The sequence below is a fragment of the Planococcus sp. MB-3u-03 genome, from assembly GCF_002833405.1.
Lineage (GTDB): Bacteria > Bacillota > Bacilli > Bacillales_A > Planococcaceae > Planococcus.
In genome coordinates this window covers 2,351,855-2,409,525 of the sequence record NZ_CP025135.1, presented here as the reverse complement: position 1 = coordinate 2,409,525, position 57,671 = coordinate 2,351,855, and the positions used below count along the sequence as shown (strand labels likewise).

Annotated in this window: 54 protein-coding genes and 1 pseudogene (2 of these 55 running past the window's edge); 41 read left to right on the top strand and 14 right to left on the bottom strand. The window is 49.6% G+C overall.

Annotated elements, in window-relative coordinates; all coding sequences use genetic code 11:
- From CW734_RS13370 to CW734_RS13330, 9 genes and pseudogenes are all read left to right on the top strand, one after another.
- Positions 1–729, top strand: the 3' portion of a protein-coding gene (locus CW734_RS13370; RefSeq protein WP_101190985.1) for a Cof-type HAD-IIB family hydrolase. 96 nt of this gene lie to the left of the window's left edge; the window shows 729 of its 825 coding nt (coding positions 97–825); its start codon lies beyond the left edge, outside the window; its stop codon occupies positions 727–729.
- A gap of 58 nt (positions 730–787) precedes the next feature.
- The gene (locus CW734_RS13365) at positions 788–1,120 is read left to right on the top strand and encodes a winged helix-turn-helix transcriptional regulator (protein WP_101190983.1); all 333 of its coding nucleotides are present in this window, start codon (positions 788–790) and stop codon (positions 1,118–1,120) included.
- A gap of 228 nt (positions 1,121–1,348) precedes the next feature.
- Positions 1,349–3,607: a cell wall-binding repeat-containing protein gene (locus CW734_RS13360; protein WP_145990606.1), complete on the top strand. Its 2,259-nt coding sequence runs from the start codon at positions 1,349–1,351 to the stop codon at positions 3,605–3,607.
- Between the two features lie 348 nt (positions 3,608–3,955).
- Positions 3,956–4,396, top strand: coding sequence for a CopY/TcrY family copper transport repressor (locus CW734_RS13355; protein WP_101190979.1), 441 nt, complete (start codon positions 3,956–3,958; stop codon positions 4,394–4,396).
- Positions 4,397–4,421: 25 nt separating this feature from the next.
- Positions 4,422–6,877 (top strand): annotated as a pseudogene (locus CW734_RS13350) (heavy metal translocating P-type ATPase).
- A 58-nt stretch (positions 6,878–6,935) separates the two neighbouring features.
- On the top strand, positions 6,936–7,208 hold the full coding sequence (locus tag CW734_RS13345) for a glutaredoxin family protein (protein WP_101190977.1): 273 nt from the start codon (positions 6,936–6,938) through the stop codon (positions 7,206–7,208).
- Positions 7,209–7,475: 267 nt separating this feature from the next.
- Positions 7,476–8,438, top strand: coding sequence for a N(5)-(carboxyethyl)ornithine synthase (locus CW734_RS13340; protein WP_101192197.1), 963 nt, complete (start codon positions 7,476–7,478; stop codon positions 8,436–8,438).
- A 323-nt stretch (positions 8,439–8,761) separates the two neighbouring features.
- Positions 8,762–9,004 (top strand): hypothetical protein, encoded by a 243-nt coding sequence (locus CW734_RS13335; RefSeq protein WP_101190975.1) that lies wholly within the window; start codon positions 8,762–8,764, stop codon positions 9,002–9,004.
- A gap of 213 nt (positions 9,005–9,217) precedes the next feature.
- Positions 9,218–9,844, top strand: coding sequence for a hypothetical protein (locus CW734_RS13330; RefSeq protein WP_101190973.1), 627 nt, complete (start codon positions 9,218–9,220; stop codon positions 9,842–9,844).
- 58 nt (positions 9,845–9,902) lie between these two features.
- Here the strand turns inward: CW734_RS13330 and CW734_RS20090 are convergent, their stop codons facing one another.
- From CW734_RS20090 to CW734_RS13305, 5 genes are all read right to left on the bottom strand, one after another.
- Complete coding sequence (locus CW734_RS20090; RefSeq protein ID WP_157824161.1) at positions 9,903–10,199, bottom strand: TIGR04104 family putative zinc finger protein; 297 nt, start codon at positions 10,197–10,199, stop codon at positions 9,903–9,905.
- Between the two features lie 60 nt (positions 10,200–10,259).
- Positions 10,260–10,571, bottom strand: a complete 312-nt coding sequence (locus CW734_RS13320; protein WP_101190969.1) for a TIGR04104 family putative zinc finger protein — start codon at positions 10,569–10,571, stop codon at positions 10,260–10,262.
- Positions 10,572–10,613: 42 nt separating this feature from the next.
- Positions 10,614–10,910 carry a TIGR04104 family putative zinc finger protein gene (locus tag CW734_RS20085; RefSeq protein ID WP_374703205.1) on the bottom strand — a complete coding sequence of 99 codons (297 nt, stop codon included), beginning with the start codon at positions 10,908–10,910 and terminating at the stop codon, positions 10,614–10,616.
- Positions 10,911–11,078: 168 nt separating this feature from the next.
- Positions 11,079–11,588 carry a hypothetical protein gene (locus CW734_RS13310; protein ID WP_101190965.1) on the bottom strand — a complete coding sequence of 170 codons (510 nt, stop codon included), beginning with the start codon at positions 11,586–11,588 and terminating at the stop codon, positions 11,079–11,081.
- Between the two features lie 126 nt (positions 11,589–11,714).
- Positions 11,715–11,960 carry a hypothetical protein gene (locus CW734_RS13305; RefSeq protein WP_101190963.1) on the bottom strand — a complete coding sequence of 82 codons (246 nt, stop codon included), beginning with the start codon at positions 11,958–11,960 and terminating at the stop codon, positions 11,715–11,717.
- Positions 11,961–12,140: 180 nt separating this feature from the next.
- On the opposite strand from CW734_RS13305, the gene lexA reads away from it, so the two are divergent.
- Positions 12,141–14,567 (top strand): transcriptional repressor LexA, encoded by a 2,427-nt coding sequence (lexA, locus tag CW734_RS13300; RefSeq protein ID WP_101190961.1) that lies wholly within the window; start codon positions 12,141–12,143, stop codon positions 14,565–14,567.
- A gap of 108 nt (positions 14,568–14,675) precedes the next feature.
- Here lexA and CW734_RS13295 read toward each other — a convergent pair whose 3' ends face one another.
- Positions 14,676–15,380, bottom strand: a complete 705-nt coding sequence (locus CW734_RS13295) for a DUF2711 family protein (protein WP_101190959.1) — start codon at positions 15,378–15,380, stop codon at positions 14,676–14,678.
- A 77-nt stretch (positions 15,381–15,457) separates the two neighbouring features.
- Positions 15,458–15,907: a PH domain-containing protein gene (locus CW734_RS13290; protein ID WP_101190958.1), complete on the bottom strand. Its 450-nt coding sequence runs from the start codon at positions 15,905–15,907 to the stop codon at positions 15,458–15,460.
- Between the two features lie 695 nt (positions 15,908–16,602).
- Between CW734_RS13290 and CW734_RS13280 the strand changes: the two genes are divergently transcribed.
- From CW734_RS13280 to CW734_RS13250, 8 genes are all read left to right on the top strand, one after another.
- Positions 16,603–16,938, top strand: coding sequence for a hypothetical protein (locus CW734_RS13280; protein WP_101190954.1), 336 nt, complete (start codon positions 16,603–16,605; stop codon positions 16,936–16,938).
- Positions 16,939–17,061: 123 nt separating this feature from the next.
- Positions 17,062–18,651, top strand: a complete 1,590-nt coding sequence (locus tag CW734_RS13275) for a cell wall-binding repeat-containing protein (RefSeq protein ID WP_101190952.1) — start codon at positions 17,062–17,064, stop codon at positions 18,649–18,651.
- Positions 18,608–19,114, top strand: a complete 507-nt coding sequence (locus CW734_RS19140; protein ID WP_232787275.1) for a cell wall-binding repeat-containing protein — start codon at positions 18,608–18,610, stop codon at positions 19,112–19,114. Before CW734_RS13275 ends, CW734_RS19140 begins: the two co-directional genes overlap by 44 nt.
- Before the next feature lie 15 nt (positions 19,115–19,129).
- Positions 19,130–19,588, top strand: coding sequence for a VanZ family protein (locus CW734_RS13265; protein ID WP_232787065.1), 459 nt, complete (start codon positions 19,130–19,132; stop codon positions 19,586–19,588).
- A gap of 116 nt (positions 19,589–19,704) precedes the next feature.
- Positions 19,705–19,935 carry a hypothetical protein gene (locus tag CW734_RS13260; protein WP_101190948.1) on the top strand — a complete coding sequence of 77 codons (231 nt, stop codon included), beginning with the start codon at positions 19,705–19,707 and terminating at the stop codon, positions 19,933–19,935.
- 154 nt (positions 19,936–20,089) lie between these two features.
- Positions 20,090–20,257: a hypothetical protein gene (locus tag CW734_RS18325; protein ID WP_157824159.1), complete on the top strand. Its 168-nt coding sequence runs from the start codon at positions 20,090–20,092 to the stop codon at positions 20,255–20,257.
- Positions 20,258–20,278: 21 nt separating this feature from the next.
- A complete protein-coding gene (locus CW734_RS13255) occupies positions 20,279–21,220 on the top strand; it encodes a GGDEF domain-containing protein (RefSeq protein WP_101190946.1) in 942 nt (313 codons plus the stop codon).
- Positions 21,221–21,354: 134 nt separating this feature from the next.
- Positions 21,355–22,068 carry a DUF421 domain-containing protein gene (locus CW734_RS13250; RefSeq protein ID WP_101190945.1) on the top strand — a complete coding sequence of 238 codons (714 nt, stop codon included), beginning with the start codon at positions 21,355–21,357 and terminating at the stop codon, positions 22,066–22,068.
- 79 nt (positions 22,069–22,147) lie between these two features.
- On the opposite strand, the gene CW734_RS13245 is transcribed toward CW734_RS13250, so the two are convergent.
- The gene (locus tag CW734_RS13245) at positions 22,148–22,549 is read right to left on the bottom strand and encodes a DUF2512 family protein (protein WP_101190943.1); all 402 of its coding nucleotides are present in this window, start codon (positions 22,547–22,549) and stop codon (positions 22,148–22,150) included.
- 172 nt (positions 22,550–22,721) lie between these two features.
- Between CW734_RS13245 and CW734_RS13240 the strand changes: the two genes are divergently transcribed.
- From CW734_RS13240 to CW734_RS13225, 4 genes are all read left to right on the top strand, one after another.
- Positions 22,722–24,692: an LTA synthase family protein gene (locus CW734_RS13240; RefSeq protein WP_101190942.1), complete on the top strand. Its 1,971-nt coding sequence runs from the start codon at positions 22,722–22,724 to the stop codon at positions 24,690–24,692.
- A gap of 81 nt (positions 24,693–24,773) precedes the next feature.
- Positions 24,774–25,964 carry a MalY/PatB family protein gene (locus tag CW734_RS13235; RefSeq protein WP_101190940.1) on the top strand — a complete coding sequence of 397 codons (1,191 nt, stop codon included), beginning with the start codon at positions 24,774–24,776 and terminating at the stop codon, positions 25,962–25,964.
- Positions 25,965–26,027: 63 nt separating this feature from the next.
- Positions 26,028–26,645 carry a flavodoxin family protein gene (locus tag CW734_RS13230; RefSeq protein ID WP_101190938.1) on the top strand — a complete coding sequence of 206 codons (618 nt, stop codon included), beginning with the start codon at positions 26,028–26,030 and terminating at the stop codon, positions 26,643–26,645.
- Between the two features lie 281 nt (positions 26,646–26,926).
- On the top strand, positions 26,927–27,205 hold the full coding sequence (locus CW734_RS13225; protein WP_101190936.1) for a hypothetical protein: 279 nt from the start codon (positions 26,927–26,929) through the stop codon (positions 27,203–27,205).
- 49 nt (positions 27,206–27,254) lie between these two features.
- Here the strand turns inward: CW734_RS13225 and CW734_RS13220 are convergent, their stop codons facing one another.
- Entirely contained in the window at positions 27,255–28,016 is a 762-nt protein-coding gene (locus tag CW734_RS13220) for an MBL fold metallo-hydrolase (RefSeq protein ID WP_101190934.1), read from the bottom strand.
- Between the two features lie 120 nt (positions 28,017–28,136).
- On the opposite strand from CW734_RS13220, the gene CW734_RS13215 reads away from it, so the two are divergent.
- Positions 28,137–28,553: an Lrp/AsnC family transcriptional regulator gene (locus tag CW734_RS13215; protein WP_232787064.1), complete on the top strand. Its 417-nt coding sequence runs from the start codon at positions 28,137–28,139 to the stop codon at positions 28,551–28,553.
- A gap of 446 nt (positions 28,554–28,999) precedes the next feature.
- On the opposite strand, the gene CW734_RS13210 is transcribed toward CW734_RS13215, so the two are convergent.
- Positions 29,000–30,400 carry an LA2681 family HEPN domain-containing protein gene (locus CW734_RS13210; protein ID WP_101190930.1) on the bottom strand — a complete coding sequence of 467 codons (1,401 nt, stop codon included), beginning with the start codon at positions 30,398–30,400 and terminating at the stop codon, positions 29,000–29,002.
- 131 nt (positions 30,401–30,531) lie between these two features.
- Between CW734_RS13210 and CW734_RS13205 the strand changes: the two genes are divergently transcribed.
- Together CW734_RS13205 and CW734_RS13200 are read left to right on the top strand one after the other, a co-directional pair.
- Positions 30,532–30,861, top strand: a complete 330-nt coding sequence (locus CW734_RS13205; protein ID WP_101190928.1) for a hypothetical protein — start codon at positions 30,532–30,534, stop codon at positions 30,859–30,861.
- A 323-nt stretch (positions 30,862–31,184) separates the two neighbouring features.
- Positions 31,185–33,272: a bifunctional diguanylate cyclase/phosphodiesterase gene (locus CW734_RS13200; protein WP_101190926.1), complete on the top strand. Its 2,088-nt coding sequence runs from the start codon at positions 31,185–31,187 to the stop codon at positions 33,270–33,272.
- 860 nt (positions 33,273–34,132) lie between these two features.
- Here the strand turns inward: CW734_RS13200 and CW734_RS13195 are convergent.
- Positions 34,133–34,765, bottom strand: coding sequence for a TetR/AcrR family transcriptional regulator (locus CW734_RS13195; protein WP_101190924.1), 633 nt, complete (start codon positions 34,763–34,765; stop codon positions 34,133–34,135).
- Between the two features lie 116 nt (positions 34,766–34,881).
- Between CW734_RS13195 and CW734_RS13190 the strand changes: the two genes are divergently transcribed.
- The 5 genes from CW734_RS13190 to CW734_RS13170 all read left to right on the top strand — a co-directional run bounded on the left by CW734_RS13190 (position 34,882) and on the right by CW734_RS13170 (position 41,056).
- A complete protein-coding gene (locus CW734_RS13190) occupies positions 34,882–35,631 on the top strand; it encodes an SDR family NAD(P)-dependent oxidoreductase (protein ID WP_101190923.1) in 750 nt (249 codons plus the stop codon).
- Between the two features lie 756 nt (positions 35,632–36,387).
- Positions 36,388–36,567: a hypothetical protein gene (locus CW734_RS13185; RefSeq protein ID WP_101190921.1), complete on the top strand. Its 180-nt coding sequence runs from the start codon at positions 36,388–36,390 to the stop codon at positions 36,565–36,567.
- Positions 36,564–37,976, top strand: coding sequence for an amidase (locus CW734_RS13180; RefSeq protein WP_101190919.1), 1,413 nt, complete (start codon positions 36,564–36,566; stop codon positions 37,974–37,976). The genes CW734_RS13185 and CW734_RS13180 overlap by 4 nt, the downstream gene beginning before the upstream one ends.
- Positions 37,977–38,116: 140 nt before the next feature.
- Positions 38,117–39,640 carry a right-handed parallel beta-helix repeat-containing protein gene (locus tag CW734_RS13175; RefSeq protein WP_101190917.1) on the top strand — a complete coding sequence of 508 codons (1,524 nt, stop codon included), beginning with the start codon at positions 38,117–38,119 and terminating at the stop codon, positions 39,638–39,640.
- Positions 39,641–39,829: 189 nt separating this feature from the next.
- The gene (locus CW734_RS13170; protein WP_101190915.1) at positions 39,830–41,056 is read left to right on the top strand and encodes an ATP-grasp domain-containing protein; all 1,227 of its coding nucleotides are present in this window, start codon (positions 39,830–39,832) and stop codon (positions 41,054–41,056) included.
- Between the two features lie 97 nt (positions 41,057–41,153).
- Here the strand turns inward: CW734_RS13170 and CW734_RS13165 are convergent, their stop codons facing one another.
- Positions 41,154–42,143 carry a GNAT family N-acetyltransferase gene (locus tag CW734_RS13165; protein WP_101190913.1) on the bottom strand — a complete coding sequence of 330 codons (990 nt, stop codon included), beginning with the start codon at positions 42,141–42,143 and terminating at the stop codon, positions 41,154–41,156.
- A 236-nt stretch (positions 42,144–42,379) separates the two neighbouring features.
- Between CW734_RS13165 and CW734_RS13160 the strand changes: the two genes are divergently transcribed.
- Positions 42,380–43,630, top strand: coding sequence for an ATP-binding protein (locus tag CW734_RS13160; protein WP_198551090.1), 1,251 nt, complete (start codon positions 42,380–42,382; stop codon positions 43,628–43,630).
- Positions 43,631–44,294: 664 nt separating this feature from the next.
- Here the strand turns inward: CW734_RS13160 and CW734_RS13155 are convergent.
- Positions 44,295–44,777, bottom strand: coding sequence for an antibiotic biosynthesis monooxygenase family protein (locus CW734_RS13155; protein ID WP_101190910.1), 483 nt, complete (start codon positions 44,775–44,777; stop codon positions 44,295–44,297).
- A gap of 268 nt (positions 44,778–45,045) precedes the next feature.
- Here CW734_RS13155 and CW734_RS13150 point away from each other — a divergent pair, with 268 nt between their 5' ends.
- The 10 genes from CW734_RS13150 to CW734_RS13105 all read left to right on the top strand — a co-directional run bounded on the left by CW734_RS13150 (position 45,046) and on the right by CW734_RS13105 (position 57,414).
- The gene (locus CW734_RS13150; protein ID WP_232787063.1) at positions 45,046–46,056 is read left to right on the top strand and encodes a GNAT family N-acetyltransferase; all 1,011 of its coding nucleotides are present in this window, start codon (positions 45,046–45,048) and stop codon (positions 46,054–46,056) included.
- A gap of 58 nt (positions 46,057–46,114) precedes the next feature.
- On the top strand, positions 46,115–47,122 hold the full coding sequence (locus CW734_RS13145; protein WP_101190907.1) for a GNAT family N-acetyltransferase: 1,008 nt from the start codon (positions 46,115–46,117) through the stop codon (positions 47,120–47,122).
- Positions 47,123–47,151: 29 nt separating this feature from the next.
- Complete coding sequence (locus tag CW734_RS13140) at positions 47,152–48,159, top strand: GNAT family N-acetyltransferase (RefSeq protein WP_101190905.1); 1,008 nt, start codon at positions 47,152–47,154, stop codon at positions 48,157–48,159.
- A gap of 1,114 nt (positions 48,160–49,273) precedes the next feature.
- On the top strand, positions 49,274–50,788 hold the full coding sequence (gene murJ / locus CW734_RS13135; protein ID WP_157824158.1) for a murein biosynthesis integral membrane protein MurJ: 1,515 nt from the start codon (positions 49,274–49,276) through the stop codon (positions 50,786–50,788).
- Positions 50,789–50,806: 18 nt separating this feature from the next.
- Positions 50,807–52,090 carry a phospholipid carrier-dependent glycosyltransferase gene (locus tag CW734_RS13130; RefSeq protein WP_101190901.1) on the top strand — a complete coding sequence of 428 codons (1,284 nt, stop codon included), beginning with the start codon at positions 50,807–50,809 and terminating at the stop codon, positions 52,088–52,090.
- Positions 52,087–53,268, top strand: coding sequence for a UDP binding domain-containing protein (locus CW734_RS13125; protein ID WP_180956298.1), 1,182 nt, complete (start codon positions 52,087–52,089; stop codon positions 53,266–53,268). Before CW734_RS13130 ends, CW734_RS13125 begins: the two co-directional genes overlap by 4 nt.
- Before the next feature lie 14 nt (positions 53,269–53,282).
- Positions 53,283–53,903 carry a sugar transferase gene (locus CW734_RS13120; RefSeq protein ID WP_101190897.1) on the top strand — a complete coding sequence of 207 codons (621 nt, stop codon included), beginning with the start codon at positions 53,283–53,285 and terminating at the stop codon, positions 53,901–53,903.
- Positions 53,904–53,918: 15 nt separating this feature from the next.
- On the top strand, positions 53,919–55,097 hold the full coding sequence (locus CW734_RS13115) for a glycosyltransferase family 4 protein (RefSeq protein WP_101190895.1): 1,179 nt from the start codon (positions 53,919–53,921) through the stop codon (positions 55,095–55,097).
- Positions 55,098–55,142: 45 nt separating this feature from the next.
- A complete protein-coding gene (locus CW734_RS13110; RefSeq protein ID WP_101190893.1) occupies positions 55,143–56,219 on the top strand; it encodes a hypothetical protein in 1,077 nt (358 codons plus the stop codon).
- A 16-nt stretch (positions 56,220–56,235) separates the two neighbouring features.
- The gene (locus CW734_RS13105; protein ID WP_180956297.1) at positions 56,236–57,414 is read left to right on the top strand and encodes a glycosyltransferase family 4 protein; all 1,179 of its coding nucleotides are present in this window, start codon (positions 56,236–56,238) and stop codon (positions 57,412–57,414) included.
- Between the two features lie 94 nt (positions 57,415–57,508).
- Here CW734_RS13105 and CW734_RS13100 read toward each other — a convergent pair whose 3' ends face one another.
- A protein-coding gene (locus CW734_RS13100) for a GDYXXLXY domain-containing protein (protein WP_101190889.1) crosses the window boundary here: on the bottom strand, positions 57,509–57,671 show its 3' end. Its footprint extends 284 nt past the window's final position; 163 of the gene's 447 nt are visible here — the last part of the coding sequence; the start codon falls outside the window, past its right edge; it ends in the stop codon at positions 57,509–57,511.

The window sequence follows — 57,671 nt, the reverse complement described above, 5'->3', positions numbered from 1 at the left end:
GAACACGGTGTCGTCGTGACGATTGCGACGGGACGAATGTATCCGTCCGCACAGCGCATTGCTTTGGAGTTGGGCCTCGATGCCCCGATGATCACATACCAAGGGGCGATGATCAAATCGGCGACGAGCGGAGAAGTGCTGCGTGAGCGTGTCGTGCCGTTTGAAATCGCGCAAAAATGCATCCACCTGGCAGCGCAGAAACAAATGCACATCCAAGTGTATCAAGATGATGTGCTTTACAGCGCTGTGGATAACGAGCAGGTAAAGGCTTATTCCAAAGAGGTCGGCGTGGGGTATAAGGTCGAACCGGATCTCCTCGGACTCGCGAAGAATGGCTTTATGAAATTGCTGTTTATCGACGAACCGGAGGCACTTGCGCCGGTACAGGAGGAATTGCAGGCGGTGCTCGGCGACGAGGCGTGCATCGAGAAATCCAAACTGCGCTACCTCGAAGTGACGCATCCGGAAGCGAATAAAGGCAGTGCCTTGAGCTTCTTGGCTGATGAACTCGGCATCGACCGCTCACAAGTGATCGGCATCGGGGACAACCATAACGATACCGAACTGGTCAAAGCGGCAGGATTTGGCATCGCCATGGGCAACGCCGTCGACGAATTAAAAGAGCTCGCGGATTACACGAGCCTATCGAACAACGAAGAAGGCGTTTTGCATGTGCTCAATAAATTCATTTTGGAACCACGCGCAGCAGTGGTTGATTCAGCGCAGTGAGCGGTAGATTCCGTTAGATGAAATATCATGAAATGCGATAAAGATGGAGGGGAAGCGAATGCCCAATTTGGGAGAAAAGACATTTAATTGCGAAAAAGAATTGACCCTTTCCATCATCGGCGGAAAGTGGAAGATGCTCGTATTGTGGCATTTAGGGAAATCCGGAACGAAGCGCTTCGGCGAGTTGAAAAAACTCATGCCGGGCATCACGCAACGTATGCTGGTCAACCAGCTGCGTGAACTGGAAGATCACTTGATCGTCCACCGCGAAGTGTATCCGGTCGTGCCGCCGAAAGTGGAGTATTCGCTGACGGAACAAGGCGAGAGCTTGATGCCGATCCTGGACTCGATGTACGACTGGGGCAAAGGGTATATGGAGCGGAATTTGTAGTTTGCGTCCCTGTGCATCACACAATTTAAACCGTATCTCCATTGCCGAAAAGGCCGGGGGATGCGGTTTTTTGATTCGCGGAGTGTTTTGGCGTCCCTGTGCGCGACACAATTTGCATAGGAATCATTTACAGTTCAAAAAGTGAATTACTATTAATTGGAAAATAATGATGTTACAATAAGCAGGAATTTATCAGCCACGGAGAACCGATTGGAAGGGGTCAACAATTTGAATACATCTAAGAAATTCGGAATTACTGTGCTTACGGGGGCGGCGGTGTTTCATGCCGCGGGATTAGCATCAGCGGATGAAGCCGAGCAGACAGACCGCGTCATCGTCACACTCGAAGCAGGGACCAGCAGCCAGGCGCTGACAGGCGAGACCGTCGATGCCTTGAACATCAATACGGCCAATGAAGTCGTGACGGTCGAGGTGCCGAAAGGGCAAAGCGTGGAGGATTACATAGAACAACTCGGCATGGCGCCGGGTGTGGCGAATGTCGAGGCCGACCATTTGCTCCAAACGACGGCGGCGCCAAACGATCCGTATTATTCATTCCAGTATCATCACGAAATGATCGGGTCGGAACGCGCCTGGGCGAGAACAATGGGCACGACGGATGTGTTGGTCGCCGTGCTTGACAACGGTTTTGACTTGGACCATCCAGATTTGAACGGACAAATCGTCAGCTCCTATGCGACTGCGACGAGCATGAGCGAAGACGATCACGGGACGCATGTCGCGGGCATCATCGGCGCAGCGCATAATAACCGGACTTACGGCGCTGGGGTAGCACCGGACGCCGGATTGCTGGCGATTGATGTGTTCGAAGGCGAACGGGCTTATTCGTCCGACGTCATCGAAGGCATTTATTACGCGGCGGATGCCGGGGCGGATGTTATCAATATGAGCCTCGGCAATTATTTCTACAATGAATCCTACCAGACGGCGATTGATTATGCGCATGAACGCGGCGTGTTGGTGATCGCGTCTTCCGGAAATGATTATACGGACAATACGCATTATCCATCGGGTTACGAAAACGTCATGGCGGTTGGATCGACGGACCGCGCCGACCGCTTTTCAGGCTTCTCGAATTACGGGGCGGACCAGGATATCACAGCGCCCGGCACCGGCATTTGGTCGACAATCGCCGGAGGCAGCTTTTCTTCGATGAGCGGGACTTCGATGGCGAGCCCAGTCGTCGCAGGGATTGCGGCGCTCGTGAAAGCGAACGAGCCTGATTTGTCGAATGAAGAAATCGCACAGCGCCTGTATGACACGTCGGTCGATCTCGGCGCAGCCGGGAAAGATCCATACTTCGGCCACGGGCGGATCGATGCGGAAGCGGCGTTGATGATTTTTGATATCGAGCAACCGGCCGTCAGCGATGTCTACGATAGCTCGGTGGAAATTACCGGCACTTTGAATCAAGCTGTGGAAGACGCCGTGATTACCGTGGACAATGAAGACGGGGAAATCGCGCGTCAAGAAGACTATACGGGAGCGGGCAAGTTCAGCTTGGCTATTCCGAAGCAAGCAGCCGGCCGCGTGCTGACATTGACGGTTCGCGATCGCTATGGCAATCAAAGCGAAGCACTGGAAATCGTCGTGAAAGAAACACAGCCTGAGGAACTGCCAGGGCGTATTTCCGGAATCGACCGCTACCAGACAGCGATTGCGATTTCACAAACTGGCTGGGAGTCGGCTGATACAGTAGTCATCGCCACTGCCGGCAATTTCCCGGATGCACTAGCCGGCGGGCCGCTCGCTTATCTGGAAGACGCGCCGATTTTATTGACGCGCTCAGGCGAACTTCATTCCGAAACGGCCTTGGAAATTGAACGGCTTGGAGCAGAGAAAGCGATCATCCTAGGGGGCAGCGGAGCCGTGTCGGACGCGGTTGAAGCCGAACTGAAAACGATGAATCTTGCGACCGAACGCATCGGCGGCGAGACACGCTACGAGACGGCGACTTTGATTGCAGAGAAAATGGGCTCACGGCGTGCAGTCGTCGCGAACGGCTTGAACTTCCCGGACGTCTTGTCGGTGTCGCCGTATGCCGCGAAAAATGGGATCCCGATCCTGTTGACGCGCAGCGACGCTTTGCCGAAAGAAACGGCGTCCGCACTTGAACGCTATACATCGAGCTTGGTCATCGGCGGCACTGGCGTCGTCAGTGAAGACGTCTTCGGGCACTTGCCGAATCCCGAACGCTTCGGTGGCAAAACCCGCTACGACACGGGATTGGAAGTGGCAACGCGGCTTCCGCTTGGCGATAGCCGCGCCTTTATCGCTACCGGGCTCAACTTCCCGGATGCACTGACGGGCTCTGTGTTGGCCGCGAAAAACGATGCCCCGATTTTGCTCGTGCGCCCGGATAATATTCCATCCGCGACCGAACAGCAACTGCCGACATACCGTGGTTTCTCGATCTTCGGGGGAACGGGCGTGGTATCGGAAGATGTGAAAGGGATGCTGCGGTAGTTTTGTCCCTGTGCACCACACAATTCTAGCTGGCAAAATGCTGGTTTAGCGGGATTTCAGTATGAGATTGTCCCTGTGCATGACACAATTCGATAGAAAAAAGAAGCATCCATCCGTGAAAACGGGTGGATGCTTTTTTAAATTGTGTGGTGCACAGGGGCGCGACCGACAAGAATGTCCGACGAACCCTTACGGCGCCTGAGATTCTCAGAAAGGACAGCACTGAAATTGTGTGGTGCACAGGGACAGCGAAAAAGAAAACCGAAACTGATGGGTTGACTCGAAACGATTACAGTTGTAAACTATGGTTAATCGATTACAAGTGTAAACGAAAAGGAGGGATGCAAAATGGCGATTGAAGAGAAAGTGGAGATGACGGCGTCGGAGCGGGAGATCATGCGCGTGGTTTGGACGCTTGGCGAGGCGACGAGTAAAGATATCGTCGATGTGCTGGAGGCGAAAAAGGAGTGGAAGCCCGCGACGGCCAAGACGTTTATCGGCCGCCTGGTGAAGAAGGGCTTTTTGCTCGCGGAACCGGAAGGCAATAAATACATTTATTCGGCTGCGATCAGTGAAGAGGATAGCGTGAAAACGGCAGCGCATCGGCTGTTCGATCAGATCTGCCATAAGCAGGCGGGCAAGACGATTGCCGATATGCTGGCGGAGGCACCTTTGAGCCATCAGGATGTTGAATTGATTCAGCAAGTACTCGACGAGAAAAAGAAACACGCGGTCGATGAAGTGGCATGCAATTGTGTGCCGGGCCAGTGCAAGTGCAGCACACATTGATCATAAAATAAAGAGGTGAAACGCAATGGAGAAATTACTGACAATCGAAGGGATGACGTGTGCCTCGTGCGCACAGTCCGTCGAGAAATCCGCCGGAAAATTGTCCGGTGTGGAAGAAGCGAGCGTCAATCTTGCGACGGAGAAACTGAAAGTCCGCTTTGATGAACAAGCGGTTTCAATAGAAGATATATACGACGCTGTAGAGCAAGCTGGCTATAAAGCGCTGGCTCCTGCCGAAACGAAAACCTTCACGATCGAAGGGATGACCTGTGCATCCTGTGTGCAATCGGTCGAGAAAGCGACGAGAAAGCTCGAGGGCGTCGCGGAATCGAACGTTAATATGGCTACCGAAAAAATGGTCATCCGCTTTGACCCGCAACAGATCACGGTCAATGATATCAAAGCTGCAGTCGCAGATGCGGGCTACACAGCGGTCGAGGATGTCGACGGCGAATCAACTGCCGACCAGGACCGCGAGAAAAAGCAGCAGCACATCCACTCCATGTGGCGGCGCTTCTGGATGTCCGGGGCATTGACGATTCCGCTATTGTTGATTTCGATGGGGCATATGATCGGCATGCCGCTGCCAGCAGTGGTCGACCCGATGATGAATCCGGTGAATTTCGTACTGGTGCAGCTCGTTCTGACCGTACCGGTAATGATTCTTGGCAAGAGCTTCTTCACGGTCGGCTTCAAGACCTTGTTCAAAGGCCATCCGAATATGGATTCGCTGATTGCGCTTGGGACCAGCGCGGCATTTATTTACAGTGTCATCGCGACCGTTTTCGTCTTGATGGGCAATACAGGGTACACGACGAATCTTTATTATGAATCGGCCGCCGTGATTTTGACCTTGATTACTTTAGGGAAATATTTTGAAGCCTTATCGAAAGGGAAGACGTCCGAAGCGATCAAGAAATTGATGGGCATGGCACCGAAGACGGCGATTGTCGTACGCGGCGGAGTGGAGACGGAAATTCCCGTCGACGCTGTGGAAACGGGCGATATTGTCATCGTCAAGCCCGGCGAGAAACTGCCGGTCGACGGCGTCGTTGTAGAAGGTACGACTGCGATTGATGAATCAATGCTGACGGGCGAAAGCATGCCGGTCGAAAAAGCTGCCGGCGACCGCGTCATCGGGGCGAGCATCAACAAGAACGGCGCGATCCGCTACGAAGCGACCAAGGTTGGCAAAGACACGGCCTTGGCGCAGATCATCAAATTGGTGGAAGACGCGCAAGGTTCAAAAGCGCCAATCGCCAAAATGGCGGATATCATTTCCGGCTATTTCGTGCCGATCGTCATCGCCATCTCGATTCTTTCCGGACTGGCTTGGTATATCGGCGGGCAGTCGGGATTGTTCGCCTTCACAATCGCAATTTCCATCTTGGTCATTGCCTGCCCTTGTGCGCTCGGGCTAGCGACGCCGACTGCCATCATGGTCGGCACCGGCAAAGGCGCAGAACACGGCGTTTTGATTAAGAGCGGTGGCGCACTTGAGACGACGCACGCCATCGATACGATCGTTTTCGACAAAACCGGGACGATCACGGAAGGGAAATTGACAGTGACCGATGTGTTGATTGCACAAGACGGTTTATCAGAAGATGAATTACTGAGCCTCGCCGCATCGGCTGAAAAGGTTCGGAACATCCTCTCGGCGAAGCAATCGTCAAAAGCGCGGAGCAGCAACAGTTGGCGCTGAAACCGGTGGAGCGTTTCAACGCGATCCCAGGACATGGCATCGAGGTGTTCATTGAAGGAAAAGAAATCCGGCTCGGCAACCGCAAGCTGATGGACGATTCCGGAATTGCGCTCGGCGAATTTGCAGCAGCGTCCGACCGCATCGCGAATCAAGGGAAGACGCCGATGTTCGTCGCTGTGGATGGTGAATTTGCAGGCATCATCGCCGTATCCGATACGGTGAAGCCATCGAGCGTCCATGCCATCCGCAAGCTTCAGGACATGGGAATCAAAGTAGTGATGCTGACAGGCGACAATAAATTGACCGCTGCAGCAATTGCCAAGCAAGTCGGCATCGACGAAGTATTGAGCGAAGTCTTGCCGGAAGAAAAAGCGAACGAAGTGAAGAAATTGCAGGCACAAGGCAATAAAGTGGCGATGGCCGGCGACGGCATCAACGACGCTCCGGCGCTCGCACAAGCCGACATCGGCATCGCGATCGGCTCAGGAACGGACGTCGCCATGGAATCCGCGGACATCGTCCTGATGCGCAGCGATTTGATGGACGTGCCGACCGCGATCCAATTGAGCAAATCGACGATCAAAAACATCAAGCAGAACCTGTTCTGGGCATTTGCCTATAACGTGCTCGGCATCCCGATCGCAATGGGCATCCTATACTTGTTCGGAGGACCGCTGTTGAACCCGATGATCGCGGCTGCGGCGATGAGTTTCAGTTCGGTATCGGTACTGCTCAACGCCTTGCGCTTGAAAAACTTCAAACCAGCTACGGTTTGATAGGTGAGTGGTGTGGAATGACTGGGAAATTTTAGATGATGAGAGGAGTTTGATGGAAATGGATAACAAAACGGAACTGGTCCTCTATACGCGCCCGACTTGTTCGGATTGCCAGGACGCCAAAGCGTATCTGGCAGAACAGGGTATTCCGTACGAGCATAAAGACGTCGGCGCAGACCCGTCGCTCGAAGAAGACATGAAGAACATATCCGGCGCCAAGATTGTGCCGGTGTTCGCCTTCTACAAAAAGGGATTGTTCGGCAAGAAGTTGACGCATCATTTCATCGGCTTCGAACGGAATCGCCAGGAGATAGTGGACTTGTTGTTGTAGATTTTGTCCCTGTGTTGGACACAATTCACAGAGGCAGAATGTTGTCGCACCGGGATTTCGGCACGGAAACGCCCCTGTGCAAGACACAATTCGTTAGAAAAAAGAAGCATCCATCCGTGAAAACGGATGGATGCTTCTTTAAATTGTGTGGCGCACAGGGACACAAAATCACCACTGTCAGAATACGCCGTTGAAAGGGTTTTCATGATAATATGAGCTTAACGGCCTAGCCGATAGACGATAATGGGGGAATGGATTTTGAAGACGATGGGATTTGTAATTAGCCGCAAGAATAACGAGAAGCGGCGGGCGATTTTGCCGGCAGATTTGAAGCAGGTGGCACATCCGGAGCGCTTGTATTTTGAGCAAGGCTACGGGGAAGTGCTGGGCCTGGCAGATGAGGATTATCGTGCGATGGGCGTTCATATCGCCACGCGTGATGAGGTCTTGTCTTGCGATGCGATTGTCGATGTGAAGCTGGGCTTTGCGGATTATTTCGATCAATTGGAAGACGGCAAGTTGTTGATCGGCTGGGCGCATGCGATCCAGGACGTTAAGTTCACTGACAGTGCCATCGCCGGCAAGCATACGGTCGTTGCTTGGGAAGAGTTATTCGAAGGCGGGCGTTATATTTTCTATCGAAATCGTGAAGTGGCCGGGGAAGCGGCTGTGCTGCAGGCTTACCAGCATTGCGGCAAAATGCCGTATGAGACGCGTGTCGCGATTCTCGGAAACGGCCATACCGCTAAAGGCGCAATGCGCATCCTTCACGGATTGGGTGCGGAAGTAGACGTTTATGGCCGCCGCGCTGAAGCTTTGTTCCGTGAGAAGATGGTCGATTATGACGTGCTCGTCAACTGCATCATGTGGGACACGACACGCACCGACCGCATCATTTATCGCGAAGACCTGAAGCGCTTGAAAAAAGGCGCGATGATCATCGATGTCAGCTGCGACCCGGAACTCGAGATCGAAACGTCGACGCCGACGACGATCGACAATCCGGTATATACGGTGGACGGAGTCATCCATTACGCTGTCGACAACACGCCGGCGATGTTCCCGCACACCATCACGAAAGTGCTCAGCACCGGCTTTGCGCCGATGCTTGATGAATTGCTCGAAGGCCATATTTCCGAGACGGTCCAGCAGGCCATCGTCATTGAAGACGGCATCATCAAAGACCAACGCATCACTGAATTCCGCCAAGTGCGCGGCTTGGCTATTTAATATTGGAAGAAACGAATCAACCGCCCTTGTCATATCGACGAGGGCGGTTTCTATAAATCGAGTTGGTCCGTGCTCAGGCGGCGCGCCATGATCCTTTAGCCTCGAAGGTGATTCTAAAGGAACTACTGGAGACAGAAGAGGCTTCCGCGATTTGGGAGATGGCAGTGGAAGAGGACCTATTTGATCCATTTCTTGTCGAACTTTCTAGTAAATAAAGAGGAAGAAAGACTCTCGTGCAACTATTCTGAATATGATAATGTGAAATAGCATAAGACTGCACGGATTTTGAGCCACGGACCACAAACCGGAAAGGGGCGTTCCGTATGAAGTTAGAAAGTATCCGCACATTTCTATCTACGCTTCTCGAATATCGCGGCGTGCGCATAACCCAGACCTTCAACTCCGAAGATGGTAGGACGCTTATCGTTCAATGTGAGCCAAGCACCGGGGAACTGGTCATTCGCGACGTGTCCAACGACATGACGTGGGCATACCACACGCTTGAAGAAGCGACGCAGTTCATTGACAGCTATTTGCATCAAGAGATACCCAAAGTCAACGCCTGAACAGTTTTGTTCAGGTGTTTTTTTGTATTCTCAACTAGTATTTCGGGAAGTTTTTTGGCGATTGCGATAGAACGGGGTGGACATATCAAGAGTAATATATGTTCTGCATATTTGTAAGAAAAGTGAATATTTTCAAGAATTAACCCGTAAATAGGTTACAAGCTTTTGCAAAGTTCGGTTTTACATTCGAAAGGGGAAGGCGGGGAAATCATAATGGAAATAGGGGCAAATCTCTATAAAAATTTATCGCTATCGGCAGTCCTATTGCTTTTTCTGAGTTCGGTCCTGGTGGGCTGTTCCACTGAAGAGACGGCGGAAAGTACGGAAGCTATCGAATCGGTGGAGCCGGCTGAACAAGAAGCAGGCGTGGATGAAAGCGAAGAAGCAATCCGTTCGGTGATCGAAAAAGAATTTAATGGGCCGGATGAAACGTACAGGAATCTGTGGAACGTCATGGCTGACAAGCAACCGGTGGATCCGAATCAGGAAGAATATGACGCTTTCCTAGAATCTGCGGAGTATACAGACTTGATGGATTATATGGAAGATAGTTATGCAGAGTATTTCACCGAAAATGGGTACGATAATTTTTCCAGGAGCGGTGCTTTTAACTATAGTTTTAGCGAACGCGAGTATCAACTGAGCACATCGGACATCGACATTGTGCAAAGCGACAATGGAGAGAAGCTTTACAGTTTTACGTTTAAGGTATGGTATGAACCGGCAGATGGAGAAGCGGCTGAGTATGAATTCGAAGGCAGGGCAATCGCCCCGGAAGAAGGTAAAATAGGCAAGGTTGATTTTCATGATAAAGACCAGTTAATCGAAGACATCAGATAGCGGAAGTTTTGAAACGCAGCCGGTCCATGGCTGTGTTTTTTGATGCGAAAAAATTTTCTCAAAATCTTTTTTTCGTATTCGATAACCTGAGAAAAAACGGTATGAGCAATGAAGCAATCGCTACATAAATAATGAGTATCAGGATGAGAATCGGCCAACCGGCTTCTCTATAAACAAGAAGATAATTGAATACGAGAACAAAAGGGATGAGAAATAACATATAGCTCCAAAAATTCGATTTACGAGATGCGTATTGGAGGGTATGGCAGTTTCGGCATTCTTTCTTCCCTTTAAGGCTGAGCTTGAACATATCCTTCCAGTCCCACTGGAATCCGCAATTTTGGCAACGGGCCATAGGATTCATCCTTTCTGTTAAGCAGTTATTCATGAGATTTAAAGACCTTAAATTGGCCGGCTATTCGACCGTTTTGCCGAAGCGTTTGTGTGTGTTCGATAGTTTATAGAGAAAAGGCGCGAGTGACAGAGCAAGCGGTATATAAATCAAAAATGCGAGAATGATCAACGGCCATCCAATTTCGTAATAAGACCGCAGCACGTTCATCGGGATGAGAAAGCCCATGGTAATTAAAAAGGTGGTCCAGAAGGTCGATCTGCTGGATACGTATTGTCTTTTCTGGATGTTGGGGCATTCTTTCTTGCCTGTCAAACTGAGCTTCATCACATCTTTCCAGCTCCATTTAAAATCACAGTTTTGGCAGCGGGGCATAAAATACTTCCTTTCTTAAGCGGATTTTCGACAATTGATTTTTTACCAAATGGGTTTTTGCTTAGTTGAGAGTTTAATTGTATAAGGCATGAAAGCAATGGCAATGAGTATATAAGGGGTTGCCAGTGCTATGAAAAGGCCCGTCGAAAACTCAAAGAGAATATTTAATACGATTAAGGTGATTACAGGCAAAAGATACAGTATGTAAGTTTTGAGGCTGAGATCAGGCACGACATACTGTCGTTCCCCGCAGCTCGGGCAGTTTCTATTGTTTTTGAAGCCGATCTTTAACGTATCGGCCCAGCTCCACTTGGTTCCACAGTTTTCGCAATGAGGCATCATCATGCTCCTTTCATGGGGAATTTTTACTTGTCTCTTTTTTGTATACCCTTGATTTCAGAAGTAATCCAAATTATTGGGAATAATATAAGAAATCCTGCCTGCCAATTCTGGCGTGCAGAATGGCGGACAGGATAATAGCAAATGACAGTGAGTGGCGCCAGTCCTTTACGGTTCGCTGGTGGCGCGTTTATAGGCAGAATCGAGCTGTTCCTGGAAATGGATCAGCTCATTTTCTTTTTGCTGGTCGTGGAGTTCGCTGAGTGGGCTGGAGATTTGGAAGGCGGTGCTTTGCAGTCGATTGAATTCACGGGTCCATCCACGCTCTTCGATAACGGTTTTCCAGTAGTTTGCTTCTTTCACGACCTTCGACAAGAGAGGCAAGTTCTCTCCTTCGGTTGTATAAGTGAAGCGCTGTTGCGGATGGATGGCGTACCAGTGGTCATGGACGGTTGTGATGAAATGCTCCACGTCATCGTATTCGCTATAACCGAGCTGCTGGAATGTGCTTTTCGGGTTTGCAGCATTCGCTTCAAACATTTCCCAAGTTTCGGTTTCTGCAAGCTCTTCCGTTTCCTGTAGAGCGGGAGTCTCTGAATCGCCGAAATTGGCCTTGATGACGAGTACCGCTAGCACAGCGAACGATAATAACGGGATGGCAATAATTAGTTTCTTCATTTCAGATCCTCCGATAATTGAATATATTCCAGTTCATTAGCACTACTATACCACGGAAGTCCCATTATATTACCAGTTAATGAAAAATCACCGCCATTTCTATGTAAAAGAAGTGGCGGTGATTTTTTAATTCTGCTCGTTTTTATCCAAGATGCGTTTTTCAGCAAGCAAGTGGGCGAGTTGGTCGTGGAGGTATTCGATTTCCTTGTTCAGCGATTCGTATTGTTCCTGGCTAATCATGACGCCAGCGACTTGTTCGTCGTTGAAGATGTAAACGCCAGTCCCTTCTTGACGGGCCAGTTGGAAGATTTCCAGCGGTGAACGCATCACCTGCGAAATCGGCCTTGTCGGAACATCCAATATTTTCATCATCAAAACCACTCCTTCGTTATGGCTAAGTATACCTCTTTTAAGCGAATGAAGAGCCCATATGGATAAATAGTTTGGCAATCGGCTAGTATATATGCTGGATTAGGTGTAATAAGACCTTGCTATTATATGACAATATTCTTAGAATAAAGGTATAAGTTGTAAATAAGGAGGGTGCGGGGCATGAAATTGAATATGGAGCAACGGCGCATTGTGGAACTGGAGCCGGGCGGGCCGATGTTGGTGAAAGGGGTGGCTGGATCAGGCAAGACGACGGTGGCGATTCGGCGGATCCATTTTCTGATGGACCATTATTGCCACGAGGAAGATGATCAGATTTTATTGGTGACGTATAACAAGACTTTGCTCAATTACATAAAATTTCAATACGAGCGCTTGGCCGATGCGCAGGCGGGGGAAGCGGAGCGGTTGTTTGCATCGAATGCGGAAGTGAAGATCGCAACGATCGATTCGCTGATGTACGGGCAGTTCATGAAATACTTGCAGCGGGCGAAACGCAAGCTGTCCATTGCGCCAGCCGAAAAGGAATGGCAAGTACTGACGAAGGCGATCCACGAAGTGAAGAAATCCCATCCGGATGTGAAACTGCTGACGCCAAAAAACGCGAAATTCCTGAAAGACGAAGCAGAATGGATTACGTCATGCGCGATGACGGATATCGAGACCTATCAATCGGTGGACCGCATCGGGCGCGCTTCCGGAAATAGCGGGACGCCGCAGAAATTATTGAAGAATTCGCCGACCCGCGAAGCAATTTTTGAAGTAGCCAGATTGTACCGTGAATTTCTGGAAAAAGAAGGGCTCGTTTCATTCAAGCAAATGAACGAACTGGCGCTGTCCGAAATGAGACGTTCGAACGGCGGCAAGTACACTCATATCATCATCGACGAAAGCCAGGATCTGACGCGTGTGCAGCTTGAATTCCTGAAAGAGCTGTATAAGGAAAAGGCGCATTCCTCACTGATGTTCGTGGCGGATAATACGCAAAGCATCTATCCCGATTCCTGGCTCGGCAAAGGGAGGCCGTATACGACGATCGGCTATGACATGAGCGGGAAATCGCGGACTTTGAGCAAGAACTACCGGACAACGACGGAGATTTCGCAAGCCGCTTTCGATTTGATCGAAGCGGACGAAACGATCCAGTCGAACGTCGATTTCGTCAAGCCGGCACTCATCGACCGGCACGGCCATCCGCCGATTTACCATTTCTTCATGCAGCCTGAGCAGCAGGTGGCTTTTCTCGCAGAGGAAATCGAGCGGCTGCGAGGCGATTACCGCTTGTCGGAGATGTGCATCGTCGCACGCGGCAAACGCTCGGTCGAAAGCGCAGCCGCGGATTTAGCGGCTAAAGGCATTCCGTGCGAAATCCTTCAGAGCAATGAGCCGGATTTTGAATCGGATAAAGTGAAGCTCGTGACGATGCATTCGATTAAAGGCCTGGAATTCAAAGTGATTTTCCTGATCGATTTGAATCAAGGCGTCATTCCGCAGGAGCTTTATGATGATGCGGAAGACCAGAAGACGATCGATTCCGATGAACGCAAGCTATTGTATGTCGGCATGACGCGGGCGAATGAACTCTTGTATATGTCGTCGGTGAAAAAGCCGTCGAAATTCATTAAGGAAATCGACCGCAAGCATTTGCGCATCAGAAAAGACGCGGCGCTTCGCCCGTTTGAGTCCATCAGTATGACCGAGTACCGATTGGCCGATCAATTGGTCGACTTGCATTCCAAAGAAGAGTTGACCCGCCAATGGCTCATCCGTGAACTTCACGAGACTTACGGCTATCCGTACGAACTCATGCAGCTCGAATACCCGGTCCAGCAGTTTTCGAAAAAAGGCTATTGCGATATCGCTGTAGAGATCTATGTGGACGGCGAAGCACGGCCGTACATCATCGCTGAAGTGAAACGTTTCGGAACGGGCATCGATGACGCGGTGAATCAACTGAAGAGTTATTTGGAAGCGGATGGACAGGCGTTCTACGGTATCGCAACGGATGGATTATCGGTCAAGATCATCGACCGGCAAGGCGAAGAAGTACAGGACTTGCCGAAATGCCAAGGGCGTTTTTTGCCGGACACCAAGCAGCGCAGCCTCTACAAAAACTTGAAGAATGGGCGCGATTACGAATACGCCCAAGAACCCGGTGCGGACATCGAAGTGCGCGAAGCGGGCGAAGACGTATTGATCCAAGTGCATGAATTGGCGGAAGTGCCGCTCATCGGAAACGTCGCGGCGGGCATTCCCGCGCTTGCTTCTGAAAGTTACGAAACGGCGCACAGCTTGCCGCGCGACTGGCTCGTCTCTCCGAAAGACAGCTTTTTGCTGACCGTGACAGGCGACAGCATGATTGGCGCCGGCATCGATAAAGGCGATATGGTCGTTGTCCACCAGCAAAATACGGCGTCGAACGGCGATATCGTCATCGCGGTCATCGACGGGGAAGCGACGATGAAAAAGTATATGCCGATGGGCAGCGAAATCTTGCTCGTCGCGGAAAATCCCGAATTCGAACCGATCATGATGCGCAGCGAAGACGTCTATATTAACGGGCGGGTCATTGGGGTAATGAAGAAATAAAATTACTTCAAATGCCCGCAAATAACCCATTTAGTTGAGCGATGCAACACAAGAAGCAACAAAACAATTAGACCCCCAAATCCGTCATGGTTTCGGGGGTCTAATTAATTAACTGCCAAATGATAAGCTCCAATAGATTTTTGTTTTTTCATTACAGTAAAAGCCTTCTAGCTCACTTGAATTAACCAATTGTTCTAATGACTTTTTATCGGAACACAATAATGAAAAGTGGCTGTCCCAATGTGTTGTGATCAACATGCCATTATCGTGGGTAAATAAGTTTTTACCCTGGCCAAGCAAATTATTATCATGAATCAAATCATCTATATACATTAACTTTCTTTCTGTGCAGAATTCATCTCCCAACCATATCCACTCGTGCCCTATTATTTTTATAGCTTTGAGCAAATCATTCATGGTAGTCTCTGGAAAACTACCCTCGCTTGGGGCTGAAATCAGGTTCTCCCTGCAAGTCTTGTGAATTAACTCAGCAACATTTACATCCTGATATTCTTTGCTTAACCCCGAGATACTTGTTCTTAACCCGATGTCCAGTTGCTTGTAACTGTCTATTCCTGATAGCGTTAAAAATTGCTTCCAGCTTATTTTTTCGCAATTTTTCTGTATCTCATTCCTACTTTTATCTGTATCTGGATTGAATAAATCAAAGTCATTTGTTTTTGCCTTAATAAAGGGGTGGAAGAAAACGAAAACTTCCTCAAATATACCATTATAAAATTCCTTAATTGGCATACCTTCAGGAGCGCAAATCGCATATCGATGCGGTTCAGGTAATAGCCGGGCATCTTCCATAAATAAACACATCCTTAACTGAAAAGTAATTGTGAATTTCGCTTGAAGTTTGCACGAGATGGGATTATATGCCAAACTCATCGACGGATACTATCATCAATCTTCAAATCAGGGCATCGCTTCTTCAATTCAGCAATAAAAGCGCTTTGGTCTTCCGGCGAGATTTTCACTGTCCCTAACATCGTCTTGTTGTTGATCAGCTCCAGCGCATCCCGCGACGACAATAGGCGGTAGCCTGTGAAAATATCGCGTGTCGGGGCGACTTTCAAGATGCTGTCGTAAGGAATGCGGCTTCTGAAAGGGCCGGCTTTCACGAGTAGATGATTTTCCAGAAAGACGTATCGGATGGCGAAAGTGATCCACAGGATGAGAGCCGTGGTCACGAGGAAAGTAGCCGTGACGATCACAAACGCTGAAAACGGCGCACCTTCGAATAATAGCGGAATAAATGATATGGCGGCGATGAACAGAATAGCCGCCAGAATGAAACGGATAAAGAAGGAATCGATTTTCGAATGGAAAGTCATGTATGCTCACCTCTACCTACCTATACGAATAAAAGCGATAAAAGCTTCATTCTTGGTACAATTTTAACTAGAGTTTTATTACTAGACGGCAAGTATTGAAAAGTGGGCTTAGAAATAACAAGGGGAGCAAATGCTAAAGAAAACGTGAAAATAGCCTTGGCGGTAGTTCTCTTCTTCTCGATTAAGGATCTCCTTTCGGGCGGTGAAATCCAATGGGTAAACACCCTGGTGTTCGGGATTATCATATTTCTTTTATTTTTTTTATGGGACTGGGCAAAAGAGCCTTATGATTGGAGTAAGCATAAACGATAAGCAATTGCGCACATTTGACATTGCCCATAAGTATTCGGTATACCCCGATTCAGCTTAAAACTATGCGTTCCCGACTCGCTCATGGTGCCCCAATGAAATCTCCAAGCAACATTAGCCTTTCACTCTTTGGGGGCATAGCTTGAAAACCGTGCTCCCACATCTGTGGACAGATGCGTCGCAAATGAACCGGCTCAACTTCCTTTAGCCAATTCATTGCACGCCCAAAGCCCGGCTGCGGCTAAGTGCTGATGAAAAATTTAACCCAATCATTTCTTCATAAGTAATCGGCTCTCGCTAACAATATTTTGTTTAAGCACCCTTCGTTTCGTCTATAGTAATAAGTGAGGCAATTCCAATCGACACTAGTTAAAGGAGGAGTTTAGATGAGCATGCAGAACATCGAACAACAGGATTTGGTGCGCGATGAGTACGGCAATTACTATAAAGTGGTCGGCTTACATAAAGACAAAGAAACCTTGAAGGCGATCGAAATCTCCAATTTGTATTTCGAGACTTCCTTCCAGTATGCGGCTGCACAAATCGCCGATGCCAACAAGCCGGTCGGCGTCTTTTTGCAGGAGAAGCTCAACGAATTCGTCGCGGACGTCGAAAGCCGCGAACGCCCGGTCTACGGGATCAAAGACTTGATGGTCAATAAAATCGAAGTGTATGCGGTCGATATTACGCAGCCGCATCCGAAACGTGAAGAAACGGTATGATTTCTCTTGCGCCCTGTCTGGATTCTGACAATCCGGACGGGGCGTTTTGTCGTTTTTTTAACATTTCCTTAACCTTCTGTCATTAGGCTGAAAGAAGACAGCCAGGAGAAGAGGGGGACGCATATGAAACAGGTCAAAATCGGGGTAGGCATTGCCTTGCTCGCAGCGGCAGGCGGGGCAGGTCTCTTCACGCAAGAAGCGCTCGCGGCAGAGACAGAGTACCGGGAGCTGGTCAAGTTGCCTAGCGGCGTCAAAGCGGGTGAGCTTACCGTTGTAGATGAACAAATCATAGCGGTGCTCGAGAATCAGCTGGAAGCGCAGGCAATCGTCAGCTATGACGCTGAAGGCAAGGAATTATGGCGCAAGGAACTGGCGTCGGCGCATTATGCAATCGGCGATCGGGCGTTTGTCGTGATTTCCGGAAATGAAGTGACGGTACATGATTTATCGGACGGCAAAGAAACAGGGGCATTTACGCTATCGGACGGCTTTCGCATGAGCGGTTCGGGGGCGGCTGTTGCGCTCGAGTCGGGACATGTGATCATCACCGGCAATCTCGGCGCGCGGCTGCTCGTGCATAAACTCGACGGTACGCCGGTTGCGGATGTGACGGGCGGTGATTTGCGGCAAGCGGTCATTTCAAATGGGCATTTGATGTATTTCGATGGCTCGGTACTTCATGGCCGCTTGCTGTCAGGCGGCAAGGAATGGCAATCGCCTAATGTGCTGGAGCCTTATGCAATAAAAGATGGCATCATCTACTATATTAAAGCGCCGAACGAAGAGCGGGATGTGTCGACCTTGATTGCACGTTCGCTGGACGAAGAACGAGTCGTCTACGAGAAAGCCTTGCCTGCTTCTGAAGAGGTGCGGGTGGCAGGAACCGATGCGGACGGTGCGATCGTCGAATTTATGGATTCCGGTGAATGGGCGTTTTTAAACGCCAAAGGGGGCGAGCGCTTGCGCATGCCGATCCGCTCGGCTTCGTTCCGCGCGCTTGAGAACCGCTACCGGCCGGTCGTGACCGAATCCGCCTTGAGCCACCTGCAGCAAAGCGATCACCGCTTGCTATTGCTTCAGGAACAAGGGACGAGTGCGCTCGGCAATCCGTATCATCTCGCTGCCTTGCAAGTGATGGCACCAAACGGTGGATTCAATAAAGTGCTGGAGCATTCCGTGGAAGCAGCGGCGCTGTCACCGTCCGGCGGTGCATCGGTACTCGGCGGCGGGAGCCTGAAATTCTATGATGCAAAAGGCAACCAAGTGGCACAGGAGAGCGTGCCTTCAGGCAGCGAACTTCTTGCTTCCGTTGACGATACCGTGTATGTCTATGGCGGCAGCGGCATTGCAGCGTATAGTGGAGAACCCGAACCGAAAGCGGCAGCGGTGACGAAAATCAGCGGCGAAGACGGCTTTGAGACGGCAGCGTTATTGTCGGAGGCGGTGTGGGATTCGGCAGAGACGGTCGTGTTGGCGACAGGTGAAGATTTTGCAGATGCCTTGTCCGGTGCGCCACTCGCTTATTTGGAAGGTGGGCCTTTATTGTTTACAGAAAAGCCGTTTGAACGCGTCGGCGAAAGCGGAAATCGAACGGCTCGGGGCAACGAACGCCATCATCCTCGGCAGCGCACCGGTCATTTCGGATGCGCAGCTGAACGCATTGTCTTTGATGGGCGTCGAGACGGAACGCATCGGCGGCGTCAATCGCTATGAAACGGCGGCACTCGTTTCTGAGCGCATCGATTCAGAAGGCGCAGTCGTTGCAGATGGTGCAACGTTCAAAGATGTGTCACTGGCCTCAGTGTTCGCGGCGCAAAACCAATACCCAATCCTATTGTCGCAAGGCAGCCGCATGCCGCGCGAAACGACCGAAGCGATGGCAGGGCGCAGCGATATCGTGCTGGCCGCTGACCGCTTGTCGATCGAAGCGCGCACGAAAGAAGAAGATGCAGAGCGCCGCGTAGCGGTGTTGGCGCCAGCATCGAATTTCACCGATGCTTTGTCGGCAGCAAACGCAGCGGCACGACGCAACGCTTCGCTGTATTTGATCGGCGATGATGGGTTGACGAACGAGCTGAAGCAACAGCTGGAAAATTACGAATCGTTTTTGGTCGTCGATTCGGAACAGCTTATCGATGAGGAAATGGTCCGTTCACTCGAAGCGCTTGTCGATTGAAGGCGCTAGGTTATAATGGAAGAACGACAAGAAAGAAAAGGATTTGGCAGGATGAAAAAGCAATTGCTGGCCTGGCTATGGCCGGTCTTATGGATGATTCTTATATTTACCTTATCGCATCAGCCTGCCGGGGTATCCGGCGGCATCAGTTCGGAAATCGTCCGGCAAGTGTTTGAAGCCATTGTTCGCATCGTTCCAGTGGAATTCGACACGCTTCATACGCTGTTCCGGAAAAGTGCCCATTTCTTTGCGTATCTCGTGCTCGGCTTGTTGTTGGTGAGGGCGCTTTTGAAAAATGGAGTGGCCTTTTGGCGATCGATGTTGTGGGCATTTGCGCTGAGCGTATTGTATGCAGCGTCCGATGAATTCCATCAATTATTCATTCCGGGACGCAGCGGGGAAGTCCGCGATGTCTTGATCGACAGTGCTGGGGCAGCGACAGGCTTATTAGGCCATTGGCTCTTCGCAAAATGAAATGGCAACACGATAAAAGGCCGAAACCAACTGGTGAGCGGCCTTTTTTGTTTTGTGTGAAAGTGGTGTTTTTGTTAGCTGACAACGGGAATAGAACAAGCAGGAGGTGGAACCCGATGAAAGATAAATTAAAAGATAAAGAAGAAAAGTTTGCGGTGAGCACGGAATACCGCGAGAATTTAAAACAGACAATCCACGTATTGCAGGAACAAGTAGACATTACTGAGCAATTTGAAGACGATAAAGACGTCGACGCGATGAAAGGGAAACTCGGCGATCTTGTGAGAAAACACGAGGAGCTGGACGAGCAATCGCACCGCCTATGGAAACTACTATTGGACATCTAAGGAATGTGCCGCAACGCTTGAAATGAGCTATTGCGGTATTTTTGTGCGAATAGGTAGTTGGAATACTTGTTTTCCTATATATTATTTCCAAAATCTATATACCGAATGACATTTCCTGCTAAACTTAGGAGACTGACTAGAGTGGGGTGTATGAATGGAGGCGTACTTTTTTTATTTCTTTGAAAATATGGCATTGATCATTGCGATGATGTATCTCGGGTTAAAGGCCCGGGAGTATCTCGCACCGAATATGGCGGAGTCGAGGAAAGCGCCGCTATTGAACGGCTTGCTGACGGGGTTTTTAGCTTTCGCAATCATGTAAAATCCTTTGCTTCACGAAGGGATGCGCATCGACCTTCGCGAAGCGCCGCTTTATTTTATCGCATTCGTCGGGGGCTGGCTGCCTGGGGTCATCGCCATGATCATTCCGTTCATCTACCGAATGATGATGGAAGGGCCGACGGTATGGCTTGGCATCATGCAGGCAATTATTTTGCCGGTGCTGATCGGCAGCTTGTTCCATGACTGGAAAAATTACCGGCCGCCATATGCGATGGTCAATATTAAACGGATGATGATCGGCTTAGCCGTGTTTGAAGTGATCAAGTCTTTATGGATGGTGGCGTCGACGCCCGCGACTGCAGGAATGGTGCTTATGATGGCCTTGATGGCAGCGATCGGCGTATTAGCACTTGGCTGGATCCTCAATGATACACATCTCAATATCATCCGCTGGAAAGCGCTCGAACATGATTCGACGCAAGATGCTTTAACGGGGTTGCCGAATCTCCGGTTTTTCCATGAACAGGTGCGCGAATTGAAATATCGCGGTGTGCCAATGGCGATCGTCATGATGGATGTGGACCATTTCAAAAATTACAATGACACGCATGGCCATCCGGCTGGAGACGCCGTGCTGCGGTCGATCGGCCGTTTAATGGAAGAATCAGCGCGGCCAGGGGACGTTATTGCCCGCTACGGCGGTGAAGAATTTATCTTATGCTTTACGAATGTGTCGTCTGTAGAACGGTCATTTGAGCTGGCTGATGCTTTGCGTGAACGTATTGAAGGCTATGCGTTCTACGGCGCCGACCAGCAGCCGGGCGGATGTTTGACGGTCTCGCTCGGAGCCGCGCTTGCTGAAACGGAACAACCGCTTGATGAATTGATTGAGCAAGCTGACCGTGCACTGTACGAATCAAAAAAATCGGGACGCAATCAAGTATCGATTGCTAAGCTCAATGCAGAAAAAGAAGCAGAACAGCACTACCAAGTAAATGCATAGTTAAATCGCCGGCACAGTTATACCTTGTCGGCGATTTTTTAATTTAGGCGATATCCTCGTATTCGCAGGATAGGGTTTAAAATGGTAGAAAGGGGTACAAACTAACTAAAAACCTAAACAGGGAGGCAATCGACATGTATGTGGATATTGCTGGGAAACTTTTTTTTGGATTTATTGCGCTCATGGTTATGGCTCGATTGCTGGGCAAAAAAGAGCTGGCCCAGCTGACACCGTTCGATTTTATATATGCTATCGTGCTTGGGGGCATTGTGGAGGAAAGCATTTACGAAGATACAGCATCTTGGCGTCATGTGTGGTTTGCGGTAGCCGTTTGGGGAGCTCTTCATTATGTGGTAGGCAAAGCGACACTTAAGTCGGACTGGTTAAGAGTTTGGCTGAAAGGCGAATCCTCCATCTTGGTGAAAGACGGTAAATTTAATGTAGCGGAACTGAACCGTAACCGGCTGGAGATGGAACAATTGCGCATCATGCTCAGGCAGCAGGGTGTTTTTTCGTTCAGGGAAGTAAAGGATCTATACTTGGAGCCGGGCGGGGAGATTTCACTTCAAAAGTATGCAGCTCAAGATAAAGTAACGCCTGAAATGCTGAATTTGAAACCGCAGGATAAAGCTTTGAATTTTTTATTCATCGATGAAGGAGAAGTCAATAAAGGCATCTTAAGTTATCTGGGAAAAGACCTGGACTGGCTGAAAGCAGAACTTCGATCACGAGGGATCAATGAAATTGAAGAAGTTTTATATGCGGAGTGGGCGGAAGATGAAGGATTGTATATCCAAAGCTACAAGAAGAATGAGCAAGGCAAAAGCGACATTGTCAAAGGAAATTAAATATCGGAAACTGTGTATTTTGCATACGAAAAAGCACAGCGCTGTGCCATTAAAACAGACAGCGCTGTGCTTTTTAGTTTTATCCCTTGGCTGATTTGTAATCGTTATACCACGGTACAACGCTGCGGTCGACGTATTGGTGGAAAAACCATTCGCCTGCCGACAATACGAGTGCACTAGTGAGTGCGGGGGCGACCATAGCAGCAAATTCGCCGGTCAAGAGCCAGCCAATCAGCAAGATAACGGCCAGCGCCATGATGAAATCAGTAAACGTGGCGATTGTGTTGCGCGACGATTGATTGTTTGGTTGCCCGGCGTTCAGGAAAATGAGAATGTCGCCAATCGCATAGGACAACGCCGTCAGTGCAAGACTGATCATCAAGGTATTCATGAAGCTGACATCAAATGCCCACGTGAGGATAACGAGCAAGACAAGTGTAATAATGACAAATTTGATAGCGAGTGCAATAAGATGTTTCACGAAATCCCTCCTTTTCAATTGAAATGAACTATAGAAACCTTTACCCGTTTCAATAGAAGGATATGCGCTTTTGACATCAAATTAGTGTGAGCTGAAATTCAAAGAAATATTCAAATAATGGAAAAATGAATCAGCCTTATGGTAGTAATATTATGAGAAAAAGAAAAGGGCGTTGTGTGATTGGAAAAATAAAACGGCTGGGAAATACTTGCTCAGCCAATGGGATTATGCGTTATTTGTCTTATTATTGCTCGGAAAGGTGTATTATTTTTCAAATGTCAGCGGCACGCTGTTTACGACGCTCGGGCCCTTCGCCTATGCTGAAGAATTCGTAGGCTGGCTGTTTGGCGGCGATAGTGAGCGGATCTTCGAAGGGGTACTGTTGATCAGCGTCGGAACGATCCTGCTTGGGACGTTTTGGCTATTGCTGCTGCACGGACGAAAACGGCTGTTTTGGATGGCCATCACTAATCTGGTGTTGAGTTTCATCATTTTGGCAGATACTTTGTATTTCCGTTATTTCGAAGACATCATTTCCGTGACCGTCTTAATGCAGATGCGCCAAGTGGGCGATGTCGGCGAAAGTATTTTCGCCTTGTTCCGCCTAAGCGATGCGCTGTTATTGGCGGATGTATTATTGATGGCGATTTTATGGCTGTTTATCAGCCGGAAAAAAACGGCTGTCACGAAACCATCGGGCTTTGCGAAAGTCGGGACAGCACTGTTGGTGCTCGTGCTCGGCTGGCAATTGACGGCGGTGCCGTTCAATAAATCGATGGAAGACGGCGGCGAGTGGCAGTTCAATAAATTGATTTCGAATATGCGGGTATATAATTTCACCGGCTTGCTCGGATTCCACAGCGCCAATATCACGCGCTATATCGATGATAATTTCATTAACCGCAAAGTCTATAGCGAAGACGAAATTTCCGAGACGCAGGATTGGTTCGACGGGCGCAATGCCGAGCGCATGCCAGGCCCTTATTCCGGCATGGCGTCCGGCAAGAATGTCATCGTGCTCCAAGTGGAAGCGCTGCAGAATTTCGTCCTGAACCGTGAAGTGAACGGGGAAGAGATCACGCCGAACTTGAACCGTTTGGCGCAAGAAAATCTCTATTTCCCGAACTTTTACGAACAGACGGCACTCGGCCGCACATCGGATGCCGAGTTCCTGTTGAACACTTCCTTATACCCGACAGCGGAAGGCTCCGCTTATATGCTTTATGCGGAAAACACTTACGACGCGCTGCCGGCGATTCTAAAAGATCAAGGCTACGGGACCAATGTGTTCCATCCGTATAAAGCGAGTTTCTGGAACCGCTACATCATTTATCCGCAACTCGGCATCGACACGTTCTATTCCGACGATGATTTCGAGGAAGCGGAGGTAATCGGCTGGGCGATCAACGACGAAGCGATGCTCGATCAATCACTTGAGGAAATGGCAACATTCACGGAACCGTTCTACTCGCATATCGTGACGCTGACGAGCCATCACCCGTTCGAGATGCCGGAAGATTTGCAATTGCTTAATACAGAAGGCTATGACGGCTATCAGGACCGCCATTTCAAGAATTATTTGCAGTCGATCCATTATGTCGACCAGGCGATCGGCAAATTTGTCGATGGCCTCGAGCAAAAAGGAATGCTCGATGACACGATGCTGGTCATTTACGGCGACCATAGCACGGGAATGACTTCGAATACGAAAGCGTTCGTGGAGTTCACCGAGGCGGAAGATCCGCTCAACTATTTTGAAACGAATAAAAACGTGCCGCTCATCCTTCACATTCCAGGGGCGGAACCGAAAACCTTCAGCCAAGTGGCGAGCCAGCTTGACCTCGCACCGAGCTTGATCGATGTGCTCGGCGGCGACCCTGCACAGCACAATTTCATCGGCCGCAATATGTGGGATGCAGAAGGCGGGCGGGCGACATTCCGCGACGGCTCGTTCATCACGAGCGAATTGAGCTTTATCGCATCGTCTGATGGGATTTACGATAACGGCAGCTGCTTCTGGCGCATGACCGGCGAAGCGATGGGCGTTGAAGCCTGCGAAGAGCCGTTCAAGGAAGGCTCGAAAGAACTGCAAATCTCGGATGACGTTCTGCGCGGCGACTTGCTCAAGAAGTTCGAGCGCTGACCATAAGCAAAATTCACCAACTCACTGGATAGGAGCGGTACACTAGATGTGTTGAATCCATTCGAGAAAGGGAGTTTTTGCATGAACTATAATTTTGATGAAGCGGTCGAACGCCGCGGGACCTATTCGCTGAAATGGGACGGGGCGGAATTGATCAAGCAATTTGGCATCACCGACCGCTACGATGAAGACACGATTCCGCTGTTCACGGCGGATATGGACTTGCCGGTCGCGCAGCCGATCGTCGATGCGCTCCATAAAACGGTCGACCACCGCATCTTCGGTTACACGATTTTGCCCGATACGTATTTTGAGGCCATCCAACAATATTTCCACAAGCGCTACGACTGGACGATCGCCAAAGAACACATCGTTTTCAGCCCGGGAACGGTGCACGCCTTGAATATCGCCGTGAAAGCCTTGACGGAAGCAGGCGACGGCGTCATCATCCAGCGGCCGGTTTATCCGCCGTTTACATCCGCTGTCGAAGGCAACGGGCGCGTCGTGAAGAACAACGCACTCGTCATGGATGAAGACGGCCATTACTCGATCAACTTCGAAGAATTCGAGGAGCTCGCGAAAGACGAAGATACAAAATTATTCATTCATTGCCATCCGCACAATCCGACAGGGCGCGTATTTACGCCGGAAGAGTCAAACAAGCTGGCGGACATCTGCAAGCGCCATAATGTGACGATCATCGCCGATGAAATCCACGGTGACTTGGTGCGCAGCGGTCAAACCTTCACGCCGATGGTTCTGGCTGCAGATGAGACCGACCATATCATCACCTGCACGGCCATCAATAAAACCTTCAACGTGGCCGGGCTTCATTGCACGAATGTCATCATCGAAAATGAAGCCTTGCGCGAGAAATTCACTGTGGAACTCGGCATGCAATTGCCGACGCCGTTTACGGTCGCAGCATTGATCGCTGCCTATACAGAAGGCGACGACTGGCTCGGGCAAGTGAACGAATACCTTGACGGAACGCTCGAATGGATGCAGGAATTCCTCAAAGAGCGCATGCCGAAAGTGAAAGTGCGCATTCCAGAAGGCACTTATGTCATGTGGCTCGATTTCCGCGGCTACGGGCTCGAGGACAAGGAAATCCACGACCGCATCTATAATAAAGCGAATGTCATTTTGGAAGACGGCACGATGTTCGGCCCTGAAGGCGCAGGGTTCCAGCGCATCTGCATCCCGTCGCCGCGCCCGCTTATCCAAGAAGCGATGGAGCGCATCGCACGTGAATTCGATGATGTGAACTAATGTTTTTTTCGTACCGTTTCAGGGAAAGCTAGAGAGAGACGGAAAACGAAAGGACGTGCCTGCATGGCTTTGAAAGCAATATTTCTCAATTGTTCATTGAAGAGTTCAGAAGAAGAATCCAATACTGAAGGGTTCATGAAAGACGTTCAAACCCATTACAAAAAACTCGGCGTCGAGTCGGAGATCATCCGGTTGGCGGATTATTACATCGCTTACGGCGTAGAGGAAGACATGGAAGACGGCGACGAATGGCCGGAGATTCTGGAGTTGGTCAAAAATGCCGACATCCTGATTGTCGGGACGCCGCTATGGCTCGGCGAAAAGAGTTCGCTTGCCACACAAGCGATCGAACGCTTGTATGGATCGAGCAGCGTGACCAACGATAAAGGCCAGGCGATTTTCTATAATAAAGTCGGTGCAGCAGCTATCACCGGCAATGAAGATGGCGCGAAGCATGCGGCGGCATCTCTGTTATACGGCTTGTCGCATATCGGCTTTGTCATTCCGCCGAATGTGGATGCGTATTGGGTCGGGGAAGCCGGTCCAGGGCCGTCGTATTTGGAGGCGGGGCATGGCAACGACTTCTCCAAATCGGCGATCCAGCGCTTAGCGTATAATACCTACCATTTAGCGAATATGCTGAAAGAGAATCCGATTCCAGCAGAAGGCAATACATTATAAAACTTGGCCCTTTCTCTTTTGAGAAGGGGTTTTTGTGTTTATTGGATATAGTTTGGAGATTCCGCTACAAACGGACGCTTTCCGGAGGGCTCGCATTGAGCCGCTTCGTCGCTGCGCTCCTGCAGGGTCTCAATTGTCTCGCTAATCCTCCCGGAGTCGCCGTTTTCCGCTTCATCTCTTGTTTTAAAATAGAAAAGCAAATGCATGTTCATTTGTAGCAAATGTGTAAATGAATATTAAACAAGATTTGATATATAGTCGATTTTCTAAGGGGGAAGCTCATGAAGACTTTAGCGGGTTTTATTATTTTGATGGGAATTATTTTGTTGTTTGCGGATGCTGAGTTGCTGGCGCCTTTGGAGGGATTTGCGGGTTATTTCATTGGCGGAGGCTTGCTGTTACTGGTGATTGGCCAGCTTGCGGGGAATCGCGAGAAGCATTGGCTGTGCCGGATCGGGTTCCATGATTTCGAGCGCCAGGAACGGGTCGAAGAAGTTCCCGCTATGCGCTGGTATCGCTGCAAGCGCTGCGGCAAAAAACGTGCGGCGTCGATCGTCTAATTTTTGCATATGAAAAAGCCAGGAATTCAGATTCCTGGCTTTTTGACAATTAAAATTCGAATGCTTCGCCGTCTTGTGGAACATGCAATTTATCAGAGAATCCTTGCTCGTTTGCAAAAGCTTTTAGCTCTTCGCGGGACAAGGCCCAGTGGTTGACGGCTTCCATATGGCTTGCGATCAATGTCGCTTGCGGTGCTGCTTTGTGCGTTTGTAGGACGTCTTCCTTGCCCATGACAAGCGAGCCGCCTTCTAGGAATTGATTGTCGCCAGCGTTCAAGACGATGACTTCGGGCTGGTGCGCATCGATTTCTTGTTGGACGCCCGCATACCAAACGGTGTCGCCTGCGATATAAAGCGTTTTTTCGTCTTCATGTTTAAAGACAACGCCGCAGACGAGACCTGCCATTTTCAGGATGTCGCCGCGGCCGTGTTCACCTTGCGTCTTGATCAGGCGGACGCCTTCGAAGCTTGTCTCTTCACTGAGGATGGTGACATTCGTGAAGCCGTCGTTGCGAAGCACTTGTGCGTCTTCTTCATTTTGGCTGAAGAGCGGCAAATGTTTCGGCAAGATCTCTTTGGCTGCTTCGTCGTAATGGTCCAAGTGAAGATGGGTGATGATGAGTGCATCGATTCCTTGGATGAGCTGTTCTTTCGGAATCGGCAATTCCTCCAAAGGGTTGTTTTGATCTTGTCGGGCGGAATTCGGGAATGGTGGATAGCTTCCTTTATCGCCGAGAAACGGGTCGACGAGGAAATGCTTGCCTGCGTATTGGATGCGTAAAGTGGCGTTGCGGATCTGTTCGATTTTCATGATTCGAACTCCTTTCATGAGTAGTGACCCTAGTATATACTGAAATTCACGATAGAGACGATGGCCTCGTGAAGGTCTTTTGGTGTTTTCACTTGATTAATGAAAGGAATTGACCGTGTAATGGATCCGACAGATCAACTTATCCTGCGTGAACTTTCCCACAACGGCCGCATGACAATGAAAGAGCTTGGCGAAAAAGTGCATTTGACCGGGCAAGCAACCGCTGCACGCGTCTTGAAATTGGAGGAAGCGGGAATTATCGATGGCTATACGATCCGTGTGTCCAAAGAAAAACTCGGTTATTCCGTACACGCCTTTGTTACGGCCATTATGCACGAACCCCGTCACCAGAAGTTTCTCGACGACCTAAATCGCCGGCCCGAAACGGTCAGCCGCTATTTCAAAACGAGTGGCGAAGGCTGTTATTTGATCGAATGCCATTTCCCGACGCACCAGCAACTGGACGATTTCTTGAACGACATCAGCGAGTTCGCAAGCTATAAAGTCACCATCGCCATCCAGCAATACGGACAATGATTTATACATACAAAAAGCCGTGCAGCAAAAACTGCACGGCTTTTCTCAGGCTGTCGAGAAAGGTGAGAAATTTTATTTTCCGAAGCTTATCGCTCGCTTTCCGTGGGCTCGCGCCCAAGCCTCCTCAGTCGCTAAGAAACCCTTGTGCTCAACTCTCACTACGTTCGAGCATCGCAGAAAACCCGCTTGCTCCCACATCTGCGTGGCAGATGCGTCGCAAATGAATGCGCTCAGGTAAACTTCGCTCATTCATTGCTTGCGGGTCTCTGTCGTCTCGTCGCTTACGCTGCTCCACTGGAGTCGAGCGAACGCTTCTCCAAATACTTAGACAGACCATTGATTTTGACTGTAGAAAAAGCTTCCATTCTAATTCGTAATGGATTTATAGCCTTCGTCAACACTCTGAAAAAGCCATGCAGCAAAAGCTGCACGGCTTTTCTATTTGCTTATTTCTTACCGATCGCCAAGGCGAATTGCAAGTACATCAGGCCGTTACGCGCTTTTTGGCTCATGGCGAGCGTCATGCGTTCGAGCTCTGCTTCCGTAATGTGGTGGCTTTGTGCACGGGCGTTGTCTTTTTCGAACGGCTCCGCTTTTTCGACCACTTGCAAATAGCTATTATCGATGCGGTTGCGGATGTGCAAGGCTTTTTTCACGAACAAGCTTTGCTCATCCGATTTCTCATAGCCGTACACTTCTTTCGACTGCCAGTACAATGCTTTCAAGGCATCGTTTTTCGTGTTTTGGACAAATGGCTTAAGCGGTTTTTTCAAGTCTTCGTCCTCGAACCAGATGCGCTGGAAATTGACGCGAGGCTCTTCCACGCCGAGCTGCATCGTCTGGTTCAATAAAAGCGCCATTTTATCGAACAGGGAATAGGCCTGGCGATAAACTTGCTTCAAATCTTCATGACGTTTCGTGTAGCGTGTATTGTCGCCGTCCATCTTATGGTCGTCTGCGACTTCTTCGCTGTTCGTTGCGAGGTAGAGCGAACGGCGCATCGCCGTGAATTCATGCGTCAACGAATCCAGGAAATTGCCGAGGAACGCATTGTTCTGGATGCGTAGCGGAAGATCGCGCTTCGCCATCGTGTCCGGCTCGATATCATTGCCGCTGTTGAGGAATAATTGTTGCTCGGCACACCAGTTGAGGTAGCGCTGTTCGTCGGCAGCTGGTTCAGGCTGCTGGGCAAGTTTCACGGGATCCACATCGCCGAGCTGATCGATCATGTTCCCAGCAAGTTTGATGCGTTCGTCGTAAAGGGCTTGGCCTTTTTCATCTTTGATGTCGGTTTTGGCCGTCTTGAATAAATCGAGCGCTTTTTCAAGTGCGCCAAGGCGCTCGGCTTTGACGGGCAGGAAAGTCGAATAGAAAATCAAAGTCCAGCCGAATTCGCCGTTCAATCGCTGGTAAGATGGATCGTTTTCATCTTTGACCATTTCTTTCAGGACCGCTTGCGCATCGATCGAGCGCCCGGTGTGGACAAGCGTTTCCGCATAGTTCAAGCACACTTGGTTCCAGACATTCGATGGAATGCGCCCGCGGTAAGTTTCGATCGTATTGTCGTATAGATACAATTGGCGTTGTTTCAAGTCGGAGTTCCAGTCTTTTTTCAGCTGGTGCTGGATCGATAGATAGCTCGTCTCAAGCAGCACGGCGAGCGGATATGCCGCTTTGCCTTGAAGGCGCTCCTTTAAATGATTGATCATGGCATTGATGCGGCCAGGGAAAGCTTCGGCTTTCGCTTGTTGCATTTCCTGCAGGAGCTGGTGGGTCGCCCCGTAAATTTCTTTTATTTCAAATTGCCCTAAATCATCAGCTAGCGCGATGTCGCTTAAAGTTGCCATCCCATTTCCTCCTTGATGCGTTTTGATGTGTCTCTCTCCATTCTAAGGGAAAAATGTCCATTGGTCACCCCGCGGCAGGAAATTGGCAGAAAATATGGAATATAGGAGACAATACGAAAGGGGGAATGGGCATGGCTGAATCCAAGGAGCCGTTCATCTGGCTGCCGGTCATTGAGGAAAATCAAGTAACTGATATCCAAGCTCAGGGCAACGGCATGAACAGCAAGCAATTCAAGATGGCAACCGCAACTGAAAGCGGCGAGCACGCACCGATTTCCCGGGACAAGTTGGAAGAGATGGTGCGCGGTTTTGAAGGCTATGAAGTGGAGACGATTGAATTGAACGTGGTCGGGGCAGTCGAGACAGGCGGCCTGTTGCAGTTCATTGTTGCCGGCAAAGCAGAAGCTGGGATGACGGTGACGTTGAAGAAGAAAGGAAGCAACGGGAAATCAGGGGAATAATGGAGGAAAAGAGGCGGCGCTGCGAGGGCGGCGCTTTTTTAATTTCCGAAAAAAACGTTCAATAAGCGCGGATGGTAGGATAAACGACATTGTTTTTCGTGTGATGGATAAATTTAAGAGATAGCAGCAGGCATTAAGGTCTATGTGAAAAGGAGGGAATCGAAGGTATAATGTTTACTATATTCCAGAAATAAGAGTTATAAGAATCACTGATGAATTTTAATGATGGTTATAAAGTCCTTTTATCAAGGGATTTCCTTCTGAAAGCATCAAAATAGTTAGCTAAACAACATTTTTTGGTTCGCCAAGTCAGGAGGTTTGCCATGGATATGTTCCCACATATCAGTTTAATCTTTTTATCAATCATCGTTTCCATAGCGACGAGCTACACCGTGTTGATCCTGATTGAATACGTAAGCAAGCGGAAAAAGGCTATTAATTCCCGCTCCAATCTGCTGGCGGTGCTGGCTTTGGGCAGTGGGTTTTTTGGCATTCAAGTAATCGGCATTCTGACCTTTATGGCGGAATACCAGTTTACGCCGCGCTATTGGCTACTTGCCCTCGCACTGTTTACAGCCTGCGTATTGGCAATTTATGTCTTGAAAATCCTGCCAAAAAACATCAACAACCGCAGTGACATGGCGAAACGGGTTCTCGTCACGGCATTTTTTATGAAAGCAGTCCATTTTCTTGGGTTATCGGGCGTATTGGACGTCCGGTTTTGGGCGATTTCGCCAGGCTATTATGTATTGTCGGCAATCACTGTACTGGGAATAAGCTACTTCAGCTTCCGCTTCGTAATGAAGACCAATACGACCCAAGTGACAGAAAAACAGCGGCTTAAAAACGCCACTATTTTAGGGTTCGTGCTCACTTTGCTGTATTACACTTCAACAAGAACCTTCTATTCCAATATGGCTCTTCCGGAAGCGACAGCTGATGGCATGGGGGCTATCACGATGGCTGTTTTTGTCGCTTCGATTGTTGCCTTGCTGCTGTTGTCTGCAGCGAATCTGGCTCTCGTCGATTTGCATGCGCTGGAAACTGAGACCGGGCTGCTGCAGCAAGTGAAAGCAAGCGAAAGCCGATTCCGGACGCTCGCGTATACCGACCAGTTGACGGGTGTTCCGAACCGCCATTGGTTTTTTGCGCATTTCCGGGAGTTGATGGATTCACCAGACGGCAAAGTGGAGTCGATCGGCGTCGTGCTTCTCGATTTTGATGATTTTAAATCGATCAATGAATTGATCGGCCATGATGGCGGCGACCAGTTTTTGAAAAAAGTCGTCGAGCGCTTGAATTCGGTGCTGCCGAAAACCATCACGCTCGCCAGGCTCGGCGGGGATGAATTTGTCTTTGCGGTGCCCAATGCCAAAAAATCCTACATGGAGCGTCTTTGCCAAAGCATTTTACTGGTGATGGAGGAGCCGATACAGATAGGGGAACGGTCTGTGGCTTCCGGCATCAGTCTCGGTATCAGCTGCCAAAAAATTACGGAGCTTAACGAGGAGAGTTTGATCAAGCAAGCGGACCTGGCGCTATTCATGGCGAAAAGCGCCGGTAAGGAGAGCTATGAATTCTTTTCCCCTGAGCTTCTGGACAGCTCGATTCGCAAGCAGGAAATAACGTCGGCGTTGCAGCAAGCTTTGGTGAACGGGGAGTTCTCGGTCCATTATCAGCCGCAAGTCGAGTTATTAAGCGGGCAGGTCATCGGATTCGAGGCCTTGCTTCGTTGGAATTCTGCGCTGGGCGCCGTTCCGCCATCTGAATTCATCCCTGTCGCTGAAGAATGCGGTGCGATTCATTCAATCGGCGAATGGGTGCTGCGTGAAGCCTGCCAGCAATTGAGTGCCTGGCGCCGGGAAGGCCGGCCAGATATCCACGTGTCGGTCAACGTATCCGCTAAGCAATTTCTGGATCCGGAGTTTGCTGAAAAAGTGGCGCGCATTTTAATCGCCACGAACGTGCCTGCCAAATGCGTGGAAATCGAAATCACCGAAAGTGTCATGATCGATCTCGATACTGCAGCGGCATTGGTTGAAGAGCTGCAGGAAATCGGCGTCAAGCTGGCGATCGATGATTTCGGTACTGGATATTCATCGCTCAACGCGGTCAAGAATATCCAGATTGATACATTGAAGATCGACAAGTCCTTAGTCGACGAAGTGCTCGGCAGCGACCGCAGCATGGCGATCCTGGCGACCATTATCGAGCTCGGGAAAAACCTGGGGGCGGACGTTGTCGTGGAAGGCCTCGAGACGATTGAGCAAGTGACTTTGATGCGGCAATATGAAGTCATCGGTCAAGGCTATTATTTCAGCCGGCCACTTCCTGCCGATAAGGCAGCAAGGGTGTGGGACAAGTATCTGGAGCAGCCGGACGGGATGTTCCATACACCGATTTTATATTGAATGTGTAAAGACGCAGCGATGAGCTGCGTCTTTTTTGTTTTGAATGAAGATAGCGGGATTATATTGTGTAATAGTTCCATTGCTTCTGCTCGGGTTCCATTTTGCTATTCGCCGCCTTGTTTTGGGTTGAGCTCCCGCCGTAAGTCAGGAAGAACGCCTGTCTTACTGCTTCGCTTCACCCTTGGCGCTGGGCGGCTGAGTGATTGCATTGATTATTTTAAGCTTAAGTGAATCTGCTTCTATATACAGTTGCCGGCTAGTGGGGGACTCACTTCCCTGGCTAGTCTTAGCAAGATAGTGAGTGTTTGTGTGTAGAACTGTTCCGTGCTTCTGTTTTATTTCACCTAGGTAGTCGCCGCCTTGCTTTGGGTTGAGCTCCCGCCATAAGCCAGAAAGGACGCCTGTCTTACGGCTTCGCTTCACCCTTGGCGCTGGTCGGCTGAGAGATTTCGGTGGATAAAGCGTGTTTAGTTGGAACTGCTTCTATATGTAGTTGCCGGCTAGTGTGGGAATCGCTTCCCTGGGCAGATGTTGAGCGGATAGCGAGTGTTTGCTTGCTCAACTGTTCCGTTCTTCAGTTTGTGTTTCAACTAAATAGTCGCTGCCCTGCTTTGGGTTGGCCTTTGGCAGTAAGCCAGGAAGAACGTCTGTCTTACTGCGTCGGCTCACCCTTGGCGCTAGGCAGCTGAGAGATTGCAATGATCATTTCAAGTTTAATGTGATCTGCTTCTATATGGAGTTGCCGGCTAGTGGGGAAATCGCTTCCCTGTTATGGCATCTAGTAATGATTGGTTTTGGAAATGGGAGATGGGATCAACTGATGAGCTGAAAAGGAGAGAGATATCAATTTAGCTTTCTTATTAAGCCCTGCAATAGTCGAGCAGAATTTTCTTCAAGACTTTTTGCTGGGTTTCGGGTTGGATGTCTTCGTCCAGGTAAGAGATGGACGATTTTAAGGCGACGTTGTTCGTGAAGCTTGAATAGCTGTTGATGATGGTGACGATAAGCGGTTTAGCGGGAATTGAGCTATTGATGGAGCCGTCTCGTTGGCCATCTTGAATGAGCGGTTCGAGCAAATCCATGATCTGGCGCTGCCTTGCCAAGTAGCGGTCAATCTCAGGAAGCGGTTCGGTGCGGAACGAGGCATAGCTTTCGAATGCTTCCCGGAAACGTGCGGATTTATATTGTTCAGCTTTTTGTGCATCGAGCAAAGTATCGAGCAATTGTTCCAGCCGTTCGAAGGCGCTTGATTTCATGGAAATGATGCGCTGGAATTCAGCTTCCACGGCATCCAGTGAGCGGATGGCGACTTCGACGATCAATTCGTCCTTTTTCGGAAAGTAGCGGAAGACCGTCGCCACGCCGGCACCGGCGCGTTCGGCGACGTCTTTCATTTGCACGTCGTTCAGCCCGCGTTCTGTAAAGAGTTCTTTTGCGGCTTCAACGATTTTATCGGTTTGCAGTTGTTTGTTTTCTTGTCGTTTTGATGGCATGTCGTTTTCACTCCTTGCTTTTAGTATAGCGCTTTAATTGAAGTAATGGCATTGCGAGAGTATACTTGAAATAAATTGATAGTCAGACTATCAAAATTTAATTCGAGGTGATTATAATGAGATTGGAAAACAAAGTAGCCATTATCACGGGCGGCGGATCTGGCATGGGAGAAGCGGCTGTGCGCTTGTTTGCAAAAGAAGGAGCGAAAGTCGTCGCCACTGACATTAATGTGGAAGCGGCGGAAAAGGTCGCGCAAGATGTACGAGCAGCGGGATTTGAAGCAGTGGCGATGAAGCAGAACGTGGCGGACAAAACAGATTGGCAGTCCGTCATCAGCCAGACCGTTGAAACTTTCAGCAAGATCGATGTTCTCGTCAATAACGCGGGCATTTCCGTGGCTAAAGATTTCCTGGACCAAACCGAAGAAGATTTTGCGAAGGGCTTTGCAATCAATACGAACAGCGTTATGTACGGCATGCAGCTGGCGATTCCACACATGATTAAAAACGGGGGCGGATCGATTGTCAATGTGTCATCGATCGCAGCGTTGACTGGCATGTCAGGAGCGGGCGTTTACACGGCATCCAAGGGAGCTGTCCGGTCGATTACAAAAGCGGCGGCTGTCGATTACGGCAAACAGAACATCCGTGTCAACTCCGTTCATCCGGGGTATATCGTGACGCCGATGAGTGCGGAATACATGGAAAGTGAAAAATTCCGCCCGCATTTCCTCGCACAAATTGCGCTTCCTGAGCTCGGCAATGCAACCGAAGTCGCCAATGCGATGTTGTTCCTCGCATCGGATGAAGCGAGCCATATCACGGGCATCGAGCTTCCAGTAGACGGCGGCGTGACGGCGAAATAAATAGTAGTTGATAGAAGATGCGGCCTTGGCTGTGTCTTCTTTTTTTGTTGGCTAATTGCTGAAGGGTTTTCCAGGGCAGAATTAAAGGAAGCATGCAGGGTATTAATAGTGGAATTGTTCCTGAGTGCCATTTAAGCTTCATTTTGGTAGTCGCCTCCTGGCTTTGAGTTGGCCTCTTGCCGAAAGCCAGTAAGAGCGCCTGTCTTTCGGCATCGGCTCACCCTTAGCGCCGGTCGGCTAAAAGACTTCGTCAATTCGGGTGTGTTTAACTAAATCTACTTCTATATGGAGTTGCCGGCTAGCGGGGAAATCGCTTCCCGGCCCATACCACCTGGCATATAGAGGCTTGAATCGAAAATTTGTTGGTGGACTAGGACTAGCAATTACAAATATCTCGGTCACGATGTCTGGAGATACAAAGTATGATGCCTTTTTATATTCTATATTGAGTGGATTGAAAATTTATCTTCCACTCTAAAACTAAAGACGGAGTGGAAGGGGCCGACTCCGGGAGGAATAGCGAGACAATTGAGACCCTGCAGGAGCGCAGCGACGAAGCGGCTCAATGCGAGCCCTCCGGAAAGCGTGCCCCTGCAACGCAGTCGAAAAGCGGAAGCTTTTCTAATCACTGCTTTTAAATTCGATTGCAAACTATTTGATTTCAGAACAATCTGTTAATTTACACAGAAGAATGGTAAACTGTCGGTAATCAGCAGGACCTACACCTCAGAAAAAATTCAGGAATGGGGGATTCATGTGGCGTTCGACATTCACGAAGTTTTGGAGAGGAAAGGCATCAACGTCCCGGATCATCATAAAGAAATGCTCGCCGGCCAGATGGCAGGATTCGAGGAGCTGCGCAAGACGGTGAACCAGGAACAATTGAAAGACCTGGATATGGCCTTGACGCATATTCCCGGAGGTGAGCAGAAATGAGCAATGAACTCGCGCAGAAATCCATCGGGGAACTGGCGCCGCTCATCCAATCGAAACAGGTGTCGCCTGTCGAGTTGACGGAGCGGGTATTGGCAAACGTCGATTTGTACGACGGGGACATCAATGCGTATATAAGCGTGCAAAAGGAACAAGCACTAGAAGCTGCCGCCCAGGCTGAACAGGAAATCCAAAGCGGCAATTATCGCGGCGCGCTTCATGGGATACCGATGGCACTAAAAGATATTCTGTATTTTAAAGGCGAGAAGGCGACGATGGGATCGAGCATCCACAGTGAGTTCGTGGCGGATTTCGATGCGACGGTCGTCTCGAAATTGAAGATGTCGGGTGTGACATTCACCGGCAAGCTCAATATGCACGAATATGCGTGGGGCGCGACGACGACCAATCCGCATTTCGGGCCGTGCAAAAACCCGTGGGACCTAACGAAGATTCCAGGCGGCTCCAGCGGCGGATCGGGTGCTGCGGTGGCTTCCCATATGTCGATTGCGTCGCTCGGAACGGATACGGGCGGCTCGATCCGCATCCCGGCATCCAGCTGCGGCATTATCGGGCTCAAGCCGACCCATGGGCGCATTTCGAAATACGGCTGCTTCCCGCTCGCCTGGTCGCTCGATCATATCGGGCCGATGACAAAGACGGTGTACGATGCGGCGTTACTATTGGAATTATTAAGCGGTTACGATCCGAAAGACCCGACTTCGATCGACCGCCAGGCGAAGAATTTCTCAGGTTTATTGGAAAGCGATGCGAAAGATCTAGTCATCGGCGTTGAGGAGGAATATTTCTTTAAAAACGTCGATAGCCGCGTGGATGAACAAGTGCGGCTTGTGTTGAAACAGTTGGAAGATGCGGGCGCGGTCATTAAGCCTGTCAGTATTCCGTCCTTGAAGCAGGCGGAATTTGCGGAGCTCGTGACGATCACGACAGAAGCGAGCGCTGTGCATCATGCGAATTTATTGAAATCGCCGGAGAAATTCGGCGAAGACGTGCGCTTTTTACTGGAAGTCGGAGAATTGATGAGCGGCGTCGATTACGTCCAGTCCCAGCAGATCCGGCGGAAACTCGATCTGGAATTCGCCGCGGCGTTTGACAGCGTCGATGTGCTGATCAGCCCGACCCTGCCGTTCCTCGCGCCGCCGATCGGTTCACAGACAGTGGATGTCAACGGCCAGGAATTAAGTTTCTTGGATGAAGTAATCCGCTTTACGGGGCCGGGAAATCTGACCGGCTTACCGGCACTCAGCATTCCAGTGGGGGTGAAAGACGGCTTGCCAGTAGGATTGCAGATCATGGGTCCGGCTTTTGAAGAAGAGAAAGTGCTGCGGGCAGCGGCACTGATTGAACGAATGGAATTGATGAAAGGCCATGCACCGACCTTAGTAAAATAGAACTTTTCATGGGCAGCTCTCGCCGGCACAACTCCGGTTATTGGGAGCTGTTTTTCATTTTAAAATTTTTTAACCGTTTTTTAACATTTAGCAGGTAGAATCGTCGTACGACATTCAGTGAACAAAGGGGCGGCACAATCATGGCATTTTGGAAAAAACCGAGGGAGAAAGAATTGCTTCCGCGCAATAAAGAGGATATCGTCCGCGAAATGTGGAGTCCGAAAAAGACTGCAGACCAATTATTCAACGTGAAATCATACGGAGCGATCGGCGACGGCAAAGCCGATGACCGGAAAGCGCTGCAAAAAGCGATCGATGCCGCATATGGCACGAGTAAAGGCGGCAATCTATTCTTTCCACCAGGATTGTATCGCATCAGCGGTCCCATCGAAGTGCCGGAATGGGGCATGGGGGCAGCTGTATCGTGGATCGGGCATAGTTCTGAGACGACACGCATCGCACCGTCTGAACCGATGGATTATTTGGTGCGCATGCGTGGTGGCAGCGGTTCGGTCAAAGGCATCCAGTTCATGGGGACTGACCCCGAAAACGGCTATACACAACTGGCCAAAGTATGCATGGTCGCAAGTGAAATCCGCGATAAATTATTCTCAGGCGCCGCGTTCATGTGGGGATCGGTCCACGGCTTGCAGATTCTAGAAGAAGGCAATAATAATTTATGTGTGTTCGACCGGCTGTGCCAGTTTTCGCAAAATGGCTCGGTCATCGAAGGGAGCGGGGCTTCAGGGCGGGGGACGAATATTTCATTCATGAGGCTCGACCCAGCCGCGCGTGACGTCCATGTCGGCGCTTATTTCAAAGTGGGCTCCGGGGAAGGGTCTGTCTACCACATCGATGAAGTTGGCCCGCGCAGTATTACGGTGTCGCCACCTTTGAAAGAAACCATTTCACCGGGAACGCCGTATAAAATCCATCTCGGCTGCGGATTGCAGACGGACCGCGGCAGCGATAATAATGTCTACGGGATTTACGATTGCCATTTTGTCGGCAACGCAGCGACCGGTCTGATGGTGCGCGGGCTTTATGGCCACCATATCCAAGGCGGCAATTTCGATTCGAACGGTATCTCGGGCATCCATATCGGCAGCGGCGCAATCAATACGACGCCAGCGTATTCCGGCAGCATCAACCATAGCTATTTCGAAAACAATGGCTATGCCAATGTCTTGCTCGATTATGCGGCAGGGCTCAGCATCATCGAGCCGCTCCTCGCGAAACCGCGCGACGGCATGGGCGACGGCCTTGCCTCGATCACTTCTTTATATAATGAAGAATACCAATACGATACGACGAGCATCCTTTACAACGGGCGATTGCATCAATATGTGCCTGAAGGCGGGCGCTCGCCGATCGATATGAAAGACGAGCCGCGCATGACAGTCAATAAGAAAAACGGGGCGTCCGAAGCGGAAACCGTCAAACTGCCGCCAGCCCCGACCCATAAATTCAGCGAAGAAGTGGAAATCTTCGTCGAACACAGCGGCGGACAGGAAGTGCGGCTCGTCTGCGATAACGCTAAGGTCAATAACCGGCCGGGAAGTGAAGGCGTACTGGCGCCTGCAGGAATCGGCTATAAAATCACCGCCTACTACAATAGGAGCGATAAGAGTTGGATGGTGTCACATACGACGCCTTTAACTTAAAAGGAGTTTATACCTGAATTTTCAGATTTTTATTGACGTTTCTGCTTTTAATTGGTATTTTTTGTATTACGCTTATCGAGTTATTTAGTTATTTTGTATTAGAACTTATACTATATGTACATGATATTTGCGAAGTGGAGGGTTTTAGATGGATAAAAGAAAATTTTAATCCTTGGCGGCACATTCCATATGGTCAATGTGGTAGAGACAGCCAAACGCATGGGCTACTACACAATCGTCACCGACAATATGGTCGGTTCGCCAGCGAAGAAAATTGCCGACCAATCGTATGACATCAGTACTGCAGATATCCGGAAGCTTGCTGAAATCGGCAGGAGAGAGCGAATCGATGGCGTGTTCACTGCTTTTGACGATATCAACACATGGCATGCAGTCGCATTGTGCAAAACGCTCCATTTGCCGTTTTATGCCACGCCTGCACAGCTCGAAATCACTTCGCATAAAGACCGTTTCAAGGAATATTGCCGGACATTTGGTGTGCCGGTCATTGAAGAATACGAATGTGACCCGGTTCAGGACCCTGAGCTCCCTGTGGTGGAATTTCCGGTCATCGTCAAGCCGGTCGACAGCTATGCAAGCAAAGGAATCACGGTGTGTTATGAGGAAGAGGAACTCACAAAGGGGGTCCGAAAGGCAGTCGGGGAATCGAAATCGGGGAAAATTATGCTCGAGCGCTTTGTTGATTCAGACATCGGCGTCCAGGCATTCTATACTGCGCGGGATGGCCATCTCGTCCTGACTGCCGTTACTGACCGCTTCACTTATAAGCAATCAAAAGAACACCCGCCGCTTCCTGTGGCGATGCTGTTTCCTTCGCAACATCAGCCGCAATATATAAAGGAAGTCGATCCTGCGGTGCGAAATATGATCTGCAATATGGGCATTAGAAATGGCTTGGTGTTTATTCAAACGATGTACAGCGGCGGCAAAATCTATGTATACGAGATGGGCTTCCGTTTTAGCGGAGAGCAGCATTATCATATTATCCATAAGCAGACAGGCGTCCATTTACTGGAAATGATGCTCGATTTCTCGGTTGGCGAAAATACGGACAGTCATCCAATCGAGCAATTCGATCACGCACCGATGCCGTATCCTTCTGCCAATTTGCCTATTTTGCTCGGTCCAGGCACAATTACGGAAATTCGCGGCTTGGAAGCAGTGAAAGCAATGCCGGAAGTGGTTTCCTGCGTCATCAACCGTTCCGAAGGCGAAGTAATCGAGCGGACGGGTTCTTATTCGCAAATGTTTGGCCGGTTCAATGTGGTCGCAAAATCTCAGCAGGCGCTTCTGGAAACCATCGAACGGATCTACAGGACACTGGAAATACGCTCTGAAGGTGGCAGTGATATGATCATGGCCCGTTTCCAGCCAGCAAAAGTAAATGCATCTTGATGATAAAGATCAGACAGTGGGGACCATTTTCCGCTGTTTCTTTATGCTTTAAACAACACAAAAGCGCCAGACCCCAATTTCGGGTCCAGCGCTTTTTTTATCCCCGGTATAAAGGGAAATGACCAGTGTTTTCGATGCCATATTGGAGTCTTTTCAGCTCGGTCAGCCTGCCGTACATATCGCTGTTGCGGATGCGTTTGCCGGTCAAGATTTCAAGCGGTTGTGTTTTGGTGAAACGCCGTTTAAAGCGGTAAAGGGCATCTGTCGAGGCGCCGCCCAAATGAAATTGGGAAAATCCATGCTCTTTTCCATAGCGGCATGCTTCCGCCATGATCAGTGAATTTCCGGCACAGCTGAAATAAACGGGATCGTTTGCGACCAAATGATAATGCATATAATCGCCGTGATGGACGATCAGCGCGGAAGAGACGGTTTTGCCGTCGTATTTTGCATTGAGCAGAAATTGCTTGCCTTCTAGATGCTTGAAAGATTCTTTTAACATTTCAGGTTCGAATAGATAATGTTCTGGGAATTCATTGCGTTCAGCAGTGAGGCTGTACAACCGGCAAAAATCATCCAATGTGTCTCCGGTGAAATCATATTCCACTGTCACGCCGTTTTTCAACGCGCGCCGCACTTGCTGGCGGGCAGCCGATGAGAATTCATGGAGAAACGGATCGTCGACCGTCAAATCGATATACATGACGATGCCGCGCATATCCAGGCCATAATGCGGGGAAAAGTCTTGCGCATTGTTGATCCAGGAACTGAAGCGGATGTATTCAGAAACGATGCGATGCTGTTCGCAGTAACTCTGGAATGCCGTATCAAACTCATCCACTAAAGCGCTGCGCTCTTCTTGCCGTGCAGTCACAATGACTGGCCCACTTTGGCCGAAAGCGGTAATTGTATCGAACCAACCTTCCAATAGCGGCACCGGGCGCCGAATGAACGGGTAGATAATATGGCCCCGCTCACTTTTCCATTCGAACTGGTGAAACTCACCGCCTTCATGTTCGGCATATGCTTTGTTCCATTCAGGCGTAAAGAAAATGTCCGGAACCGCTTGTTTTGTAGGTACTACCATGGCACTTTTCCTCCTTAAAATATATGGGGTTATTTCTGTTTTCACACTATGCTCTTCGGGTTAAAAGAGGTAAAGCATATTAAATAGGAAGAAAATTATTTTTCTGATTATTAGATTGACAAATCAATACCCCGGTTGGTAAATTTGTTCTACAAACAAACAGGATATCCAGTTGTTTTAGTGAATCTATGTTATGTCTAGTCAATAGTACCCAAACAGACAAAGGGGGTGTTTCCGTGGAAAACAAAAAGCTGCTTATCCTTGGCGGCATTACGCATATGATTGATGTTGTTGAAACTGCTAAAAACATGGGACTTTATACAATTGTCACCGATAATAACGAAGAGTCACCTGCAAAGAAAAACGCCGACAAAGCTTACCATATCAGCACCGCAGATATTGACGCCTTGGAAGACATGGCGCGTCAAGAGCAAATTGATGGCGTACTGACGGCTTTTGATGACATCAATACGTGGAACGCCCAATTGCTGACCGATCGGCTTGAATTGCCATTTTACGCAACGAAAGAACATTTGGAGATAAGTTCCAACAAGGATCAGTTTAAGGAATTTTGCCGGCGCTTCGATGTGCCGGTCATCGAGCAATACGAAAAAGACGATGGAGTACCGGTTCGCTATCCAGTCATCGTCAAACCCGTCGACAGCTACGCCAGCAAAGGCATCACTGTCTGCCAAAACGAAGCAGAATTATACGATGCGGTCGAAAAAGCCAGACGTTTTTCGCGTCATGGCCGCGTGCTTGTCGAACGATTTATCGATACGAATCACGGTGTTGAAATGTACTACACTTTGCAAAATGGGGAAGTGGTCTTATCCGCTGTCACAGACCGCTTCGTCCATAACCAAGGCCGCCAAAGCCCGCCACTACCGGTCGCAACGATTTACCCATCAAGCCATCTCGCTGAATTCATTGCGCTCCATGACGCCAATATCCGGGAAATGCTGAGAGGAATGGGTCTCAAGAATGGACTTGTGTTGATTCAATCGCTTTATGACAATGGGGAGTTCTTTGTTTACGAGATGGGCTACAGATTGAGTGGGGAACAGCATTACCAGATTGTCAAACGCCAGACTGACGTCAATTTGCTGGAGATGATGATTGACTTTGCCGTTGGGGAAGACATCTCAAGATATGATATAAGCAATTTCGATGATGGTTTCATGCGCTATCCGTCCTGCAATCTATCGGTGCTTTTGGGGCCGGGAACTATCCGTGAAATCAAAGGCTTGGAAGAAATTCTGGAATTTCCATCGGTCATTTCCTGGGTGCCGACACGCGAAATCGGCGATGAGATTACGGTGACTGGCTCCTATTCGCAGATGCTGGGCCGTTTCAATATCGTGTGCCAGACGACCGAAGAGCTGAACGGGACCATCCGTGAGATCAACCGGACACTGGAAGTCGTCTCAGAAAACGGGGAAGACATGGTACTCGCCCGCTATCTCGCAGGAGAAAAAGTAAGCTAAACCGCAGCAGCTGCTGCGGTTTTTTCTTTTCTGCTCCATCTCTAGCTTTAGTGTAGAAATGAGATTCATCTGTCACTGAAATTAGCATGAACAGTTTTGCACAGTCTTGTAAATTTAAATTGAATAGTCGCGAAGTATTCTGCAATTATCATGTCCAACTAAGCGTCACCACTAGCGGATGAAATAGACGAACAGATATACTCCCTCACATAAAAACTTCGACGAAATCTAAAAGCCGAACCGCGCATATGGGCGAGCCGAAGTAATAAGACAAATGGTCTTCTTGGCTTATTGCGAGAGGCCAGCCCTAAGCGGGAGGCGACTGCTTGATGATGCTTAAGATCAGTGAACTACTCTTATCGCTCGCCAGTTCAACTAAGCATCGCTAAATAGTGGATGAATATCACAAACAGCGACACTTCGTCTTTCAGACACATCAATGAAATCTAAAAGACGAACCGCGCATAAGGGCAAGCCGAAGCAATGAGACAAATGGTCTTCTTAGCTCATTGCGGGAGGCCAGCCCCAAGCGGGAGGCGACTGCTTGATGATGCTCAAGATCAATAAACCATTCCACTTCGCTCAACTGTCCAATTTATTCAAACACATCGATGCACACACACTTTTCCACAGAAAAAGAGGCTTCCACTTGGAAGCCTCTTTGTTATTTGGAATAAGTGGTGACGAATGATGGGCGTGGGAAGATGTTCGGCCGTTTGTCGATGCCTTCCGATGTGCCGCGTTTTTTATGTGCGTGCGAGTAAGCTTGGGACGACTGCCAAGTGGTAAAGGCGGATTCGTCTTCCCACATCGTGAGAATGACATAGGTGTCGGAATCGAGCGGCCGCAAAATGCGGATCGCTGCAAAACCTGGTTCTTTCTCGACAAGCCCGGCGCGGTTCTGGAAGCGCGACTCGAACAGTTCACGCCCTTCTTCAGTGACCGGGATATTATTGAAAACGGCATACGATCCGTCTTCAAGCTGCCCTTTTTGGTCAAGTACTTCGTATGCTTCGATGTTGTCACCAGCCGGAACTTCTTGTTCAGAAATGGCTGCCACGTCGCTGCCGCTTGATAAAACAAACCAGCTTTTGTCTTTTAGCGTATCGGTTTCTTGTTCATTGCCGAGCCATTTATAAAGCTTCATCGGTATGCCCCTTTTCTTTGAAAGTTCTATATTTCTTATATTAAGTAAATTATTTCATTTTCGCAAAGAATGTTGTCTCCTTTTCGGGCAGTTTTGTCTATATAAGTCGTTAAAATTTTCAGACTTGTTTAACCTGTCTTTAACCTGGGACTTTTAGGATAGGTGCTAATAAAGGGTTTCATTTGGAAAGGAGTGCATGCGATAGCAGGAGCTCCACCAGGCAATGGGGGGGAAGTATTCGCAACTTACAACGAGAAAGAAGGAAAAGATGATGGGGGATCTTTATTTCGATGAGCGCTATGGAAAACTATATGAAGAAATTGAGAAAGGCGTGTGCCAAGTTTTTGAGTTTGATCATCCGCTCGGGCGCGTACGGCATTTGTTCATCAAGCGTGAGATTCCGATTTTGCTCGGGTCTGAACGCTACTTCGATATAGTCACACCATATGGATACGGCGGCCCATTGATGACAGGCTGTGCGCCGGAACATCGGGAAGAGCTGGCATCGGCTTTTGCGGAATCATTTGCTGCCTACTGCGAAGCAGAAGGGGTGGTCAGTGAATTTATCCGGTTTCATCCGGTACTTGGCAATGCTCGGGATTTTGAAAACAGCTACGAAGTTCGCTACTTGCGCGATACGGTCGGGACATCGATAGGGGCTTACGATGATCCGGTAGAGGCGGAGTTCAGTGCCTCGGCGCGCAAGAACATTCGCAAAGCGTTGCGAGATGGCGCAGAATTTCGGGTGACGCTCGGGCCGCGAGACCTAAAGGCTTTTCAGCGGATTTATTTTGCGACGATGGACCGCAACCATGCCGATTCATTCTATTACTTTAATGAACAGTATTTTGCACAATTGCTCGAGTCGTTCGGGGATCGGCTATTGCTGGTTGAAGCGCTTTATGAGGGCGAAGTCATCGGCATGGAGCTGCAATTTGTCTACAACGGTTTGATCCATACGCATTTGTCGGGTACGTACGAAGCATTTCATCATCTATCGCCGGTGTATATCATGCAATACGCTACAGTGTTATGGGCTAAAGAAAATGGCATCAGCCTCATTCATGGAGGCGGCGGGCGGACTAATAGCCCGGACGATAACTTGCTTCGGTTCAAACAGCAATTTGCGCGCCATACGAGCTTTTCATTTTACAGCGGCCAAAAAGTATGGAACGAGGAAGTTTATAGCAAGCTTTGCAAAGAGGCAAATACTGCTGTTACGGATGAGTTTTTCCCAGCTTACCGGAAGCGGCCGGCCAAAGAGAAGAGTGAAGTTTAGTAGAGAAATCGAAGGGGGAGCAAGCACAAACAACAAAAGAAGAAATGGGGTTTAGCGTGTGAAGGATTTGTATTTCGAAAAAAATTACGGTCGATTGTACGAAGTGATCGAAAATGGACAGTGCAAAGTGTTTGAGTTTGACCATCCACTTGGCCATGTGCGTCATCAGTTTATCCGCCGTGAGATTCCGATTCCCGCAACAGGTGGCCCATATTTCGACATTGTCACTCCTTATGGCTATGGAGGGCCGGTCATCAAAAAATGTGCAGAAGGCAGAAAAGCCGAATTGGTGGAGATGTTTGAGCAAGCTTTCGGAGAATATTGTGCGGAACATGGCATCGTTAGTGAATTTGTCAGGTTCCATCCGGTCTTAGGAAATGCTTTGGATTTTGAGGATTGCTACGAGGTGAGGTATTTGCGCGAAACGGTAGGCACCAGCCTGGCAGCATATGAGGACCCGGTCCAAAGTGAGTTCTCTAAATCAACCCGTAAAAATATCCGCAAAGCGCTTGAAGCGGGCGTGGTTTACGAAATCATCGAAAGCCCCAAAAGCCTGGGCGAATTTAAAGAAATCTATCACGAGACGATGAGCCGGAATAATGCAGATGCTTATTATTATTTTGAAGAAGAGTATTTCACCGAATGCCTCAAATATTTCGCAGACCGCATCGTGTTGACGAAAGCGATCTTCGATGGGCAAGTCATCGGAATGGGATTGAACTTCACATATGATGATCGCATCCATACACATCTATCCGGAACTTTGAGCGATTACAGCCATGCGTATCCGGCCTACGTGCTGCAATACGCTTTGACGGTCTGGGGGAAAGCGAATGGTTATCGGCTGATTCACGATGGGGGCGGGAGGACCAACGACCCGAACGATAATTTGCTGATGTTCAAGAGGCAATTCGGGAAAAACACCCGATTCGATTTTTACATCGGAAAGAAGATATGGAACAAGCCGGTTTATCAGAAATTATGCGAAATCAACGCGGCAGATGCAGCAACCGATTATTTTCCGGCCTACCGCTGCAAAAAGCATTTGGAAGCGAGCCGCGTCTAGGCGGCGCATGATGAAAGGAAGTGGACCCAGTGAAGGACCTGTTTTTTGAAGAAGCGTACGGCAAGCTCTACGAAAGGATGGAGCACGGTGTATGCAAGGAGTACGTATTCCAAAGCGCATACGGCGAAATTCGGCATCTGTTTATCAAACGTGAAATTCCGATGCTGATTCACGGGGAGAGGTGGTATGACGCCATTACCCCTTATGGTTATGGGGGCCCGCGAATCACACGCTGTGCGACAGGCTGCCATTCCGATTTGGTCACTGCTTTTGAGGATTCTTTCCGCGAATACTGCAAGGACCAGCGCATCGTCAGCGAATTCGTCCGCTTTCATCCAATCTTCGACAACGCTCGCGACTTTTCCAATTGCTACGATGTCACGTTCCAAAGAGAAACAGTCGGAACGACACTCGATGGCTTTGACGATCCGGTTGTTTCCGAGTTTTCGAAATCTGCCAGAAAAACTCTGCGCCGTTCGCTGAATGCGGGCGTCACGTGCCGCATCACTGTGGCCCCAAGCGACCTGGGGCGTTTTAAGGAAATCTATTACGAAACGATGAACCGCGTCCATGCCGACTCCTATTATTTCTTTGATGATGCTTATTTCGATAGCTGTTTGCTGAAGTTCGCCGATAAAATCATTTTGGCTGAAGCGATTTATGAAGGCCAAGTGATCGCAGCAGAGCTGCACTTTCTGTATGACGGCATCATGCACACGCATCTATCGGGCACCGTCCACGATTTCCATCAGCTGTCGCCGATCTATGTTTTGCAATATGGCGCGGTGCGTTGGGGAAAAGAAAATGGCGTCAAGCTGATTCATGCAGGCGGCGGCCGGACGAACGACGAGGAAGATCCCTTGTACAAGTTCAAGAAAAAGTTCGGCCAGCACACCGGCTATCGCTTCTACACCGGCCGGAAAATCTGGAACGCCGAGATTTACGAAGAGCTGTGTAAAAAGTCCAGAGCCAACCCGGACGAACCCTTCTTCCCAGCGTACCGGGCGAATGCCAGCAAGCAATTGAGCAGCGTATGAAACTTCATGAAATCAGTAAGCGCCCGCCGCGTTTTTGGCAGGCGTTTTTTTAATTGTCTTGTTGTTGTTGAAAATCTTTGTGTAACGGGAAGTTTAGTTGGGCTAGATAGCGAGATGACATGTTCTTTGTATATTTCTTCGAAAGCGAGCCGCCTCCCGCTTTGGGCATGCCTCCCGCAATGAGCCAAGAAGAACGCTTGTCTCATTGCTTCGGCTCGCCCTTGTGCGCGGTTCGGCTAATAGATTTCATTGAAGTTTTTATGTGATGCAATATCTCTGTTCGTCAATTTCATCCGCTGGTGGTGACGCTTAGTTGGACTTGCTAGCGAGAAGGAATGTTCTTTGTATATTTCTTCGAAAGCGAGCCGCCTCCCGCTTTGGGCATGCCTCCCGCAATGAGCCAAGAAGAACATTTGTCTCATTACTCCGGCTCGCCTGTGAGCGCGGTTCGGCTTTTAGATTTAGTTGGATTTTGCATGCGAGAAAGTGTCACAGTGGGCTTTCTTCATCAACTTGTGGGAACGCTTATTTAAACTTGATAGTTATGAAACTCTTGTGGCTATTCAATTTGACTTTATAAGTCTGGACAAAACTGATCATATTAATTCTTTGTGTGATGAATTTCATTCCTTCTCTAAAACTAGAGATGGAGCGGAAAGGGGCGACTCTGGAGGGATCAGGACGAGCTGAAGACCCTGGACTGAGCGCTAGCGAGGGAAGCGGCTAAAGCCGGCCCCCTCAGAAAGCGTCCCCTTGAAGCGAAGTCTCTTCCACTATCTGCATTATTCATATTCAAAATGACGAAGTCCTGTCGAATCACCTACATGACGGGTCCCAAGCGTCCCCTTGAAGCGCAATCTCCACCACAAAAATTTCAATCACTCTTTCTCCATTAAAAATCTTCCGAATTCCCCAAAGCTTTTTAAAAACACCTAAACAGTTTAACCCTCTTTTAACCTCTGCCCCATAGGATTAACAACAACAGGATTCCGTCCGCGCCAAATTCTAAGGAGGATCGCCGCTGCAAACAGATGGTCGGATCAATTGATAAGCTGCATCACCGCTTCGGGAGCGGATCTTGGCTTCCAGAATGAACGCAAAAGAGGTTGAAACTATGGAAAAAACAGTCATCGCCATCATGTTCGTCGTCATCATCACGAAAGTTCTCGGCTTTTCGCGGGATATCTTCCTATCGTTTTTCTACGGTGCTGATGGATTGACCGACGCTTACTTGATCTCGACCGATATCCCAACAGTGTTCTTTGCCTTTATCGGCATGGGCATTGCCGCGAGTTACATACCGGTCTACACGAAAATCCGTGAAGAGCGGGGCGATGTGGCGGCAGAGCGCTTTACGGCGAACGTCACCAATGCGGTCATGCTGCTGTCGACGGTGTTGGTCATCCTGCTCCTGGTATTCCCCGTGCCGATCGTCAAATTGTTCGCCTACGGGTTCGAAGGTGAGACGCTGCGGATCGCGGTGCTGTTCACGCGGATCATTTCGCTGACGCTTTACTTCACCGCCTTGATCTTCATTTTCACCAGCTACCTGGAAGTGAAAGACCGTTTCCTGCCGACGGTGCTAAGCGGCTTGCCCCTCAATGTGCTGCTGATCACAACGATTGTGATTAGTTCAAAAATGGATATCATGATGCTTGCCATCGGAACAGTCATTGCGGTCATTGTGCAGTTTCTGTACATGGTGCCGGCTATACGCAAAAGCGGCTATCGCCATCAGATGGTGTTGAACCTGAAAGACCGTGATTTGAAGCAGATGATGATGCTCGCGATTCCCGTCATCATCGGGGTGTCAGCTGACCAAGTCAATATCCTGGTCGACCGGACGATCGCTTCACAGCTAGCGGAAGGCGGGATATCTGCATTGACCTATGCACACCGCATCGTATTCTTCGTCCAGGCGATCTTCGTGCTGGCGGTCGTGAAGGTGATGTTCCCGAAAATCTCAAAATTGGCTGTAAGGAAAAATATGGAAGAATTAAAAGACGTCGTCGGCAAAATCATTACGACGGTTTCGTTGATTGTCATTCCCGCTGCAGTCGGCATGATGATTTTCTCCCGGCAGATTACGGAGCTGCTGTTCGGGCGTGGGGCTTTCGAGGAGCGGGCCATTGCAATGACGACGGGCTTATTGTTCTTCTATGCGCTGGGCCTGCTCGGGTTCGGGTTGCGTGAAGTGTTGTCGAAAGTGTTTTATTCCTTGGAAGATTCACGGACGCCGATGATCAACGCATTCGGTGCCATGTTTTTAAACGTCGCGTTGAACTTGGTGTTATCGCGTGTCATCGGGCTGAACGGCTTGGCGCTCGCGACCAGTATCGCGGCGATTGTCAGCACGGTTCTGTTGTATGCATCGCTGGTCCGGAAAATCGGATCACTCGACAGTCGGCGGCTTATGGTCGACTTGGCGAAAGGCATACTCGCCGCAATCGTCATGGGCATCGCGGCAAGAACGGCATTTACGGTTTCTTTGCTAATGATGGGCGACATTCCGGCTTTGTTCATCGGGGTGTTAACAGGAGTCATGGTGTATGCAGCGATGCTGTGGATGCTTCAACTGAGCGATATCGCCTATTACAAAGCTAGGTTGATGGCATTGGCCAGACGTTGAAAGAAGGGGGTGGGGTTCATGATTTATGTACTTGGTTTTTTTGTGATACAGATTCTCGCAACATTTTTAATCAAAGATTTTCTTCCGCCGGGTGATGGCTATGCGATGCTTCTCGTCTTTACCGGAATCGTCGCCATTTCATTGTATTTATACCGTACCTTGAAAAATGAATGGCTGTTCGTCATTTTTGCCGGGTTCGCGGTGCGAGTGGTCATTTTGTTCATCGATCTGTACGTGCCATCGATCGGGATCTTCTCGAGCGGTACGGATACGGAATATTTCCATGAAGTCTCTGTGTTGGTGGCAAACGGCCAATATCCGCTGGAACAGACTTCGACGGTGTATGTGCCGTTTCTGTCAGGGCTCTACTATATGATCGGGGAACAGCGGGCCTACTCGCAATTTCTCAATATTGCCTGCTGGGTGTTCTCGGCCGTATTCCTTTTCAAGTCACTGAACTATTTACAGATCGAGAAGAAATTGAGCTTTATCGCTTTGCTCATCTTCACGCTCATGCCGAACAGTATTTTCATGTCGAGCATCTTGCTGCGGGAGGCACTGATCATATTTTTTACGACAGTATCGCTGTATTATTTCCTGCGCTGGATCGGGGAGCGCTCGTTTCTCCAGTTCGGCTGGGCCGTGGTGCTGTCGATTCTTGCGATGATGTTCCATACCGGCATGATCGGCTTGCTGCTCGTTTATATCGCTTCGTTCGTTTGGCTGGAGCGCGGGAAAATGGGCAGGAAAATCTCAACCCCTCTTATCTACTTGCTATTTGTCGGAGGCATTTCGTTTCTCGTCTTCCAGAACGCCGATGTCTTCTTGAGTAAATTCGTCACGGAAGAAGGCGGGACGGTCGACTACGAGATCTTCGCGGAAGGCGGGTCGGTCTACTTGGCAAGCTTCAGCGGTTTGTCGGGTGTCGCAGCATTGCTCGTCGCACCGCTTAAAATGTTCTACTTCCTGTTTTCACCGCTTCCGCTCGATTGGCGGGGAGGCGGGGATATCGTCAGTTTCCTGTTTGATTCCACCGTTTACCTGTTCCTGATCGGCGCTACGCTTTACGGCCTGTTCCGGAGCAAAATGCCAGTAAGGACAAAAATATTCATCCTGCTGGTGATCGGAATGACTGTTTTCATCTATTCATACGGAACGCAAAGTGCCGGAACGGCGATGCGCCACCGCAATAAGATCATCCCGCTATTATTGCTGTCTTACGCTGCAGCGAATAGCAAGCAATTGCTGGAATTCACCAAAACGAAATGGACTGGGAAAAAGGGGGAGAAGGTGGGCTCATGATGGAGAATTTGAAAATCGCAATAGTTGGAGCCGGCGAAACTAGCTTGCTTGCGGCAACAACATTCGGCACCGTTTATCCGGTCATCGTATTCGATCCGGATCGCTCCAAACAAACAAGGTTTGACGAAAGCGGCATTGCTTTTACCGATCAAGCAAGCGAACTGGCGGATGCCGGCATCCTCCTGATGACCGGTTCAAAGCGCCCCGTCTATACATTGGACGTGCTTTTAGAGTTATGCAGAATCGTCGGAAAGCATATGAAAAAGGGGTCGGTGCTCATTTTTGAAGCCCCGGTGTACCCGGGCACCACCGAAGAAATTTGCATCCCCTTGCTCGAACAGCATTCCGGATTTATCGCCGGAAAAGAATTTTTTGTCGGCTTTGCACCATCCAGATGGCATAGCAGCGACCCGCAAAACAAGGCGGCGAAAATGCGCAAAGTGATCGCCGGTCAAAGCGGCCCTGTCACCGATTACCTTGCTGATTTATTCGCACCGATCCATGACGGCGGCATTTACAAGGCGAAGTCGATCCGTGTCGCTGAAGCTGCCCAATTGCTCGAAATCGCCCAAAAACAAGTGAATATCGCATTGATGAATGAAGTGGCGCTGACCTTGAACCAGCAGGGAATCGATACGCATGATGTATTGGAAACCGCCAATACGAAGCGGGGCTTCATCAAATTCGAACCGGATCTCCTCGGGGACCATCCCATGCCATGGCATGGAGTGGATCAATTTTGGTGCAAAGGGGAGAAGAAGGGGCGGCAAGTGGCGCAGCGGATCATCAAGAAGTTGATCCAGAACGAAGTCGTCATCCACGAAGCGCGCATCACGGTACTCGGCATCACGAAGCAAGACGGAACAAGCAGCGTGCCGGAAGCCGGGGTGCTGGAACTTGTTTCAGAGCTTCAGGAATACGGCGTGGACGTCCAGGTGGCGGACGCACAGCTCGAGCAAGGGCAGTCGGAATGTGTGGGCGGCGTTTTATTGACGCGGCAGGCGGAACTACTTCCAGCGGTTTCGGTCATACTCGCGGTGCCGCATGAAGTTTACCAAAAAGCAGGCTGGAAGTTATTTGAACGCTTACTTGAAGGCAAGGAAGGTTATGTCTTTGATGTCAAAAGCATACTTGAACGGAGTGAGAAACCGGAGAAGGTGACTTTATGGAGAATGTGAGGAGGGGGCAGCCCATGATTGTTGGAGATTTCAGTGAAGAAAAAAAGCAGCCGAAGCGCTCGAACGCTGCGGCGAGGGTGCTGGAAGTCGTGCTCGCCGCTTTGATGTTATTGGTCTTATCGCCATTATTGCTAGCAGTCGCCATATTGATTCGCATCGAGTCGAAAGGGCCCGCCATGTTCAAGCAGCAGCGAGGCGGCCTTTACGGACGGCATTTCACCATCTATAAATTCCGGACGATGGAGCACGGGCGGGATAAGAAGCGCAACCGCATCGATCCATTCGACGGCGACCCGAGCATTACAAAAATCGGCAACATCCTCCGCAAAACAAGCATCGATGAATTGCCCCAGCTGATCAACATCGTCAAAGGCGATATGTCATTCATCGGGCCGCGCCCCACAGTCACCGACCAGACCGACAATTACAACGATTACCAGAAGCAGCGGCTGATGGTGAAACCGGGTGTGACGGGCCTCGCACAAGTGAGCGGGCGCAACACTTTAAGCTGGGATGAAAAAATTGACATCGATATCGATTACATCAACCGCAAAAGCCTGCGCCTGGATTTGTATATTTTAGTGCAGACGGTAGTCAAAGTGTTCCGGACAGAAGAAATCTATGAAAAAAGCTGAGCGGAGGATAATGCCATGACAACCAAACTGATACATGCCGTCACTGTTTCGGAAAGTTTGAGCTTTATGGATGGCCAATTGCGCTACTTGAAAGACAAGGGGTTCGAGCCGAAAGCATTGAGTTCCAAAGGACCCGGGTTCGAGGAGTTTCAATCAAGTGAACAAGTCGAAATGCTCGAGTTGCCGATGGACAGGGGGATTTCACCCCTTCACGACCTTCAATCGCTTGCCCGCTGCATTGCGTTATTTCGTAAAGAACGCCCGTTAGTCGTCAATGCCAGCACGCCAAAAGCCGGTCTCGTGGTCACTGTGGCAGCGCGAATATGCGGCGTGCCTGTGCGAATCTACACGATGCGTGGCTTGCGGATGGAGACGACTGCGGGATGGAAGCGTAATTTATTATTGACTATGGAAAAAATTGCGGCATCTTCTGCGACGCATTGTTTGGCAGTATCGGATAGTTTACGGGAGCGGGCAGTCGAATTCGGCATCGCCAGTGAAGAAAAAATAAGCGTGCTTGGAAAAGGCAGCGGTGATGGCTTTGATGTTGCGAGATTCCAAGCCACACCGGAAATTGCGGCAGCCAAGGAGGCACTTCGTGAACAATACAACATCCACAAAGAACATACCATTCTCGGTTTTGTCGGCAGGTTGACAAGAGACAAAGGCGTCAATGAACTGGTCGCAGCCTTTAAACTGCTAAGCCTTGAAAACGAGCGTTTGCGCTTGCTCATCGTCGGCGATTACGAGGACGACGACCCAGTGGAAGAAAGTGTGAAATGGGAAATCGACAACAACCCAAAAATTATCAAAACCGGATTTCTTCCAGATCCGGTCGCGTATTACCATTTGATGGACATTTTCGTGTTCCTGACCAAACGTGAGGGTTTTGGCAATGTGTCGATCGAAGCGGCTTTATGCGGGTTGCCGGTTATTGCATCCGATGTCACGGGAGCGCGCAATACGATCGTCGACGAAAAGACCGGTTTGCTGGTAGATCCTGAAAACCTCCAGGAAATCACAGAAACGATCCATAAGTTAATCGCATCCGACAGTTTGCGCGCGCGGTTTGGGGAAGCCGGGCGGGAATGGGCAAGCGCTCATTTCAGCAACGAGGTGCTATGGAAAGAGCTGGACAGTTTTTATAAAAACTGCCTCGGCGAATCGCTGGTACCAGCCGGCGAATTGAACTAAGGGTTCGAGTCATGCGGGGAAAATCAAAAAAAAGGGGAGTTTCATTTGAAAACATATTATTATATTGCGTCTGCTGGAGTACTGGGAGTCAGAACAAATATCAAAAATTTCGGCTGGTCGTACGGCCACAACGTTCCCGAAGGCACGATGGAACAATATGAACGCTGCGTGGTGCGCATGCAGGTCGAGATGAAGGAATTCAATGATGACGCCGAACATGAAGCGATGGGGAAATACCATTATTTCAGCGGCACGCCGGGAGCGGACAAAATCTATTACACACGAAATTATGCCGGCAAAGGACGCATGCGCATCCGTGCGGAAGGGTTTTTAACGGACGAACCGAAAATCATCGTCAACCGCGCTTATTATAAACTCATCACCCACCGGATCATGAACCTTCATTCCATCGGGTATATCATGACCGATCTTGCGACATTATTGTTATTGAAAAAAGGCTATGCGCCGATTCATTGTTCCGCATTCAAGAAAGATGAATCGACCTTGACGGTGTTCGCTCCGCCGGATACAGGCAAGACATTGAGCAGCATGACGGCTTGCATGGAGCACGGCGCCGAATTCATCGCAGAGGATTTGGCCATCACGGACGGCAAAACAATCCATTCCGTTCCATGGACGAGCACATTCCGCTATTACTCCACTGTCGAGCAAGGAATGGGCGCCAAAATCAAGAACCGCGTCGATAAATTGTTGCCAGTCATGGAATACATCAGCTTCAAAAAGCCGGACCCGATTACGGAATACGTCGGAGAACAGACAATACTTGACCATCAAGTAGTGACGCATGTCGCCATTCTCGAGCGCGGCGATGATTATGTTGCAGAACAGACCGAAGCTGTTGCGCTCCAGAAGCTGATGAACTTGAACCGCTATGAATTCAACTATTTGCGTTCGCCGCTTCTTACGGCTTATGAATTCTTCAATCCGGAATTGAAAATCGACCAAGCACTCGCCAATGAACGCGAAATCTTGACGAAATTGATCCGGGGCAGCGAGAAAGTATTCACTGTGAAAAAGAATAACGCTACTCATTATGCGGCGGAATTATTGGAACAAATCGGCAGCCCGATTGCACCTGCCCGAGCAGTGCAAGGCGCCTGAAAGGGAGCGGTCCATCATGTCAGCGAAAGTGTTGCACGCCATGACCATTGCCCAAAGCCTGCAGTTGGTGAAGGGGCAATTAAAGACATTGGAAACGCGCGGCTATGAAGTAAAAGCGTTGAGTTCAGAAGGAAGCTACGCGGAAATCTTTGAACAGGAAGAAGGCGTGAAGGTGCTGCACGTCAATATGGAACGCGAAATTGCCTTAAAGCAAGACTTGGAGTCGCTGTTCGCCTGCATCCGCGTCATCCGCTCCGAAAAACCGGATATCGTCAATGCCGGAACACCGAAGGCGGGGCTGATTGTATCACTCGCTGCTTATTTCTGCAGGGTGCCGGTACGCATCTACAATGTGCTGGGTTTACGCCTCGAGACGACCGGGGGCATCAAGCGGCAAATCCTGTTGATGGCAGAGAAAATCGCCGCGGCATCGTCGACCCACCTGCTTGCGGTATCGCCGAGCCTGAAGCGCCAGATTGTCGAACTTGGCATCGCCCCAGCAGGTAAAATCAAGATTCTCGGGCACGGCAGCGTCAACGGCTTTGATCTGCATCGTTTTGAACTAGACGAAGAGATGAAAAGGCGTGTGGTGGAAAAGCGCCAAGCATATGGATGGACCGGCGAGGAACTTGTGCTCGGATCGATGGGGCGGATCACAAAAGACAAGGGCATCGACGAAACGGTGCGTGCATTCACCGAGCTGCACGCACGTCACCCGAATTTGCGGCTGCTGATCGTCGGCGATTACGAATCGGCGGATGCAGTGTCCGAGTGGACGTGTAAGACGATCACCGCTCATCCGCACATCGTCCACGAAGATTACCAATTGGATCCGGTGCCGTTTTATCATTTGATGGATTTGTTTTTATTCCTGACAAAGCGTGAAGGGTTCGGCAATGTGTCGGCGGAAGCGGCACTGACGGGAATACCTGTCATTGCAGCGGACGTCACGGGCGCGCGCGATACCTTAGTGGACGGCGAGACCGGTTATTTGGTCGATCCCGACAGCCACGCAGATGTTATGGAGAAACTGGATAAGTTGATCAGCGATCCTGAATTGCGCGAAGTCTTGGGGGCAGCAGGCCAGCAATGGGTGCGCCAGAATTTCAGCAATGAAGCCTTGTGGGAAGAGATGGATCAATATTACCGAAGCTGCCTATTGGAACGGTCGAGTGTGCTCGGCGAAGCGCAGTGAAATGTGCCTGCACATAATCTGTTTCCTGATTGCAAAACGGATTTAAGCCAAACGAAAAACCCGGCATGCTGCATGCCGGGTTTTGTTTATGCCATCATTCTTCTCTTGGAGCAATGCTGACTGGACGGATGGAACCCCAAGGTGCAACGTCAATGGTGACTTCGAGATCGACCGCTTCTTCAAGTTCAGGGCCGCGGCCTTGCTCGACATAAAAGTTTTCAAGCTGCGGCGCGACAACGCGGCGGTCGTATTTGCTG

Excerpts from the sequence above, each read along its gene's own strand:
- CW734_RS13365 (WP_101190983.1), top strand. The coding sequence starts at position 788 with ATGCCCAATTTGGGAGAAAAGACATTTAATTGCGAAAAAGAATTGACC.
- CW734_RS13355 (WP_101190979.1), top strand. The coding sequence starts at position 3,956 with ATGGCGATTGAAGAGAAAGTGGAGATGACGGCGTCGGAGCGGGAGATC.
- CW734_RS13345 (WP_101190977.1), top strand. The coding sequence starts at position 6,936 with ATGGATAACAAAACGGAACTGGTCCTCTATACGCGCCCGACTTGTTCG.
- CW734_RS13340 (WP_101192197.1), top strand. The coding sequence starts at position 7,476 with ATGGGATTTGTAATTAGCCGCAAGAATAACGAGAAGCGGCGGGCGATT.
- CW734_RS13335 (WP_101190975.1), top strand. The coding sequence starts at position 8,762 with ATGAAGTTAGAAAGTATCCGCACATTTCTATCTACGCTTCTCGAATAT.
- CW734_RS13330 (WP_101190973.1), top strand. The coding sequence starts at position 9,218 with ATGGAAATAGGGGCAAATCTCTATAAAAATTTATCGCTATCGGCAGTC.
- CW734_RS20090 (WP_157824161.1), bottom strand. The coding sequence starts at position 10,199 with ATGGCCCGTTGCCAAAATTGCGGATTCCAGTGGGACTGGAAGGATATG.
- CW734_RS13320 (WP_101190969.1), bottom strand. The coding sequence starts at position 10,571 with ATGCCCCGCTGCCAAAACTGTGATTTTAAATGGAGCTGGAAAGATGTG.
- CW734_RS20085 (WP_374703205.1), bottom strand. The coding sequence starts at position 10,910 with ATGCCTCATTGCGAAAACTGTGGAACCAAGTGGAGCTGGGCCGATACG.
- CW734_RS13310 (WP_101190965.1), bottom strand. The coding sequence starts at position 11,588 with ATGAAGAAACTAATTATTGCCATCCCGTTATTATCGTTCGCTGTGCTA.
- CW734_RS13305 (WP_101190963.1), bottom strand. The coding sequence starts at position 11,960 with ATGATGAAAATATTGGATGTTCCGACAAGGCCGATTTCGCAGGTGATG.
- lexA (WP_101190961.1), top strand. The coding sequence starts at position 12,141 with ATGAAATTGAATATGGAGCAACGGCGCATTGTGGAACTGGAGCCGGGC.
- CW734_RS13295 (WP_101190959.1), bottom strand. The coding sequence starts at position 15,380 with ATGGAAGATGCCCGGCTATTACCTGAACCGCATCGATATGCGATTTGC.
- CW734_RS13290 (WP_101190958.1), bottom strand. The coding sequence starts at position 15,907 with ATGACTTTCCATTCGAAAATCGATTCCTTCTTTATCCGTTTCATTCTG.
- CW734_RS13280 (WP_101190954.1), top strand. The coding sequence starts at position 16,603 with ATGAGCATGCAGAACATCGAACAACAGGATTTGGTGCGCGATGAGTAC.
- CW734_RS13275 (WP_101190952.1), top strand. The coding sequence starts at position 17,062 with ATGAAACAGGTCAAAATCGGGGTAGGCATTGCCTTGCTCGCAGCGGCA.
- CW734_RS19140 (WP_232787275.1), top strand. The coding sequence starts at position 18,608 with ATGGGCGTCGAGACGGAACGCATCGGCGGCGTCAATCGCTATGAAACG.
- CW734_RS13265 (WP_232787065.1), top strand. The coding sequence starts at position 19,130 with ATGGAAGAACGACAAGAAAGAAAAGGATTTGGCAGGATGAAAAAGCAA.
- CW734_RS13260 (WP_101190948.1), top strand. The coding sequence starts at position 19,705 with ATGAAAGATAAATTAAAAGATAAAGAAGAAAAGTTTGCGGTGAGCACG.
- CW734_RS18325 (WP_157824159.1), top strand. The coding sequence starts at position 20,090 with ATGGAGGCGTACTTTTTTTATTTCTTTGAAAATATGGCATTGATCATT.
- CW734_RS13255 (WP_101190946.1), top strand. The coding sequence starts at position 20,279 with ATGCGCATCGACCTTCGCGAAGCGCCGCTTTATTTTATCGCATTCGTC.
- CW734_RS13250 (WP_101190945.1), top strand. The coding sequence starts at position 21,355 with ATGTATGTGGATATTGCTGGGAAACTTTTTTTTGGATTTATTGCGCTC.
- CW734_RS13235 (WP_101190940.1), top strand. The coding sequence starts at position 24,774 with ATGAACTATAATTTTGATGAAGCGGTCGAACGCCGCGGGACCTATTCG.
- CW734_RS13230 (WP_101190938.1), top strand. The coding sequence starts at position 26,028 with ATGGCTTTGAAAGCAATATTTCTCAATTGTTCATTGAAGAGTTCAGAA.
- CW734_RS13225 (WP_101190936.1), top strand. The coding sequence starts at position 26,927 with ATGAAGACTTTAGCGGGTTTTATTATTTTGATGGGAATTATTTTGTTG.
- CW734_RS13220 (WP_101190934.1), bottom strand. The coding sequence starts at position 28,016 with ATGAAAATCGAACAGATCCGCAACGCCACTTTACGCATCCAATACGCA.
- CW734_RS13215 (WP_232787064.1), top strand. The coding sequence starts at position 28,137 with ATGGATCCGACAGATCAACTTATCCTGCGTGAACTTTCCCACAACGGC.
- CW734_RS13210 (WP_101190930.1), bottom strand. The coding sequence starts at position 30,400 with ATGGCAACTTTAAGCGACATCGCGCTAGCTGATGATTTAGGGCAATTT.
- CW734_RS13205 (WP_101190928.1), top strand. The coding sequence starts at position 30,532 with ATGGCTGAATCCAAGGAGCCGTTCATCTGGCTGCCGGTCATTGAGGAA.
- CW734_RS13200 (WP_101190926.1), top strand. The coding sequence starts at position 31,185 with ATGGATATGTTCCCACATATCAGTTTAATCTTTTTATCAATCATCGTT.
- CW734_RS13195 (WP_101190924.1), bottom strand. The coding sequence starts at position 34,765 with ATGCCATCAAAACGACAAGAAAACAAACAACTGCAAACCGATAAAATC.
- CW734_RS13190 (WP_101190923.1), top strand. The coding sequence starts at position 34,882 with ATGAGATTGGAAAACAAAGTAGCCATTATCACGGGCGGCGGATCTGGC.
- CW734_RS13180 (WP_101190919.1), top strand. The coding sequence starts at position 36,564 with ATGAGCAATGAACTCGCGCAGAAATCCATCGGGGAACTGGCGCCGCTC.
- CW734_RS13175 (WP_101190917.1), top strand. The coding sequence starts at position 38,117 with ATGGCATTTTGGAAAAAACCGAGGGAGAAAGAATTGCTTCCGCGCAAT.
- CW734_RS13170 (WP_101190915.1), top strand. The coding sequence starts at position 39,830 with ATGGTCAATGTGGTAGAGACAGCCAAACGCATGGGCTACTACACAATC.
- CW734_RS13165 (WP_101190913.1), bottom strand. The coding sequence starts at position 42,143 with ATGGTAGTACCTACAAAACAAGCGGTTCCGGACATTTTCTTTACGCCT.
- CW734_RS13155 (WP_101190910.1), bottom strand. The coding sequence starts at position 44,777 with ATGAAGCTTTATAAATGGCTCGGCAATGAACAAGAAACCGATACGCTA.
- CW734_RS13150 (WP_232787063.1), top strand. The coding sequence starts at position 45,046 with ATGATGGGGGATCTTTATTTCGATGAGCGCTATGGAAAACTATATGAA.
- murJ (WP_157824158.1), top strand. The coding sequence starts at position 49,274 with ATGGAAAAAACAGTCATCGCCATCATGTTCGTCGTCATCATCACGAAA.
- CW734_RS13130 (WP_101190901.1), top strand. The coding sequence starts at position 50,807 with ATGATTTATGTACTTGGTTTTTTTGTGATACAGATTCTCGCAACATTT.
- CW734_RS13125 (WP_180956298.1), top strand. The coding sequence starts at position 52,087 with ATGATGGAGAATTTGAAAATCGCAATAGTTGGAGCCGGCGAAACTAGC.
- CW734_RS13120 (WP_101190897.1), top strand. The coding sequence starts at position 53,283 with ATGATTGTTGGAGATTTCAGTGAAGAAAAAAAGCAGCCGAAGCGCTCG.
- CW734_RS13115 (WP_101190895.1), top strand. The coding sequence starts at position 53,919 with ATGACAACCAAACTGATACATGCCGTCACTGTTTCGGAAAGTTTGAGC.
- CW734_RS13105 (WP_180956297.1), top strand. The coding sequence starts at position 56,236 with ATGTCAGCGAAAGTGTTGCACGCCATGACCATTGCCCAAAGCCTGCAG.